The organism is Paraburkholderia sp. CNPSo 3076 (assembly GCF_026343935.1).
GTDB classification, from domain to species: domain Bacteria; phylum Pseudomonadota; class Gammaproteobacteria; order Burkholderiales; family Burkholderiaceae; genus Paraburkholderia; species Paraburkholderia nodosa.
In genome coordinates this window covers 1-57,671 of record NZ_JAPMAL010000037.1, presented here as the reverse complement: position 1 = coordinate 57,671, position 57,671 = coordinate 1, and the positions used below count along the sequence as shown (strand labels likewise).

At 66.1% G+C, this 57,671-nt stretch carries 47 protein-coding genes and 3 pseudogenes (1 of these 50 running past the window's edge); 32 read left to right on the top strand and 18 right to left on the bottom strand.

The genetic code is table 11. From position 1 onward, the window contains the following. From M3A49_RS33990 to M3A49_RS33975, 4 genes are all read right to left on the bottom strand, one after another. Positions 1 to 432, bottom strand: partial view of a 2-hydroxychromene-2-carboxylate isomerase gene (locus M3A49_RS33990; protein WP_266232849.1) — the 5' portion only. 189 nt of this gene lie to the left of the window's left edge; only the first 432 of its 621 coding nucleotides appear in the window; its start codon is at positions 430 to 432; the stop codon falls past the left edge of the window. Between the two features lie 84 nt (positions 433 to 516). Further along, positions 517 to 2,106 (bottom strand): efflux transporter outer membrane subunit, encoded by a 1,590-nt coding sequence (locus tag M3A49_RS33985; protein WP_266232848.1) that lies wholly within the window; start codon positions 2,104 to 2,106, stop codon positions 517 to 519. Beyond that, entirely contained in the window at positions 2,103 to 5,258 is a 3,156-nt protein-coding gene (locus M3A49_RS33980) for an efflux RND transporter permease subunit (RefSeq protein ID WP_302056660.1), read from the bottom strand. Before M3A49_RS33980 ends, M3A49_RS33985 begins: the two co-directional genes overlap by 4 nt. Then, on the bottom strand, positions 5,255 to 6,391 hold the full coding sequence (locus tag M3A49_RS33975; protein ID WP_266232847.1) for an efflux RND transporter periplasmic adaptor subunit: 1,137 nt from the start codon (positions 6,389 to 6,391) through the stop codon (positions 5,255 to 5,257). The genes M3A49_RS33980 and M3A49_RS33975 overlap by 4 nt, the downstream gene beginning before the upstream one ends. A 253-nt stretch (positions 6,392 to 6,644) precedes the next feature. On the opposite strand from M3A49_RS33975, the gene M3A49_RS33970 reads away from it, so the two are divergent. Then, positions 6,645 to 7,262, top strand: coding sequence for a TetR/AcrR family transcriptional regulator (locus M3A49_RS33970; RefSeq protein ID WP_266232846.1), 618 nt, complete (start codon positions 6,645 to 6,647; stop codon positions 7,260 to 7,262). Between the two features lie 34 nt (positions 7,263 to 7,296). On the opposite strand, the gene M3A49_RS33965 is transcribed toward M3A49_RS33970, so the two are convergent. The 6 genes from M3A49_RS33965 to M3A49_RS33940 form a co-directional block, all read right to left on the bottom strand. Then, positions 7,297 to 7,527, bottom strand: a complete 231-nt coding sequence (locus M3A49_RS33965; RefSeq protein WP_254337638.1) for a DUF2795 domain-containing protein — start codon at positions 7,525 to 7,527, stop codon at positions 7,297 to 7,299. 243 nt (positions 7,528 to 7,770) lie between these two features. Then, positions 7,771 to 8,043 carry a hypothetical protein gene (locus M3A49_RS33960; protein WP_254352703.1) on the bottom strand — a complete coding sequence of 91 codons (273 nt, stop codon included), beginning with the start codon at positions 8,041 to 8,043 and terminating at the stop codon, positions 7,771 to 7,773. A gap of 245 nt (positions 8,044 to 8,288) precedes the next feature. Then, positions 8,289 to 9,647 carry a C45 family autoproteolytic acyltransferase/hydolase gene (locus tag M3A49_RS33955; RefSeq protein ID WP_254352702.1) on the bottom strand — a complete coding sequence of 453 codons (1,359 nt, stop codon included), beginning with the start codon at positions 9,645 to 9,647 and terminating at the stop codon, positions 8,289 to 8,291. Between the two features lie 151 nt (positions 9,648 to 9,798). Next, entirely contained in the window at positions 9,799 to 11,544 is a 1,746-nt protein-coding gene (locus M3A49_RS33950) for a ClcB-like voltage-gated chloride channel protein (protein WP_266232845.1), read from the bottom strand. A 159-nt stretch (positions 11,545 to 11,703) separates the two neighbouring features. Next, positions 11,704 to 12,438: a glutathione S-transferase family protein gene (locus M3A49_RS33945; protein WP_266232844.1), complete on the bottom strand. Its 735-nt coding sequence runs from the start codon at positions 12,436 to 12,438 to the stop codon at positions 11,704 to 11,706. A 246-nt stretch (positions 12,439 to 12,684) separates the two neighbouring features. After that, positions 12,685 to 13,758: a YeiH family protein gene (locus M3A49_RS33940; protein ID WP_266232843.1), complete on the bottom strand. Its 1,074-nt coding sequence runs from the start codon at positions 13,756 to 13,758 to the stop codon at positions 12,685 to 12,687. Between the two features lie 145 nt (positions 13,759 to 13,903). On the opposite strand from M3A49_RS33940, the gene M3A49_RS33935 reads away from it, so the two are divergent. The 8 genes from M3A49_RS33935 to M3A49_RS33900 all read left to right on the top strand — a co-directional run bounded on the left by M3A49_RS33935 (position 13,904) and on the right by M3A49_RS33900 (position 21,625). Then, entirely contained in the window at positions 13,904 to 14,824 is a 921-nt protein-coding gene (locus M3A49_RS33935; RefSeq protein WP_266232842.1) for a LysR family transcriptional regulator, read from the top strand. A 157-nt stretch (positions 14,825 to 14,981) separates the two neighbouring features. Continuing rightward, positions 14,982 to 15,779 (top strand): TIM barrel protein, encoded by a 798-nt coding sequence (locus M3A49_RS33930; RefSeq protein ID WP_254352697.1) that lies wholly within the window; start codon positions 14,982 to 14,984, stop codon positions 15,777 to 15,779. A gap of 53 nt (positions 15,780 to 15,832) precedes the next feature. Continuing rightward, complete coding sequence (locus M3A49_RS33925) at positions 15,833 to 16,810, top strand: sugar kinase (RefSeq protein WP_266232841.1); 978 nt, start codon at positions 15,833 to 15,835, stop codon at positions 16,808 to 16,810. A gap of 108 nt (positions 16,811 to 16,918) precedes the next feature. After that, on the top strand, positions 16,919 to 18,202 hold the full coding sequence (locus M3A49_RS33920; RefSeq protein WP_266232840.1) for an MFS transporter: 1,284 nt from the start codon (positions 16,919 to 16,921) through the stop codon (positions 18,200 to 18,202). 20 nt (positions 18,203 to 18,222) lie between these two features. Further along, positions 18,223 to 19,188: a 2-hydroxyacid dehydrogenase gene (locus M3A49_RS33915; RefSeq protein ID WP_254337657.1), complete on the top strand. Its 966-nt coding sequence runs from the start codon at positions 18,223 to 18,225 to the stop codon at positions 19,186 to 19,188. Next, the gene (locus tag M3A49_RS33910; RefSeq protein WP_266232839.1) at positions 19,185 to 20,264 is read left to right on the top strand and encodes a substrate-binding domain-containing protein; all 1,080 of its coding nucleotides are present in this window, start codon (positions 19,185 to 19,187) and stop codon (positions 20,262 to 20,264) included. The genes M3A49_RS33915 and M3A49_RS33910 overlap by 4 nt, the downstream gene beginning before the upstream one ends. A gap of 153 nt (positions 20,265 to 20,417) precedes the next feature. Beyond that, positions 20,418 to 21,227: a YhfC family intramembrane metalloprotease gene (locus M3A49_RS33905; protein ID WP_266232838.1), complete on the top strand. Its 810-nt coding sequence runs from the start codon at positions 20,418 to 20,420 to the stop codon at positions 21,225 to 21,227. A 32-nt stretch (positions 21,228 to 21,259) separates the two neighbouring features. Then, positions 21,260 to 21,625, top strand: coding sequence for a DUF3022 domain-containing protein (locus M3A49_RS33900; protein ID WP_266232837.1), 366 nt, complete (start codon positions 21,260 to 21,262; stop codon positions 21,623 to 21,625). A 54-nt stretch (positions 21,626 to 21,679) separates the two neighbouring features. On the opposite strand, the gene M3A49_RS33895 is transcribed toward M3A49_RS33900, so the two are convergent. Together M3A49_RS33895 and M3A49_RS33890 are read right to left on the bottom strand one after the other, a co-directional pair. Beyond that, a complete protein-coding gene (locus M3A49_RS33895) occupies positions 21,680 to 22,114 on the bottom strand; it encodes a PGDYG domain-containing protein (RefSeq protein WP_266232836.1) in 435 nt (144 codons plus the stop codon). 153 nt (positions 22,115 to 22,267) lie between these two features. Continuing rightward, entirely contained in the window at positions 22,268 to 22,819 is a 552-nt protein-coding gene (locus M3A49_RS33890) for a Spy/CpxP family protein refolding chaperone (RefSeq protein WP_266232835.1), read from the bottom strand. Between the two features lie 226 nt (positions 22,820 to 23,045). Between M3A49_RS33890 and M3A49_RS33885 the strand changes: the two genes are divergently transcribed. Both M3A49_RS33885 and M3A49_RS33880 read left to right on the top strand, forming a co-directional pair. After that, on the top strand, positions 23,046 to 23,510 hold the full coding sequence (locus tag M3A49_RS33885) for an Lrp/AsnC family transcriptional regulator (RefSeq protein WP_028207862.1): 465 nt from the start codon (positions 23,046 to 23,048) through the stop codon (positions 23,508 to 23,510). Positions 23,511 to 23,720: 210 nt separating this feature from the next. Further along, the gene (locus M3A49_RS33880) at positions 23,721 to 24,824 is read left to right on the top strand and encodes a saccharopine dehydrogenase family protein (RefSeq protein ID WP_266232834.1); all 1,104 of its coding nucleotides are present in this window, start codon (positions 23,721 to 23,723) and stop codon (positions 24,822 to 24,824) included. A gap of 4 nt (positions 24,825 to 24,828) precedes the next feature. On the opposite strand, the pseudogene M3A49_RS33875 reads toward M3A49_RS33880, so the two are convergent. Continuing rightward, positions 24,829 to 25,358, bottom strand: a pseudogene (locus M3A49_RS33875) (AAA family ATPase). Positions 25,359 to 25,389: 31 nt separating this feature from the next. Further along, positions 25,390 to 25,455, bottom strand: a pseudogene (gene cydX / locus M3A49_RS33870) (cytochrome bd-I oxidase subunit CydX); the annotation flags it as partial. A gap of 141 nt (positions 25,456 to 25,596) precedes the next feature. Here cydX and M3A49_RS33865 point away from each other — a divergent pair. The 20 genes from M3A49_RS33865 (at position 25,597) to M3A49_RS33770 (ending at position 52,519) form a co-directional block, all read left to right on the top strand. Next, the gene (locus tag M3A49_RS33865) at positions 25,597 to 26,043 is read left to right on the top strand and encodes a hypothetical protein (RefSeq protein ID WP_266232833.1); all 447 of its coding nucleotides are present in this window, start codon (positions 25,597 to 25,599) and stop codon (positions 26,041 to 26,043) included. A gap of 226 nt (positions 26,044 to 26,269) precedes the next feature. Then, complete coding sequence (gene corA, locus M3A49_RS33860) at positions 26,270 to 27,247, top strand: magnesium/cobalt transporter CorA (protein ID WP_266232832.1); 978 nt, start codon at positions 26,270 to 26,272, stop codon at positions 27,245 to 27,247. A gap of 176 nt (positions 27,248 to 27,423) precedes the next feature. Beyond that, a complete protein-coding gene (locus M3A49_RS33855) occupies positions 27,424 to 28,386 on the top strand; it encodes a sugar ABC transporter substrate-binding protein (protein WP_266232831.1) in 963 nt (320 codons plus the stop codon). A 266-nt stretch (positions 28,387 to 28,652) separates the two neighbouring features. Then, entirely contained in the window at positions 28,653 to 30,356 is a 1,704-nt protein-coding gene (locus tag M3A49_RS33850) for a sugar ABC transporter ATP-binding protein (RefSeq protein ID WP_266232830.1), read from the top strand. After that, the gene (locus M3A49_RS33845) at positions 30,353 to 31,441 is read left to right on the top strand and encodes an ABC transporter permease (RefSeq protein WP_266232829.1); all 1,089 of its coding nucleotides are present in this window, start codon (positions 30,353 to 30,355) and stop codon (positions 31,439 to 31,441) included. Before M3A49_RS33850 ends, M3A49_RS33845 begins: the two co-directional genes overlap by 4 nt. Before the next feature lie 138 nt (positions 31,442 to 31,579). Continuing rightward, positions 31,580 to 32,638, top strand: coding sequence for a LacI family DNA-binding transcriptional regulator (locus tag M3A49_RS33840; RefSeq protein ID WP_254352681.1), 1,059 nt, complete (start codon positions 31,580 to 31,582; stop codon positions 32,636 to 32,638). Between the two features lie 44 nt (positions 32,639 to 32,682). Further along, positions 32,683 to 33,618, top strand: a complete 936-nt coding sequence (gene rbsK / locus M3A49_RS33835; RefSeq protein WP_266232828.1) for a ribokinase — start codon at positions 32,683 to 32,685, stop codon at positions 33,616 to 33,618. Between the two features lie 199 nt (positions 33,619 to 33,817). After that, on the top strand, positions 33,818 to 35,608 hold the full coding sequence (locus M3A49_RS33830) for a methyl-accepting chemotaxis protein (protein ID WP_266232827.1): 1,791 nt from the start codon (positions 33,818 to 33,820) through the stop codon (positions 35,606 to 35,608). Positions 35,609 to 35,987: 379 nt separating this feature from the next. Beyond that, a complete protein-coding gene (locus tag M3A49_RS33825; protein ID WP_266232826.1) occupies positions 35,988 to 36,749 on the top strand; it encodes a 2-keto-4-pentenoate hydratase in 762 nt (253 codons plus the stop codon). Between the two features lie 794 nt (positions 36,750 to 37,543). Then, complete coding sequence (locus M3A49_RS33820; RefSeq protein WP_254352678.1) at positions 37,544 to 39,466, top strand: PrkA family serine protein kinase; 1,923 nt, start codon at positions 37,544 to 37,546, stop codon at positions 39,464 to 39,466. A 175-nt stretch (positions 39,467 to 39,641) separates the two neighbouring features. After that, the gene (locus M3A49_RS33815) at positions 39,642 to 40,910 is read left to right on the top strand and encodes a YeaH/YhbH family protein (protein WP_028207874.1); all 1,269 of its coding nucleotides are present in this window, start codon (positions 39,642 to 39,644) and stop codon (positions 40,908 to 40,910) included. Beyond that, entirely contained in the window at positions 40,907 to 42,631 is a 1,725-nt protein-coding gene (locus M3A49_RS33810) for a SpoVR family protein (RefSeq protein WP_254352677.1), read from the top strand. The genes M3A49_RS33815 and M3A49_RS33810 overlap by 4 nt, the downstream gene beginning before the upstream one ends. A gap of 195 nt (positions 42,632 to 42,826) precedes the next feature. After that, complete coding sequence (locus M3A49_RS33805) at positions 42,827 to 44,503, top strand: SulP family inorganic anion transporter (protein WP_254352676.1); 1,677 nt, start codon at positions 42,827 to 42,829, stop codon at positions 44,501 to 44,503. Between the two features lie 208 nt (positions 44,504 to 44,711). Further along, the gene (locus tag M3A49_RS33800) at positions 44,712 to 46,115 is read left to right on the top strand and encodes a GH1 family beta-glucosidase (RefSeq protein WP_266232825.1); all 1,404 of its coding nucleotides are present in this window, start codon (positions 44,712 to 44,714) and stop codon (positions 46,113 to 46,115) included. 243 nt (positions 46,116 to 46,358) lie between these two features. Next, on the top strand, positions 46,359 to 47,597 hold the full coding sequence (locus tag M3A49_RS33795) for an ABC transporter substrate-binding protein (RefSeq protein ID WP_266232824.1): 1,239 nt from the start codon (positions 46,359 to 46,361) through the stop codon (positions 47,595 to 47,597). An 8-nt stretch (positions 47,598 to 47,605) separates the two neighbouring features. After that, on the top strand, positions 47,606 to 48,550 hold the full coding sequence (locus M3A49_RS33790; RefSeq protein WP_266232823.1) for a carbohydrate ABC transporter permease: 945 nt from the start codon (positions 47,606 to 47,608) through the stop codon (positions 48,548 to 48,550). Continuing rightward, a complete protein-coding gene (locus M3A49_RS33785; protein WP_266232822.1) occupies positions 48,547 to 49,476 on the top strand; it encodes a carbohydrate ABC transporter permease in 930 nt (309 codons plus the stop codon). Before M3A49_RS33790 ends, M3A49_RS33785 begins: the two co-directional genes overlap by 4 nt. Positions 49,477 to 49,485: 9 nt before the next feature. Beyond that, a complete protein-coding gene (locus M3A49_RS33780) occupies positions 49,486 to 50,583 on the top strand; it encodes an ABC transporter ATP-binding protein (RefSeq protein WP_266232821.1) in 1,098 nt (365 codons plus the stop codon). A 35-nt stretch (positions 50,584 to 50,618) separates the two neighbouring features. Next, positions 50,619 to 51,626, top strand: coding sequence for a substrate-binding domain-containing protein (locus tag M3A49_RS33775; RefSeq protein ID WP_028207882.1), 1,008 nt, complete (start codon positions 50,619 to 50,621; stop codon positions 51,624 to 51,626). 122 nt (positions 51,627 to 51,748) lie between these two features. After that, positions 51,749 to 52,519: an IclR family transcriptional regulator gene (locus M3A49_RS33770; protein ID WP_266232820.1), complete on the top strand. Its 771-nt coding sequence runs from the start codon at positions 51,749 to 51,751 to the stop codon at positions 52,517 to 52,519. A gap of 74 nt (positions 52,520 to 52,593) precedes the next feature. Here the strand turns inward: M3A49_RS33770 and M3A49_RS33765 are convergent, their stop codons facing one another. From M3A49_RS33765 to M3A49_RS33755, 3 genes are read right to left on the bottom strand one after another with little or no spacing between them, the layout of a single operon-like run. Further along, positions 52,594 to 53,436, bottom strand: coding sequence for a citryl-CoA lyase (locus tag M3A49_RS33765; RefSeq protein WP_266232819.1), 843 nt, complete (start codon positions 53,434 to 53,436; stop codon positions 52,594 to 52,596). Positions 53,437 to 53,438: 2 nt separating this feature from the next. After that, positions 53,439 to 54,635, bottom strand: coding sequence for a CaiB/BaiF CoA transferase family protein (locus M3A49_RS33760; RefSeq protein WP_266232818.1), 1,197 nt, complete (start codon positions 54,633 to 54,635; stop codon positions 53,439 to 53,441). A 24-nt stretch (positions 54,636 to 54,659) separates the two neighbouring features. Further along, positions 54,660 to 56,099 (bottom strand): MFS transporter, encoded by a 1,440-nt coding sequence (locus M3A49_RS33755; RefSeq protein ID WP_266232817.1) that lies wholly within the window; start codon positions 56,097 to 56,099, stop codon positions 54,660 to 54,662. Between the two features lie 290 nt (positions 56,100 to 56,389). On the opposite strand from M3A49_RS33755, the gene M3A49_RS33750 reads away from it, so the two are divergent. Next, positions 56,390 to 57,265, top strand: a complete 876-nt coding sequence (locus M3A49_RS33750) for a DUF2092 domain-containing protein (protein WP_266232816.1) — start codon at positions 56,390 to 56,392, stop codon at positions 57,263 to 57,265. A 105-nt stretch (positions 57,266 to 57,370) separates the two neighbouring features. On the opposite strand, the pseudogene M3A49_RS33745 reads toward M3A49_RS33750, so the two are convergent. After that, positions 57,371 to 57,671, bottom strand: a pseudogene (locus M3A49_RS33745) (hypothetical protein); the annotation flags it as partial.

Sequence of the window (57,671 nt, the reverse complement as noted above, 5' to 3'; positions counted from 1 at the left end):
CCGCTGTGCCGGCAATCCCAGCGCGGCGAGCAGGTGGGTGACCGCTTCGGGCGAATCGACTTCACGGTCGTCGCCATAGTTGCGCGTCATGACGGCGCGGCACCAGTCGGGCAGCCACGGCTCGTCGGCGGCGAGCACGGCGATGCGCGTCGCGAGCACGGTGCGGCGCGGAAACTCGGTGGGCTGTTGCCACGGCAGCGCGTATTTGCGGCACTGCCGCCGCATGTCCTGCCACACATAGGCGCCTTTTTCCTTCTGCACGACGAAGGGCGGACCTTCCCAGCCGAGTGCGTCGAGAATGGGGCCGAGGAGGAAGGGCCGCCAGTGAACCTCCACGCCACCTCGCGACGCGAGCGCGGCGATGCGCATCACGCTCAGATAGCTGTAGTTGCTGGCGAGGTCGAACCAGAAGTCGAGCGATGGGCGGGGCATGGTGTCGTCTCCGTGAAGCGGTTGCGCCGGCGTGAGCGGCGCTTGCGATCATGGTACGCCGAGGCGCCCGGAAAACCGCGTGTGTCACTTGCCTTGCGCGGCGGCTCCAGCGTCCGATGCGGGCGCGGCGGCGGCAGCGGCCGTGTCCGCCCCGCGCCCGCTGCCGAGCGTCGCCGGATTGACCGGCGGATTGCCCATCGCCTGTAAGAGCGCGGCCGTATCGGAAAGCCGCGTGCCGCGATAGCGGATTTCATCGAGCCGCGCGTTACGCCATTGCTGCTCGCTTTGGCGCACCGCGTACCACGGCACCGCGCCGAGCTTGTAGCGCGCGTCGGTGTCCTCGTAGACGCCCTGGGCAGTGCGCGCCGAGGTACTGGCCGCGTCGAGAGCCTGGGCGTCGTGATCGAGCGCGGCGAGACGGTCGGCGACATCCTGGAACGCCGTGAGCACCGTTTGCTTATAGGTGTCGTTGGCCGCCTCGTAGGACTGCAACGCCGCGCGCCGCTGCGCGACGAGTGCGCCGCCGTGGAAAATCGGCTGCGAAAGCGAAGCGCCGATCGCCCACAGCGCGCCAGCGCCGGAAGTCACGACCGGCCAGCTGAAGCCGCCCTGGCCGAGCGCCGCCGAAAGCGTGATGCTCGGGTACATCTGCGCAGTCGCGGCGCCGACGCCGGCTGCGGCCGCCTTGAGCGTGGCTTCGGCGGCTTGGATGTCGGGACGGGTTCTCAGGAGTTCTGAGGGGATGACCACGGGCACCTGCGCGGGCAAGGTCAGGCTGGCGAGATCGAGGTCGGGCGGCGCCTGGTCGGGTGTGCGGCCGATCAGCACGGCGAGCGCATGGCGCTGCGCGACCCATTGCTGGCGTAGCCCCGGCAGACTCGCCGCGAGCGACGCCGCGCTCTGCTGCGCACTGAGCAGATCGGTGCGCGAGGCCGAGCCGAGCGCGTAGCGCTTTTGCACGTCGTCGGCCTGCGCATTGGCGAGCGCGATCAGCTCCCCGGTCGTGTCGATCTGCGCATGCAGTGTTGCCGCGCCGAGCGCGCTCGCCACGATGTTCGCCGCGAGCGCGCGCTGCGCAGCCTCGAACTGGAACGCCTGCACGTTCACGCGCGAGGCGAGCGCCGCGTTGTTCAGGCGGGTCGCGCCGAACACGTCGAAGGTGTAGCGAACGTCGATCAAGCCCGCAAAAATCCCGTATTGCAGCCGGTCGATGCCGAACTGCGGGATCGCGGGTTGCTGCTGGCGTTGCGCGATGCCGATGGCGTCGACGGTCGGCAGGAGCGAGCTGCCGATCTGGCCGCGCAACTGCTCGCGCGCGGCTTGCAGGTTGTGGTCGGCGGCGGCGAGGTTCGGGCTGTTGGCGAGGCCCTCGCTCACGAGCGCGTCGAGCGCGTCGGAGCCGTAGAGCGTCCACCATTGCGGCACCGGTTCCGCGCCCGTCACGAACTGCTGCGCGACGCCCTGGGCGGCGATCGTCTGTGCCGGTTGCGCCTGCGCACCGTAGTGCTCGGGCAGCGGCATGGCGGGCGGCTCACCGGTCGGGCCCAGCGCGCAGCCGGCCAGCGCAAGCGCGACGCCTGCGGCGAGCAAGCCCGGCGCGAGCGCAAAACGGGTTGCGTGCAAGCGCGTCGTTTCGCGCGCGCCCGACGCCAATGTCGAAGAATCCATCTTCATGATGCCTGTTCCGGCGTCTTGCCGGTCTCGTCAGTCTCGCTGCTGCGCACGCGGAACGCGGCCGCGTAAGCCGCGGGCAGGAAGAACAGCGTGAGCACGGTCGCAATCGTGATGCCGCCCATCAGCGCCGTAGCCATCGGTCCGAAGAAGTTCGAGCGCAAGAGCGGAATGAGCGCGAGCACGGCGGCCGCGGCCGTCAGCATGATCGGCCGGAAGCGACGCACCGTTGCGCCCACCACGGCGTCGAAGCGCTTGTGGCCGGCGCGGATGTCCGTTTCGATCTGGTCCACGAGAATCACCGAGTTGCGCATGATGATCCCGAACATGGCGATCACGCCGAGCATGGCCACGAAGCCGAACGGCTGCCGGAACACGAGCAGGGCGATCACCACGCCGATCAGACCGAGCGGCGCGGTCAACACGACCATCAGCACGCGCGTGAGGCTTTGCAGCTGGATCATGAGCAGCGTGAGCACGGCAATGGCGAGCACCGGCAACTGCGCGAAGATCGACGCCTGGCCCTTCGCGCTTTCCTCCACGGAGCCGCCCACCTCGATGTGGTAGCCGGGCGGCAGCGCGCGCTTGATCGAGTCCAGTTTGCCGTCGAGCGCATGCGTGACGTCGATGCCTTGCGCGCCCGCTCGCACGTCGGACTGCACGGTGATCGTGGGCTGCCGGTCGCGCGACCAGATCACGCCGTACTCCAGATCGTTGGCGAGATGCCCGAGCGCACCGAGCGGCACTGGGCCGTTGGGTGTGGGCATGGCGAGCGTGAGCAGACGCGCGGGATCGACGCGCTCGGCCGCGGGCGAGCGCAGATCGACGCTGATGAGCTTGTCGCGCTCGCGAAACTGCGTGACGGTATAGCCCGAGTACGTCATCTGCAGGAAGTTGGCGATGTCCTGCGACGAGACATTGAGCGCGCGCGCCTTTTGCTGGTCGATCTGGAAGTGCAGCGAGCGTCCCGCCGGTTCGTCCCAGTCGAAACTGACGTTGTCGGTGCGCGGATCGGCACGCATCGTCGCCGCCACCTTGTTCGCGATGTCGCGCACGGTCGGGATGTCGTCGCCGCTCACGCGGAACTGCACGGGGTAGCCGACCGGCGGCCCGTTCTCGAGCCGCGAGAGACGCGTGCGGATGGCCGGGAACTTGTCGCGCAGCATCGGTTCGAGCCAGCTTGCGAGCTTCTCGCGGTCTTCGACCGACTTCGTCGTGATCACGAACTGCGCAAAATTGGGCTGCTGCAACTGCTGATCGAGCGGCAGATAGAAACGCGGCGCGCCGGTGCCGACGAAATCGATGAAATGGTCGATCTCGGGGCGACCCTTGATCGCCGCTTCGAGGCGCTTCGTCTGGCGCAGCGTCGCATCGATCGAGGCGCTTTCGGGCAGGCGCACGTCCACAAGCAGTTCGGGCCGATCGGAACTCGGGAAGAACTGTTGCGGTACGAGCTTGAAGCACGCGAGCGCGGCCACGAAAAGCGCGATGGTCAGCACGAGCACAACGGCATGGCGCTCGATGCACCAGCCGATCCAGCCGCGCAGGCGCCGGTAGAACCGCGTGTCGTAGATCTCGTGCTCGTGATCCTCACCGTGCGCGGCGGGCGCCACATCCGGATCGGGCTTGCGCTCCGGCAACAGCCGGTAGCCCAGCAGCGGAATCAGCACCACAGCCGCGAACCACGAGGCGATCAGCGCGATGGCGGACACCTGGAAGATCGAGCGCGTGTACTCGCCGGTGCTCGACCTCGCGAGCACGATGGGCAAGAAGCCCGCAACGGTGACGAGCGTGCCGGTGAGCATCGGGAACGCGGTGCTGGTGTAGGCGAATGCGGCGGCGCGCGTGCGGTTCCAGCCCTGCGCGAGCTTCACCGCCATCATCTCGACGGAAATGATGGCGTCGTCCACGAGCAGGCCGAGCGCGAGCACGAGCGTCCCGAGCGAAACCTTGTGCAGACCGATGCCGAAGAGGTACATCGCGAGCGAGGTGACGGCGAGCACGATCGGAATGGTGATGACGACCACCATGCCCGTGCGCACGCCCAGCGAAACGAGGCTCACGAGCAGCACGATGCCCACGGCCTCGGCCACGGCTTCGACGAAGTCGTCCACCGAGCGCGAGACCGCATCGGGCATGCTCGACACCTCCACGAGCTTCAGGCCCGCAGGAAGTTGCGCGCGCAACTGCTCGACGCGCGCATCGAGCGCCTTGCCGAGGCGGATCACGTCGCCGCCCGGCTGCATCGTGAGGCCGATGCCGAGCACCGCCTGGTTCTGGAAGCGCATTTGCGTGGCGAGCGGCTCGTCGTAGCCGCGCCGGATCGTGGCGATGTCGCCCAGACGAAACGTGCGGTCGTTCACGCGGATCAGCGTATCGGCGATTGAGTTGAGGTCCTCGTACTGACCACTCGGGCGCACGAACACGCGGTCGTCGGCGGTCGTGAGCGTGCCCGCGGCGGAGACGCTGTTCTGCGCGCCGATCACCTGGCCCAGCTGCGTGGGCGAGATGCCGAGGCGTGTGAGCTGCGTGTTCGGAATCTCGATGTAGATGCGCTGCTGCGGATCGCCGAAATAGTCGACCTTGCCGACGTCGGGCACGCGCAGCAGCTGCTCGCGCAGCTTGTCCGCGTAGTCGTGCAGTTGCGCGGGCGAAAAGCCGTCGCCCTCCAGCGCGTAGATGTTGGTGTAGACGTCGCCGAATTCGTCGTTGAAGAACGGCCCTTGCACGCCCTGGGGCAGCGTGTACGCAATGTCGCCGACCTTCTTGCGCACCTGGTACCAGGTCTCGCGCACTTCGCTCACGGGCGCGGAGTCCTTCATCGTGAAGAACACGAGCGATTCTCCGGGCCGCGAATAGCTGCGCAGAAAGTCGATGTAAGGCGTTTCCTGAAGCTTGCGGCCGATGCGGGTCGTCACCTGGTCCTCGACCTGGCGCGCGCTCGCGCCGGGCCAGAAGGTCTGGATGACCATCACGCGGAACGTGAAGGGCGGGTCTTCCGATTGCGCAAGACGCGTATAGGCGAGCGCGCCGAAGATCGTTGCCAGCGCAACGAGAAAGGTGACGAGCGCCCGATGCCGAAGCGCCCACGCCGACAGATTGAAGCGGCCCTCTTCGTGATCGGAGCCGGGACCCGAGCCCGTCATCTGGCTCATGACGCGAAGTCCTCGGGATGCAGCGGCGCCACCGGGCGCACCTGCTCGCCCGCGTGGACCGTGTGGACGCCTTGCAGCACGATGCGTTCGCCATCCTGCAATCCGCCCGCCACGGTGATCGTGCGCGCGTCATAGCGCGCAATGCTCACGCGCCGCAACTGCAGCACGTTGTCGGGCGCGTGTATGACCCAGATGGCGGCCGCTTCGCCGTCGTGGAAGAGCGCAGTAGCGGGCACGGTAAACGCGGCCGGCGCATTGGCCTCGCCAGGGGCCGCGAACGCCACGTTGGCAGTCATGCCGAGACGCACGTCGGCATCGGGATGTTCGAGCGTGAGCCTCGCGCGCCACGTGCGGCTTTGCGGGTCCGCCGCGGCGGCGAGTTCGCGCAGGCGCGCCGTGTAGTGTTGGCCGGGCAGGGCGCCGAGCGTGACCTGCGCGGTGTCGCCGCTGTGCAGCGCGGCCACGGCGCGCTCGGGCAGGTCGCATACGACGTCGACGTCGCCGCTCCACGCGAGCTGATAGACAGCCTGGCCGGCCTGCACGTTCTGGCCGGTATCGGCGTTTTCGGCGGTGATGACGCCCGCATGGTCGGCGACGATCTGCGTGTAGCGCAACTGGTTCTTTGCCAGTGCGAGCTGCTGCTGGGCCTGATCGCGCTGGGCCGCGGCCGATGCGTACGCATCTTGCGTCTGTTCGAGCTGCGCGCGGGCGATGAGATTGGCCGCCGACTGGGCCGTGTCGCGATCGAGCTGCTGCTTCGCGAAGACGAGGCGATGTTGCGCGGCGTCGAATTGGGCCTGCGCGCTGGCCGCGTTCTTTTCGAAGTCCGCCGGATCGAGCCGCGCGAGCGTCTGGCCGGGCTTGACGCTGTCGCCGAGGCGCACGCTGCGCTCGACGATCTTGCCGTTCACGCGAAACGAAAGCGGCGTGGCGTTGCGCGCCTCGATATCGCCGGGATAGACGGGGCTCACGCCGCCGCCGTCCGGGTGCACGGTCATCGAGACGACCGGGCGCGGCTGCGGCGGCGCTTCCTTTTGCTTGCCGCAGGCAGCCAGCGCGGCAACGCCGAGCACGAGAAGCACATTCGCGGCATGCCGCCACGGCGCACTGAACTTACCGGTACCACTGCGCATCCTGCTCGATGCGCCACGACCGCAACGATTCACCTGGACCTCGATAGGGTGGGTGCGCACGCAGACCACAAAACCGCCAGGCCGGTTGCGCCACCGTTGAGTCACGGGCGCGGCGCGGCTCGCGCGCACACCCGGACTTGGGATGATGAGTCGGATTCTAATACAACCTTGTATCTGAGTGCGAAACTGAATCCGAGGAATGTTTCAGTGCTAGACTCGCGTCAATCCGCGACACATAACGACGCCCCACGCCATGAAGCGCATCCGACTCACCCGCGAACAAAGCCGCGACCAGACGCGCGAGCGCCTGCTCGACGCCGCGCAGGCCATGTTCATGAAAAAAGGGTTCGCGGGTACGAGCGTCGAGGACATCGCGCATGCGGCGGGGTACACACGCGGCGCGTTCTATTCGAACTTTTCGGGCAAGTCGGACCTGCTCGTGGAATTGCTGCGGCGCGATCACGAAGCCATGCAGACCGATCTGCGCGCCATGTTCGAGACCGAGGTCTCGCGCGAGCAGATGGAGGCGCGCGTGCTCGCCTATTACAGTCGCATGCCGCAGGACAACAAGGTCTTCCTGCTGTGGGTGGAAGCCAAGCTGCTGGCCACGCGCGACGCGCGCTTTCGCACGCGCTTTAACGCGTTCATGAAGGAAAAGCGCGAGAGTCTTGCCGTGTACATCGAAGAATTTGCGGCGCGCGTGGGCATGCCGGTGCCGCTCGATCCTGAGTTGCTCGCGCTCGGGCTGATGGGGCTGTGCGATGGGGTGCAGTTTCTCGCCACGGCCGATCCGCAGCACGTCACAACGCCGGTCGTCGAAACCGTGCTGGGGACGTTCTTCGCGCGAGTCGTGTTCGGCCGCGACGCGTGAGCCCAGGAAGCACGCAGCCTGCGACGCGCGCGCTTCAGGCGCCGAGGCCAGGGCCGTAGTTGCTGCCGATCAGCCGCGTAACGGACGCGACGTCCTGATAATCCTGCTCGGGCATGCCGTCGAGGATCGCCAGCACCTCGTTGCTGGCGCCGGCCTCGCGCGCGGCGTCCACCAGTTCGTCCTTGTTGGCGGGCCAGCGCACTTCGCGCAGCACGTCGGCGAATTGCAGGTCGATGGGTTCGTCGGGAATGCGAGAGGCTGACATGCGTGGCGTCCTTTGCGCGGGCGGCCGGCGTTGGCGGTCCGCGTCGTCGTCTCGTTTGTTGTGCGGTTTTTGTTCAGATTGTGTTCGCGCCTGGTTTGCATTGCGGCGCGCAGCGCTAGCGCCGCGCCTCAAGCATACACAATCCGCCTCACACGCCCTCGCGGCGTGCGCACGCGCTGTTCATTTGCCGCCCATGCGCCACTTTTCTTTGCCGCTTGTTCGCAACCGGGGTACCGCTCGGGCTCAGGTCTGTTCGTGCAGGTCCGGGCTTAGCGTCTTGTCCAGCCGATGCGACCTGGGCAGCGTGAGGTACTCCCAGTGTTGCCGACCGTTCGCGGTCACGGGCACGTTGGGGGCGGGGGGCGCCACGGGGGCGTCGTAGGCGTGGGACTGTCCACTTGCGAGCGGGATGTGCGCGCTGGCCTGGACGACCGGTGAGTCCTGCGCGGTGCGTACCGGAGCGGCGAAGCAAGACGCCGACAACAGCACGGTGGTCATCAGTGTCGAGGTTTTCATCGCTCGACCTCCTTTCCATGCGGCCCACAGGCCGCAGCAAGCGCCGTACCGCGTCCGCCAGCCTTGGTGGCGGCGCAGGCGGCCGCGCCAGCCGGGGCGGCCCGGCGCGCCGCTACGCAACGGCGCCACAAACCGCCTGGACGGCTCATGTGCGCGAGGCGCATACGGAAATACCATAATGGCAGGAAATGCGCCGACACGTCTCGAACGCGTGTGCTTTTTTCTCGCGCCGCCGTTACGCGGGATTAAGGCGAGGGCCTGCGCAGCGCCTCGAAGCGCGTCCAGGGCCACGACGGGCGGTCGCGCATATAGCCGTTGAGCCAGTTCCATTGCGGGTGGCGCTGCATGAACGCCTGGGCGTCGAACGGGCGGCCGCAAGGATGGCCCCAGCGCGCCCAGAACGACAGATCGCGCGCCATTTCGCTGTCGACCACCTTGCCGTCGTTCGCGCCCCATGGGTTGAACGGCCCATGGTCCGCGCCGCCGAAGCGCGCGTCGTCGAGTTCGAGATGGCCGCAGATCGTGCGCGAGCACGGGTTGTCGCTGCGCTCGAGGTAGACGTCGTGATGGTCCGCGATCATCGCCTTGGCGAGTTCGGCGTCGATTGCGCCGCGGTGCTCCTGCGCGAGTTGCATGAAGCGCAGGCGGCGCGCGCCGTTGCGGCGGACGTCGGTGTAGTCGTCGGCTTCGCCGGTGCATTCCTGGTTGCGGATCTTGAGGTCCGTGGCCGTGTTAAAACCGCTGTAGAAGCCGTCTTTCGTGCTCTCGAAGCCCGCGTGCTGCAGGCCCAGTTCATAGCGCGCGATCTCGCCCGTTTTGGTGTCGCCGAGAAGCCAGCTGTTCACATAGCCCGCGTTGTTCGCCTGGGCGAACATCTCGCACCATTGCGCAATGCTCGACGCATACTGCGTCGCCCGGCGCGAGCGATAGAACTCGGGGGCGCCGTTCGCGCGGTAACCGATGAAGTTCGAGATGGTCGTCTCCGTCACCATCAGGCCCGCGCCGTTGATCCAGAAGTCGGTGAGGCTCGAAATGCAGCCGGGCAGGCCCTGCATGAGGATGCGGTGCCCCGAGTCGGGCACGATATCGAACACGACGTTGAAGGCGTCGCCGGCCGCGTAGCGGTCCCACGAGTTGTGCGCCATGACGATGCGGCCGTCGCGCGTCGCGCTGCCCGTGGCGATGAAGGCGCTGCAGTGGTGGCCGCGCCGCCCGCGCCATGGGCGCACCGCGCCTTGCCCCTGGGACGCCTGCTGCGCTGCGACATGAACCGGCCACCAGCTTTGCAGCAGGTCCATGTAGCCGTTCCAGGCGAGGACTTCGGCGAACTTGAGGCCGGCGCCGTCGGCGATGCCCTGGACCTCGTCGGCGAATTCGGTGTCGAGGCGCGGCGCGAACTGCACAATCGCCGCGTTGATGAAGGTGTCGAAGTCCTCACCCGTGTCCCATTTCGCCAGGTAGCGCGCGGTGCGAATCGCGTTGCGGATTTCGGTGGCTAGCAACTTGCCGTGCTGCTCGCCCCGGTCGTAGGGTTCGCCCTGCAAGTGCACGAATATCCAGCCCGCATGGTCGTGGCGTACGGCTTCGAGTGAGGGTTCGCTCATCTTCGCTCCGGTCATCCCCGCGCCGATTCTCGCTGACTCCTGCGCGCGCGTCCGTACGCAGACGCACCGCGCGGGCCGCGTAGCGGCGTTTCCTTCTAGATTCTAGAAAATCCGCTGCGCTTTGCCACGCGCCTCGCGCGCCGGCCGGGCCCTACCGCTCCGCGTTCATCCGCTGATAGGCGTCGAGGAGCGAAGTCTTGTACACCACGCCGGCGAGCGTCGGCTCGCGCGTGCTTTCGACCACCGGCAGGCGTTCGCCCTGGAACGACATGAAGTGCTGCAGGCCGACGGCGAGCGGCATGTCGGGCGTGAGCACGTCGAACGTCGGCTTCAGGTAGTCGCGGGCGTGCCTGTTTGCGGTGTCGCGCTTTTGCAGCAGGTCCGAGGTGATGTCGGCCAGCGCGACCGCGCCGAGAAAGCGCCCCGTCTCGTCGGTCACGTAGAGATACTTGACCGGATATTCGAGGAACACGCGCGTCATCTCCTGCACCGTGGCGCTCTCCAGTACGACAGTCTGCGCGGGGCGCACCAGCTCGCGCATCTGCGTCATGCGCAGGCGCATGCGCTCGGCCTCCTCGCGGTTGCGATGCAACGTGATTTCGTACATCGACGCCTTGCCGATCGCGCGCGCGACGAAATACGCAACCACGCACGAGAGCATGAGCGGCAGCACCACCTGGTAGCTCAGCGTCATCTCGAAGATCATCAGGATCGCCATCAGCGGCGCCTGGGTCGCGCCTGCGAGAAACGCGCCCATGCCCACCATCGCGTAGGCGTACGACGCGGAGGTGCCGTCGGGCCAGAGCGCGTGCATGCCCTGGCCGAACAGGCAGCCGAGCACGGCGCCCATGAAGAGCGTCGGCGTGAACACGCCGCCCACGGCGCCCGAGCCGACCGTCGCGGCCGTCGCGATGAGCTTGAAAACGAGCACCGTGGCAAGCGCGGTCCAGGTCCATGGCGAATGCAGGATGGAGTTCACGACGCTATAGCCGTTGCCCCACACCTCGGGCGTCCACACGGAAAGGATACCGACCACGAGGCCGCCGAGCGCGAGCCGCACGGGCAGCGGCGCATTGATGCGGCCAAAGCCTTTTTTCGCGGTGGCCATCATCATGAGGAACTGCGGCGCGAGCACGCCGCACAGGAGGCCGAGCGCCACAAAGAGCAGCACCTCGACACCCGTCACGGGCGGGAACACGGGCATCTCATACGGCGGCTTGTAGCCCGCGAACTCGCGCATGGTGATATTGGCGACCACGGAGGAGACGACGATCGGCCCGAAGCTTTCCATCACGATGGAGCCGAGCACGATTTCGGTCACGAAGAAGGCGCCGGCGATGGGCGCGTTGTACGCCGAGGTGATACCGGCCGCCGCGCCGCACGCGACGAGCAGGCGCAGCCGCGGCGGATCGAAGTGGACCCAGCGGCCGATCAGCGAGGCGGCGAGGGCGGCGAGCTGCACCATCGGGCCTTCGCGGCCGATCGAGCCGCCGCTCGCGATCGTGAAGAGCGACGAGAGGCTGCGCCAGATGCTCGTGCCCACCGGCATGACGCCGTCGCCGATCGCCACCGCCTCGATGTAGTCGGCATGGATCGCCTTGCCGCTATTACTGGGCGCCTTGCGCCGCGCGAGCAGCAGCAGGCATCCCGCGATGAAGCCGCCCGCGGCCGGCATCCAGATGCGCCGGTGCCACGGCAGATGGCGCGCCATCTCGACGAGGCTGCCTTCGCTGCCTGTAAAGAGCATTTGCACATGAGCGATGCCCTCGCGAAAGATCACGGTCGCAAACGCGCCCGCCACGCCGACGATGACCGACCAGATCAGCATCGTGTGGGCGTCGGACAGGCGAAAGAGATCGCGGGCGCGGGTGCGCAGTTTCAGCAGGAATGACAGCACGGCGGGCGGGTCAGGTTACGGGTGAAAGGAAGCCGCGCGTGCGCGCGGCGCGACGTGCGGCGGCAAGCATAACGGGTGCAGTGCGGTAACTGCGCGGCAACTGCGCGCCGCGTGCGTGAAACCGGGCGGCGGCGGACGCCTTCCACGGCCCGCGCGCATTCAGCGCACGGCCCGGTCGAGTTCGGGGTAGTGCCGGAAGATGCCCGTTTCGTTGAACGGCAGCCGCCGCTCCGAGGCGAGATAGGCGGCGATATTCGGGCGTTTCGCCACGGCGTCGCGCAGCGCAACGACATGCGGATAGTGATCCGCGAAGTGCTTCGTCGCCTTTGGAAACGCATAGTGCAGACCCTCGACGATCTGAAACATCGACAGATCGACATAGCTGGGCGCGTTGCCCACCATGTGGCGCGGGCCGTCCGGATTCTGTGCGAGCACGCGCTCGAAATAACTCATGAATTTCGGAATGCGATGCGCGATGAAATCCGCCGAGCGCGCCTTGGCTGCGTCTTTCTGGTCCTCGTAGTAGAGGCCGCTTGCGATCGGATGATGCGTGTCGTGCGCCTCGGTCACGAGGTCCGCGATCGTGAGCTGCAGGCCGTTCGCGACGATGCGCAAGCCCTCGTCGCGCGGCGCGAGCTTGAGCTTCGGGCCGAGATAGAAAAGGATATTGGCGGTTTGCGGCACGATCAGGTCGCCGTCCTTGAGAAAGGGCGGGGCGTAAGGCGGATACGGCTCGTCGCTCTCCAGTTCGCCCATCATCGCGCCGATGCCGAAGCCGTCCTTCTTCTCGCCACGCGCCACGTCCACGTAGGGCGCCTGCGCCTCCTCCAGCGCGAGCCGCACGAATTCGCCCCGGCCCTGCAGACCGTCCCAGTAATAGAGCTCGTATGCCATCGGTCGTCCCCTTGCGTTCATGGCCGTGCTCGCCACGGCCTGCGCGGCCGCTGCCCACGCAACGGACAGCAACGCACAGTATCGCTCGCAACGGTCGCGCCTGGTACGCGCGTGGCGTGCGCGCGCGAGATGGCGCAAGGGCGCCGCGCGCAGAAACGCAAAAAGCCCCGCCGCAGGCGGGGCCGGTGGCCGGGAGCGCCGGCGCACAGGGGATCGGGTCGGGGCGCGCGGCCCCTGGGCGCCGGGTCATCCGAACAGGCGCTGCACGCCCCAGGTGATCGCGAGACCGCCGCCGACCAGCCAGAGGTAGATGATGAAACCGGCGGTCAGCGCGCGCGGACCGGCCTGGCGGATTTGCGAGACGCGTGTTTCGATGCCGAGCGCCGTCATCGCCATGGTGAGCGCGAAGGTGTCGAGCGTGTTGACCGCGTGGGTGGCCGTTTCGGGCAGCACGTGGAGCGAATTCACGATCACGAGCGCGAGGAAGCCGAGCGCGAACCAGGGCACCGCGAGCTTGCGCGCGCCGCCGTGGCTGGCGTGGCCGTCGGCCGTTGCCTTGCTGCGCGCCGCGCCGTTGAGCCACACGCCGAGCACGAGCAGCACCGGCACGAGCAGCATGACGCGCGTCATCTTGACGATGGTGGCGATGTGCGTGGCCTCGGGGCTCACATTGCTCGCCGCGCCCACCACCTGCGCGACCTCGTGAATCGTGCCGCCGAAGAAGAGCCCGGCGCCCAGCGTATCGAGGTGCAGCCAGCCTGCGCGGAACAGCACCGGGTAGAGGAACATCGAAAGCGTGCCGAACAGCACGACGCTACCCACGGCCATGGCGCTCTTGTGCGGCTTCGATTGCAGCGTGGATTCGAAGGCGAGCACGGCCGCTGCGCCGCAGATCGCGCTCCCGGCCGCGGTGAGAATGGCGGTGTCGCGGTCGAGCTTGAGGAGCTTCATGCCGACCCAGGTGCCGATCACGAGCGTGCTCACGACGATCACGACCGATTCGACGAGCCCCGGCACGCCGACCTGGGCGATTTCCTGCAGGCTCACGCGCAGCCCGAAGAACGCCACGGCGATGCGCAGCAGCTTGCGCGCGGAGAAGTTCACGCCGGCGGCCCAGCTTTCGGGCATGCCGTCGCGCAGCGCATTGCCATAGATCGCGCCCGCGACGATGCCGACGATCAGCGGGCTCATGCCGAGCCCGGCGATGGCGGGCAGCGAAGCGACGCTGGTGACGGCGGCCGCAAAAAGCGCGACGAACAGTACGCCGTTGAGCTGCCCGCGGGTGGACGGCGATGCGTGCGCAAGACTGGGTGTAGACATGACGGCCTCTCTACCGGGCGAGCCGGTCGAAAAATGGGGTAGCGAACAGGTCGCTATCGAATGGCCTAATCCTAATTTAGATATATCGATATGAAAAATCGTGATTTGTGAAGTAATATATAGGACAACACGATGGTTTTCCACGATGACCCCGGAACAACTGATAACTTTCGCTGCAGTCGCCGAGCATCTCAATATCAGTCGAGCTGCACTGGCATTGCATTTGTCGCAACCGGCCGTCTCGGGCCAGTTGCGGCTGCTGCAGGAGGAGATCGGCGAGCCGCTGTATCAGCGCGACGGCCGTGGGGTGCGCCTCACGCCCACGGGCGAGCAGCTCGCGGGCTACGCGGCGCGCCTGCGCGACACCTGGCGCGACGCGCTCACCTACCGCGACGCCTTGCGCGGCCTCGAGCGCGGCACGCTGCGCATCGGCGCGACCACCACGCCCGCGAGCTACCGGCTGCCGTATCTGATGGCGCAATTCCACGGCTGCTATCCGCAGGTCAAGCTCGAAACGTCGAGCGGAAATACGACGGACGTCGCGGGCATGCTCGGCGCGGTCGATATCGCGCTGATCGAGGGGCCGGTGGGCGAGCAGTTGCCGCCAGATACCGCCGTGCATCCCTGGCACCAGGACGAAATCGTCGCGATCGTGCCGCGCTCTCACGCGCTGGCGTCGCAGCTCGACGCGCAAGGGGAGGCGGCCGCAGCGATGCCGGCCATTACGGTGGAAGCGCTCGCGCAGTGGCCGCTGGTCCTGCGCGAGGATGGTTCGGGCGTGCGCCAGGTGGTCGAGCGCGCGTTCGCGCGCGCGGGCGTGCCCATGCGCGTGGCGCTGGAGATCGCAGGCGTGGAGGGCGTGAAGGAGGCGGTGCGGGCGGGCATGGGCATCGGTTTCGTTTCGGCCATGTCGATGCGTCATGAGAACGGCGCCTTGCGGCAGATCCGCCTTGGCCCGGAACCGCTCGCGCGGCGCTTCTCGATCCTGGTGCCGCACGCGGGCGCGGCTTCGCGCGTCGCGCAGCGCTTCCTGGAACTGTGTCTCGCCGATGTTCCGGGCGCCTGATCCACCAGACCCAGGGCAATCCAGAATGGCGGCCCGAGCGGCTAGCGCGCACTATCCGCCCTAATCACCCGGCGCGCAGGCGCTTTTTTTCGGGCTGGATTTGGAACCGGTTCCAAGAAGAGCAAAGTGTGCGGCGGCAGGCAACGGGAAGACGGCAATGGCGGAAGTAGCAATCGTGGCAAGCGCGTTCGGCGCGCAGGCAATCAGGCGTGACGGTCACGCGGCATGGAGCCGGCCGGCACGGCGCGCGGGCGCGCAGGCGTTCGAGGTGCGGCGCGAGCTGATGCACGACGCCGACACGCAGCCCGAAGCGCTGCGCGCGCTCGGAACGGCGCTTGCGGACGAGGGTTTGTGGCGCGTGTGGTCCACCCCGGACGCGCTGTATGGCGAGGATGGGGCGCTCGACGAGGCGGCACTTGGCGCCGCTGTCGCCGCGGGACGGGCACTCGGTGCGCGTTTCGTGAAGCTGCAGCTGGGCGGTTTCGCGGGCGACGCCAGCGCGGCGCGCCTCGCGAGCCTGCTCGAAGCACTGGGTGCGCGCACGGGCGACGCCGTTGCAGCGGGCAACGGCCCGCGCGTCGTCGTCGAGAACGGCCAGCTCGAGCAGGGCGGCAAGCTCGACCAGTTCATCGGCCTCTTCAACGCGCTGCGCGATGGCGGTGCGCCGGGCGTGATCGGCATGACATTCGACATCGGCAACTGGCAATGGCCGGGCGAGCCGCCGCTGCTCGCCGCCGCCGCGCTCGCGCCGTACGTCGAATACATCCATTGCAAGGCCGTGGTGGGCGAGGGCGCGCGCCGCTTCGCCGCCGCGCCGGGCGACGACGACACGCTGTGCCGCGCCGCACTTGCGCTGCTGCCGACACACGTGCCGCGCGGCATCGAGTTTCCGTTCGATCCGGCGCGCGTGGACGCCGCCGCCGCGCATTACGTCGAGTGGCTCGCGGCCGCTTGAAGCCTCGAAGCCGAGCCCCAGTCTCCCCATCCGATTCATCAGGAACGCATCTCATGACCGAAGCACTCGATGTCATCACCTACGGCGAAGCAATGGCGATGTTCGTCGCCACGGAGCCGGGGTCGCTTGCCCAGGTCGCGCATTTCACGAAACGCGCGGCGGGTGCGGAGCTCAATGTCGCGACCGGCCTCGCGCGCCTCGGTTTCAAGGTGGGCTGGATGAGCCGCGTGGGCGCCGATTCGTTCGGCCAGTTCGTGCGCGACGTGCTCGCACACGAAGGCATCGACGCGCGCTGCGTGAGCACCGACACGCGCTTTCCGACCGGCTTCCAGCTCAAGTCGAAGAACGACGACGGCAGCGATCCGGCTGTCGAATATTTCCGCCGCGGCTCGGCGGCGAGCAAGCTCTCGGCTTGCGACTATCAGGCCGACTATGTGCTCGGCGCGCGCCATCTGCACCTGAGCGGCGTGGCGCCCGCGATCTCTTCCTCTTCGCGCGAACTGGCGTTCAAGCTTGCACACGAGATGCGCGCCGCGGGCCGCACAATCTCGTTCGACCCGAATCTGCGCCCCACGCTCTGGGGCTCGCAAGCCGAAATGATCGGCACGCTCAACGAACTCGCGAGTTTCGCCGACTGGGTGCTGCCCGGCGTCGGCGAAGGCCGCGTGCTGACGGGCTCGGACGACCCGGAAGCCATCGCGCAGTTCTATCTTGCGCGCGGCGCGCGCGGCGTGATGGTGAAGCTCGGCGCAGAGGGCGCGTACTACGCCACGGCCGAAGGCGAGCAGGGCCGCGTCGCAGCGCAGCGCGTGGAGCGCGTGGTCGATACCGTGGGCGCCGGCGATGGCTTCGCCGTGGGCGTGGTGAGCGCGCTGCTCGAAGGACGCCCGCTTGCTGCGGCCGTCGCTCGCGGCAACCGCATCGGCGCGCTGGCCGTCCAGGTGATCGGCGACTCGGAAGGTTTGCCGACGCGCGCGCAGCTCGATGCGCTCGAAGGCGCGCAAACGCAGGTTGCCGCGGCAGCCGCATAGCGGAACAAGGGGCGCCACGCAAAGCGTATTCGCATGCGGCGCGCCAGATGACATGAGACCAGAGGGCGGCACTGTCAGGTACCGAGCCCCAATCAACTGGAGACACCGATGACCTCAACCTCGCTCGCACCGCGCCGCTGGTGGGCAATCATGCCCGTCGTGTTCATCACGTACAGCCTCGCCTATCTCGACCGCGCCAACTACGGCTTCGCCTCGGCGGCCGGCATCAACCGCGATCTCGGTATCAGCCCGGCGCTCTCGTCGCTGATCGGCGCGCTGTTCTTCCTCGGCTACTTCTTCTTCCAACTGCCGGGCGCCATGTATGCGGAGCGCCGCAGCGTGCGCACGCTCGTGTTCGCGAGCCTCGTGCTGTGGGGCGGCTGCGCGGCGCTCACGGGCGTCGTCACGAACATCCCGTCGCTCATGGCGATCCGTTTCGTGCTCGGCGTGGTCGAAGCGGCCGTGATGCCCGCCATGCTCATCTTCATCAGCAACTGGTTCACAAAGAAGGAGCGCTCGCGCGCCAACACGTTCCTGATCCTCGGCAATCCGGTCACGGTGCTGTGGATGTCGGTCGTCTCGGGCTATCTCGTGCATGCCTTCGGCTGGCGCCACATGTTCATCGCCGAAGGCGTGCCGGCTGTCGTGTGGGCCGTGTGCTGGTGGTTCCTCGTGCGCGACAAGCCCTCACAGGTCACCTGGCTCTCCGACGATGAAAAGCGCGCGCTCGACGCCGCGATGCGCGCCGAGCAGGCCGCCATCAAGCCGGTGCGCAACTACGCCGAGGCGTTCCGCACGCCTGCCGTGATGCTGCTCTCGGCGCAGTACTTCTGCTGGAGCATTGGCGTGTACGGCTTCGTGCTGTGGCTGCCCTCGATCGTGAAGAATGGCTCGGCGCTCGGCATGGTCGAAACGGGCTGGCTCTCCGCCGTGCCGTATCTCGCGGCGACCATTGCGATGCTCGCCGCCTCGTGGGCATCGGACAAGCTCGACAATCGCCGTGCCTTCGTGTGGCCGTTCCTGCTGGTCGGCGCGCTGGCCTTCGCGCTCTCCTACGCGCTCGGCTCGACGCACTTCTGGGTATCCTACGCGCTGCTCGTAGTGGCGGGCGCGGCGATGTACGCGCCGTATGGCCCGTTCTTCGCGATCGTGCCGGAACTGCTGCCGAAGAACGTCGCCGGCGGCGCGATGGCGCTGATCAACAGCATGGGCGCGCTCGGCTCGTTCGTCGGCTCCTATGTGGTCGGGTATCTGAATGGCGCGACGGGCTCGCCTGCGGCATCCTATGCGTTCATGAGCGCGGCTCTGCTCGTTTCGGTGGGCCTCACGCTCGCCGTCAAGCCGCAGCGCGACGCCGCCCGTGGTTATGCATCGCCGGCACACGGAAAATAACTCTCTTTTCTAGCGCACTTATGAAGCCGAAAATCGTTGTCTACAAAGCCTTGCCCGCCGATGTCGCCGACTATCTGCGCGAGCATGCCGAACTGATTGACGTCGACGCAGACCAGCCCGGCGCACTCGCCGCCGCGCTAAAAGACGCCGACGGCGCGATCGGCGCGAGCGTGAAGATCACGCCGGCGATGCTGGACGGTTCGCGCGTGAAGGCGCTCTCCACGATCTCCGTGGGCTACGACCAGTTCGATGTGCCCGATCTCACGAAGCGCGGCATCGTGCTCGCCCACACGCCCGACGTGCTGACCGAATCGACGGCCGACACCGTGTTCTCGCTCATCCTCGCGAGCGCACGCCGCGTGGTCGAACTGGCCGACTGGGTCAAGGCGGGCCACTGGAAGGGCAGCATCGGCGCGGCGCAATTCGGCGTGGACGTGCAGGGCAAAACGCTCGGCATCGTGGGGCTCGGGCGCATCGGCGGCGCCGTCGCGCGCCGCGCGGCACTCGGCTTCAACATGAAGGTGCTCTACACGAACCGCAGCCCGAACGAAGCGGCCGAACGCAACTATGGCGCGCGCCGTGTCGAACTCGACGAACTGCTCGCAAGCTCGGACTTCGTGTGCCTCCAGGTGCCGCTCACCGACGCCACGCGCCACCTGATCGGCGCAGAGCAGCTGAAGAAGATGAAGAAGAGCGCGATTCTCATCAACGCCTCGCGCGGCGCGACCGTCGACGAACAAGCGCTGATTGCGGCGCTCGAAGCGGGCACGATCCACGGCGCGGGCCTCGACGTTTTCGAGCGCGAGCCGATCGATCCCGCGTCGCCGCTCCTGAGCATGCCGAACGTGGTGGCGCTGCCGCACATCGGCTCGGCGACGCACGAGACGCGTCACGCGATGGCGCGCTGCGCAGCGGAGAACCTCGTCGCGGCGCTCGCTGGCACGCTCGACGTGAACGTCGTCAACCGCGACGTGCTCGCGCGATGAGCGCGGGTCCGGGCAGCACGGATCACGCTGAACAGGGCGCCGCGGCCACGGCGCCGCGCCGCGCGACCATCAGCGACGTCGCGCGTGAAGCCGGCACCGGCAAGACCAGCATCTCGCGCTATCTGAACGGCGAGCTGGGCGTGCTTTCGCCCGACCTGCGCGCGCGCATCGAAGCGGCGATCGAGCGGCTCGACTATCGCCCCAACCAGATGGCGCGCGGCCTCAAGCGCGGCCGCAACCGTCTGCTCGGCCTGTTGCTCGCCGATCTCGCCAATCCTTATTCGGTGGAGATTCTGCAGGGCGTGGAGGAGGCGTGTCACGCGCTCGGCTACATGCCGCTTATCTGCCACGCGGCGAACGAAATCGACATGGAGCGGCGCTATCTTCAGCTGCTCACCACGTATCGCGTCGAAGGCGTGATCGTCAATGCACTCGGCGTGCGTGAATCGATGTTGAAACCCGTGGCCAGCGGCGGCATTCCGGCCGTGCTGATCGACCGTACCGTCGACGGCCTGGATGCGGACATGGTCGGCCTCGACAACGCGGCGGCCGTACGCCTCGGCACGGAGCATCTGCTTGCGCGTGGCTACGACGACATCGTGTTCGTCGTGCAGCCGTTCGAGCAGGTAAGTTCGCGGCGCGAGCGCGAAGCGGCGTTTCGCGAGTCGATGCAGGCGACGAAGGGCGCGGCGCGTGGCCTCACGCACGTGCTCGATCTCCACGATGAAGCCGCCGTGCAAGCCGCGCTCGCCACGCTCGACACCCACGTGGCCCAGGCGCTCGCGCGCGGTGCGCGTTGCGCATTGTTCGCGGCCAACGCGCCGGTGGCGCTGCGCCTCGCCTTGCATCTGAAAGCGGCGCTCGGCGCGCAGTGGCAACAGCGCGCGGCGCTCGTCGCCATTGACGATCCGGAGTGGGCCGAGCTTGCCGGCATTACGACGATCCGCCAGCCTACGCGCGAGATTGGTTATCGCGCGGTGGAGTTTCTGCACGAGCGCATCGAGGGCGCGGCGCCCAAGGCGCGCGCGGCGGCGTTCGAGGGCGAACTGGTCGTGAGGGCTTCGACGCTGGGGTGACTATGGCGCGGGCACTCGTTTCGTGCTGACGGAGAGGTCCGACGGTGCGATTCCTGGTCTCGTGCGCAACCAGGGCTGCGCGCAGGCGCCGATATCTGCGATCATTCGGGCTGCGGCGCGCGTGCGTGCGTGCCGAACGTCATAAGGAAGCCCATGTCCGTAGCTCCGGTCACGCTCGTCTGCCTCTCGCTCGCGACGCTGTTCGTCGCCGCCTTGCCCGTATCGCTCTATCGCCGGCTGCGCGTGCCATTCGCGCTCGACTGGCGCGATACGATCGCAGGCGTCGCCATCTTCGCGTTTTTCGCGACTGTGATCGAGCGCGCCATCAACGACTACCTGCTGCACGAGAACGCCGCCGTCGCGCAGGTGCTTTCGAATCCCGTTTTCTTCGTGCTGTACGGGGCGCTCGCCGCGGGCGTGTGCGAGGAGGTCGGGCGCTATATCGCCATGCGGCTCATCGCGCGCCGCGGCGCACGCAAGCCCAACGCCCCCACTGACGGCGCGGCGTTCGGCTACGGCATCGGCCATGCGGGTGCGGAGGCGTGGTTCGTCGGCGTGCTCGTGCAACTGCAGTGGATCGTGTTCGCGGTGCTCGCGAATCGCGGCGATCTCGACGAGCATCTGTCCAATCTCACGATGGACTCGGTCTTGCGCGTGCATCTGATTCTCGCTAGCCTTTCGCCGCTTTTCGCGGGCGTGTTCGCGCTAGAGCGCACGGCCGCGTTCGTGTTTCAGATTGCCTTGTCGGTGCTGATGTGGCGCGGCGTGCGCGCGGGATGGAAGGGGATTTTGCCGCTCGCAATCCTCGTGCACGCGCTCATCGACGTGCCTGCCGCGATGTACCAGGCGCAACTCGTGCCGCTCGTGGCCGTGGATGGTTTGTACGTGGTGGCGGCTGTGGTGGTCGCCGTCGTGCTTTTCAGGACGTGCCGCCAGCAGCGGCGCGTCGCACGCGCGGCGTGAGTGCGCGCGTCTCACTCTTTTTTCTGGCGTCAATGGAAGCCTATCTGTTTGAATGCGCGAGCCCCGATTTCGACGAGCTCGCCCGCGTGATCGCCGACATCTTTCCAGAGCAGACGCGCTTTGCCGAAGAGCCGAACGAGAACGGCGTGCCGCAACTGGTCGTGCACTGGGTGGCGATGCGCTTCGGCTCGAAGGCGCGCCGCATGGCGCTCACGGTCGCCATCGCGCCCGCCGCGCTCGCACGCTATCGCGCACTGCCGCCGCGGCTGCGCGGTCGCAGCTTCGCGGTGTTGCGCGCCTACGTGGAGGCGACGATCGAATCGCTCGAGGAACAGCACGCGAAGGGCGAAGACGTGCCGCGCGAGGTGACGATCGCGCTGGACGAAGAATTTGCGTAAAGCGTGTGCTCGAAGCGATGGGCGCAGCGCGCCCGCTCAGCGTTGCGCTGGGACTTAGTCGGCGAGCTTGTAGACTTTGGCGAAGCGTGCGGCCTGCACGACGCCATAGTCGCCGGGCGCGTACTGCATGACCCAGTCGCCGGCCACGCCGCTGAGCCGGTCGCCGCCGGCCGAACGCACGAGCGTGAACGGCTCGTCCATGCGCCTTGCGAGCACCACGACCTGGCGGTTGCGATACGCGCCTGAGTCGCCGTGGGCGAGGGTATCGCTCGCCGGCAGGTACTTCGCATCGAATCGATCGCGCGAGACGACCCAGCGATCGCCGGTCGAACCGGTGATGATCGCGTCGCCCGGCGCATAGCGGTTCGGGCCTTCGAGGCTCATCAGCTCGCCGGCAAGGGCTGCGAACTCGACGCTCACGGTTTCGTCCTTGACGACGCGCTGTGCGGCGGGGTCGACACGCAGGTCGAGTTGGGTCAGTTCAATCATGGCGGCAGCAGCGGACCTGCTTCACAAAAAACGGCTTTCAAAGTAGCAACGGCCGGGCGGAACTGCCCGGCCGTTGCGCGGTCCGCAAGGGTACCCTGGATCGGGCCGTCGCGCACGCATGGGAGCGCGGCCCGACTGGCGGGTTACTCCGTCTTACTGCGCGGCCGGCGTGCTGGCCGCTTCGGTGTCGCTGGCTGCGGCGCCTGCGGACGGCTTCGCCTTGCCCTTGTGCTTCGGATGGCCCGGGTTGCCCGACGGGCCGTGCTCATTGCCGTGGCGGAAGGACTGATCGGCGAGCTTCTTCTGTTCCGGCGAGAGGCTGGTATAGAGCGGCTCGAACGCCGAGACGAGCTTCTGCATGTCGTCCGCGTGCGCCTGGGCGATCTGCGCGTACTGCTTCATGTCGTCGAGCGCGTTGCGCGAGCTTTCGCTTTCCGCACGCTGCTTGAAGAGACTTGCCATGGTCTCGCCGTTGCTGCGCATGACGTCGGCGAACGCCTTCCATTGCGGCTCTTGCTCGGGCGTGATCTTGAGCTGCGTATGCAGCCACGTGATGCGCTCCTCGACGCGCTGCTGATGCTGCGCGGCGCGCACGTCGGCGCTCGACGCGGCCGCGGCGGTTGCCGAAGCGGCCGGCGCGGCGCTCTGCGCGAACGCGCCGCTCATCGTGAGCGAGGCGGCAAGGATGACGAAAGCTTTCTTCATTGTGACTCCTTGAATCATTTCGTAGCGGGTAGCATGGCCAGAAGGGCTGCAGCCGTTATTAGTACCACGTTCTCGCTACGCCACGCCCCGGCTGCGACACTTGCTTACAAACGAAACGCGTGGAAATACCCGTCGCGCATGGCTTGCACGCCGCGAGCGCCGCCCGGCGCGCGCAGCCACGCGCGATAATGACGCCGTTCAGACTTCCCATACAGACCGCCGCCCGATGAGACCTCCGCGCCTCGATCAACTCGACGACCTCGACCGCAGCCTCGTCGCGCTGCTGCAGGAAAACGCGCGCGAAAGCGTCGCGAATCTCGCACGGCGCCTGGGCGTCGCGCGCACCACGGTGCTTGCGCGCATCGAGCGTCTCGAACGCACACAGGTGATCGCCGGCTACGGCGTGCGCCTGGGTCAGGACGTGCTCGACGCGAGCCTGCAGGCGTGGGTCGGGCTCATCATCGCGCCGCGCCATGGACCCGATGTGCAAAAGCGCCTCGGCAAGATGCCCGAAGTGCAGTTGCTGTGCGCGGTGAGCGGCGAGTACGACTACGTGGCGTGGCTGCGCGCCGATTCGCCCGACCGCCTCAACGATCTGCTCGACCAGATTGGCGGCATGCCCGGCGTGGAGCGCACGACGACGTCGATCGTGCTCGCGCGCAAGGTCGATCGCGGCTCGGTGACAGGCTGAATCGAGGGCTGAACCGCGGGCCGAACGACGAGGCACTCGCCATCGAAATGGAATGATTTCGTCATTTCGACGAAACTGATCGTCATAATGACGAAAATCGCGGTCGAAACGCATCGTTTTGCGTCTATGAACCGTATTTGTCTCTCCCTAGACTGTGTTTGAGCGGGCGCTGCCCATCCCCCAAGCATAGAAAACCAAAGGAGATGACACATGAAAGTTGCGATTGCAGGCGCCGGCCTGATCGGCCACACCATTGCCCATATGCTGCGCGAGAGCGGCGACTACGAAGTCGCGGCGTTCGACCGCGACGCGAAGGCGCTCGAGCCGCTCGCGGCGCAGGGCATCCCCACCGCACGTGTCGATTCTGGCGACGCCGCCGCGCTGCGCGGCGCGCTGGAAGGCTACGACGTGCTGATCAACGCGCTGCCGTATTACCTGGCGGTGAACGTCGCCTCGGCGGCGAAGGGCGCGGGCGTCCATTACTTCGACCTGACCGAGGACGTGCGCGCGACCCACGCGATCCGCGCGCTGGCCGAGGGTGCCGAGCATGTCTTCATGCCGCAGTGTGGTCTCGCGCCCGGCTTCATCGGCATTGCGGCGCATGCGCTCGCGAGCCGCTTCACCGAGATCCGCGACGTCAAGATGCGCGTTGGCGCGCTGCCCCAGTTCCCCACCAACGCGCTCAAGTACAACCTCACGTGGAGCGTGGACGGTCTCATCAACGAGTACTGCCAGCCGTGCGAAGCGATCCGTGAAGGTCGCACGCAGTGGGTGCAGCCGCTCGAAGGTCTCGAGCATTTCTCGCTCGACGGTGTGGAGTACGAGGCCTTCAATACCTCGGGCGGTCTGGGCACGCTCTGCGAGACGCTTTCGGGCAAGGTCGAGTCGCTCGACTACAAGTCGGTGCGTTATCCGGGTCATCGCGCGTTCATGCAGTTCCTGCTCGAAGACCTGCGCCTATCCAGCGACCGCGACACGCTCAAATCCATCATGCGCCGCTCGGTGCCCGCTACGGAGCAGGACGTCGTGCTCATCTTCATGACCGTGACCGGCATGCGCGACGGCAAGCTCGTGCAGGAAGTGTTCACGCGCAAGATCTTCGCGAAGACGGTGTGCGGCGTGCCCATGAGCGCGATCCAGATCACCACCGCCGGCGCCATGTGCGCGGTGCTCGATCTGTTCCGCGAAAAGCGTCTGCCGCAAGCTGGGTTCGTGCGCCAGGAGCAGGTGTCGCTCCAGCAGTTCCTCGCGAATCGCTTCGGTCAGGTGTACGAAGGCGCGACGCTCAACAGCCGCGCGAAAGTGGCGGCCTGAAATCTCAGGTCGATGCCGTTGCCGACACGATGCGCTGTAGCAAGGCGTCGTAGTCGGCCGCGGCGGGCGCGCTGTTGTCGAAGAGCAAAAGGCCGTCGAGTTGCGCGCCCGACGGCATGAAGCGCCGCTGCCGGTATTCGTCCCAGTGAGCGAGCTTGTAGGCATCGATCGGATGGGCGCGCGCGACGATGCGCGCGTGCGCCGTTTCCTCGCTCGTATGCACCCACACCACGGTGAGCCCCACCTCCTGACCGACGCCGAGCCACGCGCGGTCGAACAGCTTGCGCTCGCGCACTTCGCGCGATACGGGCCGACCACTAGCGCGCTCACGCCAAGCTCCAGGTTTTCGCGCGCGGTGTCGATGAGCCCCCGGTACTCGGGTTCGCGAAAATGCTGCAGGAAGAGCGGGCTGTCGCGATCGTTCGGGTCGTGCGTGAGCGCGCCCATCGCGGCGGCGCTATAGGTGCCGTAGAGCGTGTCCTTGTCGAGCAGGCGGAACGGCTCGCCGGTCTCGCGGGCGAGCGGGGAGAACAGGCGTTTGGCGAGCGACGTTTTGCCGGCGCTACATCACGTTGATGATGCCAAAGCCGAGCGCAACGCCGATGCCGAGGATCCACGAGAAGTACCACATGGCCGTCGCTTCCTCTTTATGCCGGTTGCGAGCGCTGCCGCGCATTCCCCAAAGCATATAACAACGATGATCGATCCGGCGTCCGTACGGATATGATGGGCGCGAACCAGCAGCCAGAGGTCAGAAAAGGGGAAAGCGCCCATGCCGCCTTTGCCGTCGCGCGGGTCGATTGCGAGCCTCGCCGCTGCCTTCACGGTGGTTGCCGCGTTCGCACTCGGCGGCTGCGCCGAGGAGCAGCCGCAGCCCATGCCGTTCAAGCCCGTACCGGCCGAACGTATCCTGAAGCCGGGCTACACCGAGCCGGGCGAGGGCCTCGTGGCCGTGGACGTGCGCCGCGAGCGCACCCGCAACGTCATCGTCAAATTTCGCGACGCGCCCGTCTACCTCGACGGCGAGCGCGTGACCGACCTCATGGACGGCGAGCACGTCACGTTCTACCTCAAGCCGGGCGTGCACCGCATCGGCGTGACGACGCAGTTCGATCCCGTGATCGAGCTGCGCTTTCTCGTGGATCCGCGCTACACCAATCGCGCGGGTGTCACATTCGACAAGGATGACCGTATCGGCATCCGCCGCGTCGCGCAGTAGGCCCGCGGCAGTCCGGAAGACGGCCGGAAGACGGCCGCCGGTTCGCCGCCGCCGTTGCACGGCGGGCACGGGCAGTGCTCTCGAACGCCGGCCAGGCCCCGTCAGGCGGGCGCACGCCGCTGGGGCACCCGTCCAGACGCCGCCGGTCGACGGAACCCCTTAAACTTGGCAACCGGTGCAACTCGAAGCGGCGCGGGCGCGACCCGCCGCGCGGAAGAAAAGGAACATGCTAATCAACTGCGTCGCGTATCAAGGCGGCAAGAAACTGGCCGACGTCACCGTCGAAGCCATCAGCGACTATCTGGCGAAGCCCGAGTGTTTCGTCTGGGTCGCGCTAAAGGATCCCGACGCCGGCGAAATGGCGGCGATGAAGGAGGAGTTCGGCCTGCATGCGCTCGCCATTGAAGACGTGATGAACGGCAACCAGCGTCCGAAGATCGAGGAATACGGCGACACGCTCTTTTGCGTGCTCCACACCCTCGAACTCGACGACGACGGCGAAGTCATCATAGGCCAGGTGAACGTATTCGCCGGCCCCAATTTCGTGCTCTCGGTGCGCCACCGCGCGCAGCAGGGTTTCACCGACGTTCGCGCGCGCTGCGAGCGCGAGCCCGCGTTGCTGCGCGAAGGCTCCGGGTTCGTGCTCTACGCGCTCATGGACAGCGTGGTCGACCGCTACGCGCCGGTGCTCGAAACGCTCTCTGCCGAAATCGAGGAACTGGAGGACCGCATCTTCGACAAGCACGACCTCGCGGGCTCGCGCGCGATCATCGAGGATCTCTATTCGCTCAAGCGCCGTCTCGTGATCCTCGCGCATCACGTCACGCCGCTCGTCGATGCCGTCGGCAAGCTCGTGGGCGGCCGCATTCCGCAGGTCTGCGTGGGCATGCAGGCGTACTACCGCGACGTGTCCGACCATCTCGTGCGCGTGTCCAACATGATCGACGCTCGCCGCGAAATGATCGTCACGGCCATCCAGGTGAACCTCGGCATGATCTCGCTCGCGGAGAACGAGGTGACCAAGCGGCTCGGTTCATTCGCCGCGCTATTCGCCGTGCCGACGATGATCGCAGGTATTTACGGCATGAACTTCGAGCACATTCCGGAGCTACATTTCAGGTTTGGCTACCAGATCTGCCTCGCGGCCATGCTCGTGCTCGATATCTTCCTGTTTTTCCTGTTTCGTCGTATCAACTGGCTCTGAGGCGGCTCTGAGGCGGGGCGGGCGTTGCTGCGGCGCCGCATTGCCGGCAGCGACGCCAGTGACAGAGCGAAGTTGACATCGTTCAGCGCCTGCGCCGAGAATGGGCCGGCAGAAAACGTTTGCGCATAACCAGAAAGCAGGGCCCAGCCGGGCCCGACAAACCGGAGACTTCCAAAATGAACTCCCGCATTCGCCGCCGCATCCTCCTCGCCGCCAGCGCGCTCGCCACGACCGCCGTGACCGGCGCCTTGCCGCTCGCGGCCCGCGCACAGGCGCCTCACAAGCCGAAGGTCGCGCTCGTCATGAAGTCGCTCGCCAACGAGTTCTTCCTCACCATGGAGACCGGCGCGAAGGACTATCAGAAGCACAATGCTGACCAGTTCGATCTCATCACCAACGGCATCAAGAACGAGACCGATACCGCCGCGCAAATCCAGATCGTCGAGCAAATGATCGTCTCGAAGGTCGACGCCATCGTGCTCGCGCCCGCCGACTCAAAGGCGCTCGTACCCGTCGTGAAGAAGGCGGTGGACGCGGGCATCATCGTCGTGAACATCGACAACAAGCTCGACGCCGACGTGCTCAAGTCCAAGGACCTGAACGTGCCGTTCGTCGGCCCGGACAACCGCAAGGGTGCCCGCCTCGTGGGCGACTATCTCGCCAAGCGCCTGAAGTCGGGCGACCAGGTGGGCATCGTCGAGGGCGTTTCCACGACGACCAACGCGCAGCAGCGCACCGCGGGCTTCAAGGACGCGATGGACGCCGTGGGCGCGAAGATCGTCTCGACGCAATCGGGCGAATGGGAGATCGACAAGGGCAACGCGGTCGCCTCCGCCATGCTCAATGAATACCCGGACATCAAGGCGCTCCTGTGCGGCAACGACAACATGGCGATCGGCGCCGTGTCGGCCGTGCGCGCGGCGGGCAAGCAGGGCAAGGTGTACGTGGTCGGCTACGACAACATCGGCGCCATCAAGCCCATGCTCAAGGACGGCCGCGTGCTCGCCACCGCCGACCAGTACGCGGCAAAGCAGGCCGTGTTCGGCATCGACACGGCCCTGAAGGCGCTCAAGGAGCACAAGAAGCAGTCGGAGCTGTCGGGCATCGTCGAAACGCCTGTGGTGCTCGTCACGAAGTAAAGCGCTGCTGGCAGGCGCCACGGCGTGCCGCGGCGGTATTTGCGTGCGCAACGCAATAAACGCTCAAGAATCTCGCCGCGCAGCCGTTATTTGTACCGGGATGGCCGCATGGGCGGCCGTCTTCCGCTGTGTGGCGATTCGCTGCCCAGCGCGCCGTTCGCTGCACGCTCTACCGGAGCGTGCAGCGGCGGTGCGGACCCGCAGTATCCGGGCGGCGCGACTCACCGGTTGAACCCGGCGGCGCGGCTCGCGACTACAGGATCGTGATGGATGCAAATGTCCCCGACGTAGCGTCACCTGCGCCCGCCGTGCTTACGGTTACGGGCGTCGGGAAGACCTACGAGCAGCCGGTGCTCGCCGACGTCAGCCTCGCGCTGCACGCCGGCGAAGTGCTTGCGCTCACGGGGGAAAACGGCGCGGGCAAGAGCACGCTCTCGAAGATCGTGAGTGGCCTCACGGCGCCGAGTGCAGGCAGCATGACGCTGATGGGCCTGCCCTACGCCCCGGCGAGCCGCCGCGAAGCCGAGGCGCTCGGCGTGCGCATGGTCATGCAGGAGCTGAACCTGCTGCCCACGCTCACTGTTGCGGAGAACCTGTTTCTGGACCGGCTGCCGCAGTCGGGGCCGCTGCGGTTCGGCTGGATCGATCGCAGGCGGCTGCGTGACGACGCGCGGGCCGCGATGGCGCAGGTCGGGCTCGAAGCGATCGACCCCGACACGCCGGTCGGGGAGCTGGGTATCGGGCATCAGCAGCTCGTGGAGATCGCGCGCAACCTGATCGGCAGTGCCGGTGGTGCCGATGGCGGCGACATGCGCGTGCTGATCCTCGACGAGCCGACGGCCATGCTCACGGCCCGCGAGGTCGAGCTGCTGTTCGAGCAGATCGCGCGGCTCAAGGCGCGCGGCGTGGCGATCGTCTACATCTCGCACCGGCTCGAAGAACTCGAGCGCATCGCGCAGCGCGTCGCGGTACTGCGCGACGGCAAGCTCGTGCGCGTGGACGCCATGGCCAACCTTACGCCCGAGCGCATCGTCGCGCTGATGGTCGGGCGCGAGCTTGGCGAGCGCATCGATCTTGGGCAGCGGCGCATCGGCGCGCCGCTCCTGAAGGTGGACGGGCTCACGCGCGCGAAGGCCGTGCGCGACGTGTCGTTCGAAGTGCGCGGCGGCGAGATTTTCGGCGTTTCCGGGCTGATCGGCGCGGGCAGGACGGAGCTGATGCGGCTCATCTACGGCGCCGACCGCATGGAGCGCGGCACGGTGGCGCTGGCGCCCACGCCGGGCGCGGCGCCGCAGCCGGTGCAGATCGCCTCGCCCGCCGACGCGGTACGGCTCGGCATCGCGCTCATCACCGAAGACCGCAAGGGCGAAGGGCTGCTGTTGCCGCAGCCGCTCGCCGCGAACGTGACGCTCGGCAACGTGGGCGCGGTATCGCGCTATGGCGTGGTGGACGCGGCGCGCGAGAACACGCTGGCGCGCACGCAGATCGACGCACTGCGAATCCGCACGTCCGGACCCGCGCAGCCGGTGGGCGAGCTGTCGGGCGGCAACCAGCAGAAGGTGGTGATCGGCCGCTGGCTCGCGCGGGACATCACGCAGTCGATGCGCGTCGTGCTGTTCGACGAGCCCACGCGCGGCATCGACGTCGGCGCGAAGTTCGACATCTACGCGCTGATGGGCGCGCTCGCTCGCGAAGGCCGGGCGCTCGTGGTGGTGTCGAGCGACCTGCGCGAGCTGATGCTGATCTGCGACCGCATCGGCGTGATGTCGGCGGGGAAGATGACGGCCATCTACGGTCGCGACGAGTGGAGTCAGGACAAGCTGCTGGCCGCCGCGTTCGCGGGGCTGCGCGCCGAGGATGCGCTGGTCGCGAACGCGTGCGATCTGCCGGAGATGGGCGATGTGCCGCCACACGTGGACACGCGAAAGCCGCAGGAACGAAACGACGACCCACGAGGGAGCGCTTCATGACGAACGATCCGTTGCGCGGGCAACCGTCGCCGCAGGGTGACGATAGCGGTGGGCGAACCAGTTCGACCAAAATCGTGCCGGCCGCGGCGCCCGAGCCTGCGCCGCATGCGGTGCAGGCGAGCGGCAAGCCCGTGGGGACGCGCTTCGGCTTTTCGAACTACCTGGGCCTCGCGCTCGCGCTGATCGCGATGATCGTGTTGTTCTCGCTGCTGAGTTCACATTTCCTCACGTACGATACGTTCAGCACGATCGCTAACCAGATTCCCGATCTCGTGGTGATGGCCGTGGGCATGACCTTCGTGCTGATCATCGCGGGCATCGATCTTTCGGTGGGCTCGGTGCTCGCGCTCGGCGCTTCGGTGGTGAGCGTGGCGTCGCTCAAGTGGGGCTGGGGCGCGTTGCCGGCGGCGCTGCTCGGCCTCGTCGCCGCGGCGGCCACGGGCACGCTCACGGGCGCGGTGACGGTGGGCTGGCGCATCCCGTCGTTTATCGTCTCGCTCGGCGTGCTCGAAGCGGCGCGCGGGCTCGCGTACCAGATGACGAATTCGCGCACGGCGTATATCGGCGACGCGTTCGACTTTCTCTCGAACCCGATCGCATTCGGCATTTCGCCGGCGTTCCTGATCGCGGTGGCGGTGATGGTGATCGCGCAGCTCACGCTGACGCGCACGGTCTTCGGACGATATCTGATTGGTATCGGTACCAACGAGGAAGCGGTGCGCCTGGCGGGCGTCGATCCGCGGCCGTACAAGGTGATCGTGTTTGCGCTGATGGGCGCGCTTTCCGGGCTCGCGGCGCTGTTTCAGATTTCGCGCCTCGAAGCCGCCGATCCGAACGCGGGCGTGGGGCTGGAGCTGCAGGTGATCGCGGCCGTGGTGATCGGCGGCACGAGCCTGATGGGCGGGCGCGGCTCGGTCATCAGCACGTTCTTCGGCGTGCTGATCATCTCGGTGCTGGCCGCGGGGCTCGCGCAGATCGGCGCGAACGAGCCCACCAAACGGATCATCACCGGCGCGGTGATCGTCGTGGCGGTCGTGCTCGACACGTACCGCAGCAGGCGAAGTCGTAGAGGCAGCAGGGCATAACAATTTTTCGAGGGCGCGGTCCGCAACGCAGCGCGGGCCGGCGGAAATGACCGGGAAAGCGACGCCAGACCAAACCAACAACGGGCGCGCAGAGAGCCGGCAGCAACAGGGCAGCAAAAAAGCAGGAGCAACATAAATATGGCGACGATCAAGGATGTGGCCGCCGTGGCGGGGGTATCTTTCACGACGGTGTCGCATGTGGTGAACAATTCGCGTCCGGTGTCGGCGGACGTGCGGGCCAAGGTCGAACGTGCGATCCGCGACCTGAACTACGTGCCGTCGGCGGTGGCGCGCTCGCTCAAGGCGCGTGCGACGGCGACCGTGGGTCTGCTCGTGCCGAACGGCACCAACCCGTATTTCGCGGAGCTTGCGCGCGGCGTCGAGGACGCCTGCGCGCGCAAGGGCTACTGCGTGTTCTTCTGCAACTCGGACGACGACCCGGCCAAGCAGCGCAGCTACCTGCGCGTGCTGCAGGAAAAACGCATCGACGGCCTCATCGTCGCCTCGGCCGGTGACGACGCCGTGCTGGCCTCGACGCTTGCCGATGCCCGCGAGCCGATCGTCGTGATCGACCGCAACATCGAGGGGCTCGACGCCGATCTCGTGCAGATCGACCACGAGCGCGGCGCCTGGCTCGCCACGCGGCATCTGCTCGAACTCGGGCACTCGCGCATTGGCTGTATCACCGGGCCGGTGACAACCGCGGTGAGCGCGATGCGCATGCACGGCTTCCTGCGCGCCATGTCCGAGCGGGGCGTGGAGATCGCGCCGGGTGCGATCGTCGAAAACGACTTTTCCGGAGCGGGCGGATACCGCGCGGCGGCGCAACTGTTCGACAGCGTGCGGCCGACCGCGATCTTCGCCGGCAACGACATGATGGGCATCGGCGCCTTGCGCGCGGCCGCCGAGCGCGGCTTGCGCGTGCCGGGCGACTGCTCGATCATCGGCTTCGACGATATCGAACTCGGCAACTTCACCTGGCCCGCGCTCTCGACGGTCGGCCAGCCGGCTCGCGCGCTCGGCGACATGGCGGCGCTCACGCTGATCGAGCGCATCGCGAACGCGCGCGAGGAAGGCGCGAACGTGCGCGAAGAAGGCGCGAGGGCGCGGCGCCGCGTTATGCCGCCTACGCTCTTTCCTCGTGAATCGACGGGGCCCTGGGTCGGCGCTGAGGAGTACGCGCCGCTTGCGGCCTGAGGCAGGGTGGCCGTACCGAAGGCGCAAGCCATCGAGGAGGCATCGTGACGACTGACGCAGCCAAGCCGATCGGCGCTCGCGTGGCCGTGGTCGGCAGTCTGAATATGGATCTCGTCGCGCGTGCGCCGCGCTTGCCGGCTCCGGGCGAGACGCTCGCCGGCAATGCGTTTGCGCAGGTGGCCGGCGGCAAGGGCGGCAACCAGGCGGTGGCCGCGGCGCGCCTGGGCGCCCGGGTGGCGATGGTCGGCCGGGTCGGCGCCGACAGCAACGGCGAAGTGTTGCGCGCGGGGCTGGTCGCAGAAGGTATCGACTGTGGCGCGCTCGAAACGTCGCCGGGCGCGCCGACCGGCGTGGCGCTGATTGTCGTCGACGACGCGAGCCAGAATGCCATCGTCATCGTGGCGGGTAGCAACGGCGAGGTTACGCCCGAAACGATCGCGCGCCATGAGGCCGTGCTCGCGCAGGCCGACGTCGTGGTCTGCCAGCTCGAAACGCCCACCGACGCCGTGGCGGCCGCGCTGGCCGCCGCGCGGCGGCTCGGCAAGATCACCATCCTCAATCCCGCGCCCGCTACGGGGCCGCTGCCCGCGCAGTGGCTTCCGCTCATCGACTATCTCGTGCCGAACGAACTGGAGGCCGCCGCGCTCACCGGCTTGCCCGCGAGCACGCCCGAAGAGGCGGCGCGCGCGGCATTGGCGCTGCGCGAGGCGGGCGCCTGCAACGTGCTGGTGACACTCGGTGCGCAGGGCGTATGCGTGCTGCTCGACGGCGCCGCGCCCGCCCATCTGCCCGCGCCGCGCGTCAATGCGGTGGACACGACGGCGGCCGGCGACACCTTCATCGGCGGCCTGGCCGCGCGTCTGGCCGCCGGTGCCCCTGCGCTCGAAGCGATCGCTTTCGCATTGCGTGCGGCGTCCGTTTCCGTCATGCGCGCGGGCGCTCAACCTTCCATTCCCACGCTCACCGAACTCGCGGGCTGACCGTATCCGCGCATCTTGCTGCCGTAAGCCATAGCTGGCCCGGCGCGGCTTATTCGCGCCGCGCATGAATGGATTCCGCTAATACTTCATACCATATACACATTTCAAGCCCGTGAAATCCTGTGCCGTAAACGCCTCTTAGAGGGACAACTCGATGTCGGGCGCTGGGCCCGACCACACCACAAGCGTTGGGGGAGTCATGGGCAAGGGCATCAGTATCAAGGCGCGCATCGGCATCACAATGGGCTTTCTGGCGACGTTGATCGTCGCGATCAGTGCGGTCGGGTTGCTGGGCCTCACGCGTTCGAACGACGCGTATCGCGAGACCTTCACTGACCAGATGCCGAGTTCGCATGCGGTCAACCTCGCAGAGATCTACGCCGCGCGCGAGCGCCTCGCACTCGACCGGGCCGCCTTCGAGCTGGGTACGTCCGACGCCGCCGCGACGATCGACCGCGCGCGTATGCTGCGCGGCGTGTCGGACGACTTCTGGAAGAAGTACATGGCCTTGCCGCACGACGGCGAGGAAGCGCGCCTCGCCCAGGAAGTCGCGGCCCGGCGCGATACCCTGCACCAGATCGCGGACCAGTTCATGACGACCGTCCAGTCGGGCGACCAGGCGAAGGTCGTGGCGGGCGCCAAGGCGCTCAAGGAAGCCTACGACGGGCTCTCGAAGGCCGACGCCGTGCTCGACAAGTTCCAGATGACGCAAGCGCAGCAGGGCTTCGACGACGCCCAGGCCGCGTTCTCGCAACTGCGCATCGCGTGCATCGCGGCGCTGCTCGTGGGCATCGGCGCGGCCGCCTATTCGTTCTTCTCGCTGCGCCGCGCCATCGCGGAGCCGCTCGGCGAAGCGCTCGGCGCTTTCCATGCGATCGCCGCCGGCGATCTGCGCCGGCCCGTGGTCGTACGCCGCAACGACGAGATGGGCGAACTGCTGGGCGGTGTCGCGCAGATGCAGCGCAGCCTCACCGAAACGGTGCGCTCGGTGCGCTCGGGCACCGAATCGATTGCCACGGCCACGCGCGAGATCGCCGCGGGCAACCTCGACCTCTCGTCGCGCACCGAAGAGCAGGCTTCTGCACTTCAGGAGACCGCTTCGAGCATGGAACAGCTCACGGGCACCGTGAAGCAGAACGCCGACAACGCCCGCCAGGCCAGTGCGCTCGCCGCCAACGCCTCGGAAATCGCCAACAAGGGCAGTTCGGTCGTCAATCAGGTGGTCGGCACGATGGGCGACATCAACGACAGCTCCGCGAAGATCGCCGACATCATCACGATCATCGAGGGCATCGCGTTCCAGACCAACATCCTCGCGCTCAATGCGGCCGTCGAAGCGGCGCGCGCGGGCGAGGAAGGGCGCGGCTTCGCCGTGGTGGCGGGCGAAGTGCGCAGCCTCGCGCAACGTTCATCGGCGGCAGCCAAGGAGATCAAGGGGCTCATCGACACCTCGGTCGAGCGCGTGCAGGCGGGTTCGGCGCTGGTCGACGAGGCGGGCCGCACGATGACCGAGATCATCGCCGCGGTGCAGCGCGTGACCGACATCATGGGCGAGATCGCGGCGGCTTCGCAGGAGCAGTCGGGCGGCATCGACCAGGTCGCGCGCGCGGTCACGCAGATGGACGAGGTGACCCAGCAGAACGCGGCGCTCGTCGAGGAGGCCGCCGCAGCGGCGCAGTCGCTCGAGGACCAGGCCGGACGCCTGCGCGAGGCCGTCGCGGTGTTCAATCTGGAAGACGCAGCGGGAGGGGCGGCGCAGGTGAAGCCCGCGCCGGTGAAGCTCGCGCCGGCAGCCAGGGCGGCTTCCGTCTCCCGTGCTGTCACGCGCCCGGCATCGGCAGGCGGGGCTGCTGCGCCTGCTGCAAAGCGCGCGCCGCGCCGCGCTCCGGCTCCCGCCCAGCCGGCCGCACGGCCCGCGTCAACCCCGAGCGTGCCCGTTAGCGCTGTGGCGTCGGGCGCCGGTTCGAACGGCGACTGGGAAACCTTCTGAGATTCATCTGATCAGCCGCGCGGGCCGTCCGCGCACGCGAGCCAGCCGCTGCGCCCCAGCGGCTTTTTTACGCCTTTGACCCCGTTGTGCGGCCCCGCCGTGCGCCATGCGGGCGCCGTTACTGTACATTGTCAGCCGTGTCATCTGCGCGGCCTGCTCGGCGCGCTACACTGCGGCGCCCAGCGGTGCCCGCGAGCGGCAAGGCGTCGTGCTGGACGGTTCAGCGCGCGCCGATGCCCGAGCGCGATCCGTACGGGGTGGCGCCGCAAGGGGAAGGACCCGCGCCGCAGGGCAAGGGAGGGCGCACCGCGCCAGGCAGGACGGATTGCGCCGGCATCGAGCGCCGGCGCCGCATGACAGCACAAACAAGGAACCCGACATGACGCATGACGATCTCGTGCAACGCCTCGTGAATGCGCGCCGGCATCATCATCTGATCGAAACGCTGGAACCCGAGCGCGTGCCGCCGGACGCGGCCACGGCCTATGCGATCCAGCAGGCGGTGCTCGCCGGGCTCGAGATGACCACGGGCGGCTGGAAGGTCGGCGCGCGCGCGCCGGGCGGCCCCGCCTCCGGCGCGCCGATCCCGGCGCCGCTCGTGCACGCATCGCCGGCGCGCTTCGAGCGCCGCCACTTCTTCCGCATGCTCGTGGAACTGGAGATCGCCTTTCGTTTTTCGGAACCGATCGTCCCGCGCGCCGAAGCCTATGCGCGCGACGAGGTGCTCGCGCGCGTCGGCCAGATCCTGCCGGCCATCGAGATCGTCGATAGCCGTTTCGCGCAGTGGCCCAATGTCGCGCCGCTCGCCCAACTCGCCGATGCGCAGAACAATGGCGCACTCGTGACCGGCCACGCGCTGCCCTACCCAGCGCTTGCCCGCGTGCTCGATTTCGTCGCGCCGGAGCTCGAACTGACGTTCGACGGCGCCTCGCTCGTGCCGGAGGCGCCGGGCAACCCCGCTGGCGATCCGCGCGAACTGCTGGTCTGGTTCGTCAATCATTGCGCCGCAATGGGCATCACGATCGAGCCCGAATGGACCATTACGACCGGCACCTATGTCGGTGCGCATCGCATCGATACACCGGGTCTCCTGCACGGCCACATCGACGGGTTGGGGGAAGTCGAAGTCGAGTTCGTCTAGGTCGCCCAGGGGCGCATCATGTAACTGTCGCACCTGTCATATTTGCTCTCACGAACGGCCGCCGCGCGCATTGCGCGGCGGCTTTATTTTTTTGTGCGCGCTCTGTGGCTCATGGGTGTAAACCTGGCAACCTGTCACGCGCGTCATCTTCATCGCGCGCGTGCGTCGTTCGTGCGTTGTCCGCTCATTGTCCGATTGGAGCGGGAAAACCACTACCGCCGACAGGGCCGGTCAGCGTCGATTGGCATCCGCGCATGAATGCGCGGCAGGTCACCGACGATGGCGAAATCGACGCGTAAAACGGGAAAAAAATCGCATTGACGCGTGCTCACAACATCTGCGTGGCAGTGCGCAACGAGAGCGCGCTCTGCGGGCTCGCGAACAAATCGTAACGAATGGGTGTGCACCGACGCTGCACTGGTGCGTTTGATGAAGAGGCGCTGCGTATGCCGTAGCACCGGACAGGCCGGACGACGAGGCGAAAAGCCGGTCGAACACCAGGTAAAAAGCGGGTTGCTGCGAGTGCCCGGCCCGACGGAATTGGTCAACACCCAGGCACAGCATTTGGGAAGGAGCGTGACCCCGGTCTGAAATTTGCACCAGTGCGGAAGATCATTGTAAGTCGTTGTCTGGCGCCCTCCAAGCGCTCAATAATGCTTAGCTTTCGAGGGCACATCCGGCGCGATTTAACGGTGCGAAAAATTTCAAAAGGGTTTAGGATGAATTTGAGCGATGTCGTTTCCGAATAGCGCGCCGCGCACGACATCGGTCGCAGATCTCGGCGAGGAGGTAGCATGGATATCTACAGCAGCTTCGCGACCCGCTTCGAAAAAACGCGAGAGGAAGAGTTCTCGCTCGAGGAGTATCTCGCGCTCTGCAAGGAAGATCCCAATGCGTACGCCACGGCTGGCGAACGTATGCTGACGGCAATCGGCGAACCCGAACAGATCGACACCCGCAACGATCCGCGTCTGTCGCGCATCTTTGCGAACAAGGTCATCAAGGTGTATCCCGCATTCCGCGAGTTCTATGGCATGGAAGACGTGATCGAGCAGGTCGTCGCGTACTTCCGCCATGCGGCGCAAGGACTCGAAGAGAAGAAGCAGATTCTCTATCTGCTCGGTCCGGTGGGCGGCGGCAAGTCCTCCATCGCCGAGCGTCTGAAGCAGCTCATGGAGCGCGTGCCGTTCTACGCGATCAAGGGCTCGCCCGTGAACGAATCTCCGCTCGGGCTGTTCGACTACGACGAAGACGGTCCGATACTCGAAGAGCAATACGGCATACCACGCCGATACCTGCGGAGCATCTTGAGCCCGTGGGCGGTGAAGCGCCTGCACGAGTACAACGGCGACATCCGCAAGTTCCGCGTGGTGCGCCGCTTCCCGTCCATCCTGCGCCAGATCGGCATCGCGAAGACCGAACCTGGCGACGAAAACAATCAGGACATCTCGTCGCTCGTCGGCAAGGTGGACATCCGCAAACTCGAGCAATACGCCCAGGACGATGCCGACGCGTACAGCTACTCGGGCGGCCTGTGTCTCGCGAATCAGGGCCTGCTCGAATTCGTCGAAATGTTCAAGGCGCCGATCAAGGTGCTGCACCCGCTGCTCACGGCCACCCAGGAAGGTAACTTCAAGGGCACCGAAGGATTCGGGGCGATTCCGTTCAACGGCATCATCCTCGCGCACTCGAACGAGTCGGAGTGGAAGGCGTTCCGCAACAACCGCAACAACGAGGCACTGCTCGATCGTATCTTCGTGGTAAAGGTGCCGTACTGCCTGCGCTACTCGGAAGAGATGAAGATCTACGAGAAGCTGTTGCGCAATTCGTCGCTGGCCGAGGCCGTGTGTGCGCCGGGCACGCTGAAGATGATGGCGCAGATGTCGGTGCTCACGCGCTTGCAGGAGCCGGAGAACTCGAGCCTCTTCTCGAAGATGCAGGTGTACGACGGCGAAAACCTCAAGGACACCGATCCAAAAGCGAAGTCGTACCAGGAGTATCGCGACTTCGCGGGCGTCGACGAAGGGATGAACGGGGTGTCCACGCGCTTCTCGTTCAAGATTCTCTCGCGCGTGTTCAACTTCGACTCGACCGAAGTGGCCGCGAATCCGGTGCACCTCATGTATGTGCTCGAACAGCAAATCGAGCGCGAGCAGTTCCCACCGGAAACCGAGCAGAAGTATCTGTCGTTCGTGAAAGACGTGCTGGCCTCGCGTTACGCGGAGTTCATCGGCAAGGAGATCCAGACCGCTTACCTCGAGTCGTATTCCGAATACGGGCAGAACATCTTCGACCGCTATGTGACGTACGCCGACTTCTGGATTCAGGACCAGGAGTTCCGCGATCACGATACGGGCGAAAGCTTCGATCGCGCGGCGTTGAATGCCGAGCTCGAGAAGATCGAGAAGCCCGCGGGCATCAGCAACCCGAAGGACTTCCGCAACGAGATCGTGAACTTCGTGCTGCGCGCGCGTGCGGCCAATGCCGGCAAGAACCCGGCCTGGATCAGCTACGAGAAGCTGCGCGTGGTGATCGAAAAGAAAATGTTTTCGAACACGGAAGAACTTTTGCCGGTCATCTCGTTCAATGCGAAAGGATCGGCGGAAGAGCAGCGCAAGCACGAAGACTTCGTCAACCGCATGGTGGCGAAGGGCTATACGCCGAAGCAGGTCCGGTTGCTCTGCGACTGGTATCTGCGGGTGCGCAAGTCGTCGTGAACGAAGAGGCTTTACTGTCCGAGCGCGCTGCCGCAGGTTTGCGGCGGCGCAAAAGGACCCCCGGCGGGGCGCAGGCGGCGTGGCCATGAGCGGGTGAACGCGGCACGCACGATGGCAGACGCGGCAATGAACACTGCGCACCTCGCCCATTCGCAACTGGAGCGGGAGACTGAATGTGCTTCATCAAATCATCGACCGCAGGCTAGCCGGAAAGAACAAGAGTATTGCTAATCGCGAGCGTTTTTTGCGCCGCGTGAAGAACTATATTCGTCACGCCGTTTCGGAAGCGGTGCGTGACCGCAGCATCAAGGACATACAGAGCAACCAGAGCATCACCATTCCGCGCAAGGACATCGCGGAGCCGTCGTTCCGGCACGGCCCTGGCGGCAAGCGCGAAATGGTTCACCCAGGCAACGAGGACTACATTCGCGGCGACCGCATTCCGCGGCCACAGGGCGGCGGCGGCGGTGGCGGCAGCCAGGCGAGCAACGAGGGCGAAGGTCAGGACGACTTCGTGTTCGAACTCTCCCGCGAAGAATTCATGCAGTACTTCTTCGACGACCTCGAACTGCCGCGCCTCGTCAAAACCCATCTCATGGCCGTGCCTACGTGGAAGAGCATCCGCGCGGGCTGGGCTGCCGAGGGCACGCCGAACAACATCGACGTCGTGAGATCGCTGCGCAGTGCGCTCGGCAGGCGCATCGCGCTCGGTGCGCCGCTCGTCAACGAACTGCACGAACTCGAGGAGCAACTCGAAGCGCTCAAGGCCGACCCGGCCGACCGGCGTCAAGAGATCGCGTTGCTCGAAGAGCAGATTCATCACCTGCGCGGGCGCATCTGGCGCATTCCATTCATCGACCCGTTCGATCTGCGTTACGTGAATCGCGTGAAGCAGCCGCAACCGTCGAGCCAGGCCGTGATGTTCTGCCTCATGGACGTATCGGGCTCGATGGACGAGCAGCGCAAGGACTTGTCCAAGCGCTTCTTCATCCTCCTGTATCTGTTCCTCAAGCGCAATTACGAAAAGATCGAGGTGGTCTTCATTCGCCATCACACGCGCGCCGAGGAAGTGGACGAGGACACCTTCTTTCATTCCACCGAAAGCGGCGGCACGGTCGTGTCGAGCGCGCTGGAGCTGATGAAAAAAGTGATCGAGGACCGTTATTCGCCAAGCGACTGGAACATCTACGGCGCACAGGCTTCGGACGGCGACAATTGGACTGACGATTCACCCAAATGCCGCAAGATTCTCGCGGATGACATACTGACTCAGGTGCGCTATTTTGCGTATATTCAGGTGACGCCGGAGGAGCAGAACCTCTGGCTCGAATACGCGCAGCTCGCACTCACCGAACCGCATCTGGCGATGAAGAAAGTCGACACCGCGGCGGACATCTACCCGGTGTTCCGGGAGCTTTTCGAAAAGCAGGTGGAACACTCATGACGACACGCCACCTGCACAATGAGGCGCGCGGCTACCAGCCGGAGCGCCGGAAGACGAGCGGCCACGAAAAAGGGCATCATGGCGAACACGGTGACGGGCGCAAGCGCGGCCACCACGAAGACGCCGAAGCGCCCGGACACGCCGCCGGGGCTGCTCGCCACAAGGAGCATGGGCTCGCCCAGCAAAGGGAAGTGCAAATGAACGTAGCCGACAAACGGCCGTTGCCGTGCCCCTCCGACTGGACCTTCGAACTCATCGAGGAGTACGACACTCATATCTCGCATGTTGCAGAGCAATACGAACTGGACGTTTATCCGATCCAGCTCGAATTGATCAGCGCCGAGCAGATGATGGACGCTTATGCGTCCGTTGGCATGCCGGTGAACTATCGCCACTGGTCGTTCGGCAAGCACTTTCTCTCTACCGAAAAGAGCTATCGCCGCGGCCAGATGGGTCTTGCCTACGAGATCGTCATCAACTCCAACCCCTGCATTGCGTATCTCATGGAAGAGAACACCATGACGATGCAGGCGCTCGTGATCGCGCATGCCGCATACGGGCACAACTCGTTCTTCAAGGGCAACTATCTGTTCCGTCTCTGGACGGACGCGCACGCCATCATCGACTACCTCGTCTATGCGAAGAATTACATCGCCGAATGCGAGGAGCGTTTTGGTCTCGACCGCGTGGAAGAGTTGCTCGACTCGTGCCACGCGCTCATGAATTACGGTGTGGACCGCTACAAACGGCCGCAAAAGCTGTCGCTCGAACGCGAGGCCGCATTGCGCCGGGAACGCGAGGCTTATCTGCAGTCCCAGGTCAATGAGCTGTGGCGCACGCTGCCCAAGCAGCAAATGCCCGTTGCCGAGGAGATCGACGAGCGTTTTCCGCCGGAGCCGCAGGAAAACCTGCTGTATTTCGCCGAAAAGAACTCGCCGCTGCTCGAACCGTGGGAGCGCGAAGTCATACGCATCGTGCGCAAGATCGGGCAGTACTTCTATCCGCAGCGGCAAACCCAGGTCATGAACGAAGGCTGGGCCACGTTCTGGCATTACACGCTGCTCAACACGCTTTATACGCAGGGCAAGCTCGAAGACGGCTTCATGATGGAGTTCCTGCATTCGCACAGCAACGTGATCTATCAGCCGCCAGTGACGAAGCCGTATTACAGCGGCATCAATCCGTATGCGCTCGGCTTTTCGATGATGAGCGACATTCGCCGCATCTGCGAGAACCCCACGGAGGAGGACCGCAAGTGGTTCCCCGAGCTGGCCGGCAGTCCATGGCTCAAGGCGCTGCACTACGCCATGCGCAATTTCAAGGATGAGAGCTTCGTGGCGCAATACCTTTCGCCGCATCTGATCCGCGAAATGCGGCTCTTCTCGGTGCTCGACGATGATATGCGCGACGCGCTCGAAGTCTCGGCCATCCACGACGAAAGCGGCTACCAGTACGTGCGCCAGGCGCTCTCGCGTCAGTACGACATGCATCACCGCGAGCCGAATATCCAGGTGTGGTCGGTGAACACGCGCGGCGATCGCAGCCTGACGCTGCGTCACTTCATGAGCGACAACCGTCACCTTACGGGCGATACCGACGAAGTGCTGCGCCACATGGCGCGCCTCTGGCAGTTCGACGTGTTCCTCGAAAGCGTGGACGAAAACGGCACGGTCCGAAAACGCTACGAATGCCGTTATATGCCGCCGCCGATTCGGGTATAGCCAACTCGCTGCGTGACGCGATTGAGCGCATAAGTCATGAGGCCAGCCTGCGGGCTGGCCTCTTTCATTGATGCGCGTGCAACGACGTTGCAATCGGGCACGTACCGGAACGCCCACGCGCGCTAACATACTGCGCCAGTGAACCCGCAGCTAAAAAACACCGCACCTGGAGGCGGATTTCGAAAGGATGGCGTAATGGCGTTTGAACTGTTTCGCGGTGTGCGGCCGCTGTCTCGCACGTCTGCATTGCGCGATGCGCTCGCCGGCGTGCAACTTGCCTCGATGAACGTGCCGCAACTGCTTGGCTACGCGCGCATCGCGGGCATGCCTGCCGTAACCGGTCTGTACACGGGCTTTCTGCCGCTCGTTGCGTTCGCGCTCTTTGGCGCGTCGCGTCATCTCGTGGTCGCCGCCGATTCCGCCACGGCCACCATTTTCGCGAGCCGTCTCACGACCATGGCGACGCCTTCGAGCGCCGAGTATGTCGCGCTCGCGGGCATGACCGCCTTGCTCACGGCCGTGATGTTGTTGATCGCACGCCTGTTTCGTCTCGGCTTTCTCGCAGACTTTCTCTCGCGCACCGTCCTCGCAGGTTTTCTCACGGGCGTGGGCGTGCAGGTGGGCGTGGCGATGCTCGGCGACATGCTTGGCATTACTGTGAATTCACGCCGCACGGTCCTGCAGATGAAGCAGATCGTCACGCAACTGGGCATGATTCACTGGCCGACGCTTGCCATCGCCGTGGTCGTCGTAGCGGCGATCCTGGTCTTCAAGACGTTCCGGCCGCGCTGGCCGGTGCCGCTCGTCGCCGTGGCGGGGAGCATCGCTGCGAGCGCCATCCTGAACTTCGCGGGCCACGGCATTTCCGTAATCGGGGCGGTGCAGGGCGGCTTGCCGCGCCTGAGCTTTCCCGCGGTGGGCTGGTTCCAGATGATCGATCTGCTGCAGGTGGCGGCGTCGTGCTTCGTCATCATCGTCGCGCAGAGCGCCGCCACGAGCCGCGCGTTTGCCGAGCGCTATGGCGAGCGCACCGACGAGGACACCAATCTTCTCGGCCTCGCGGCGGCCAATGCGGCGGCTTCGATGAGCGGCGCTTTTGTCGTGAACGGCAGCCTCACGCAGACCGCCATGGCCGACCAGGCCGGCGCGCGCAGCCAGTTCGCGCAGCTCGTGTTTGCAGGCGTCGTACTCGTGGTGCTGTTGTTCTTCAGCCGCTTGCTGCAATACCTGCCGCATTGCGTGCTGGCCGCGATCGTCTTCACGATTGCCGTGGGACTTGTCAACATTCGCCAGTTGATCGATATTCGCCGCGAAAGTCCCGGCGAATTCAGGCTTGCGGTGACGACGGCCCTCGCGGTTGTCGTGATCGGCGTGGAGAACGGCATCCTCATCGCAATTGGCCTGTCGTTGCTGCGCCACGTGCGCCATAGCTACCGGCCGCACACCATGGTGCTCGTGCCGAACGAGGAGGGGCACTGGCTGCCCGAACCCGCGCAAGCGGGCCAGCTCACGGCGCCGGGGCTGATCGTCTATCGGTTCGGTGCGGACCTGTTCTATGCGAACGACCACTTGTTCATCGACGAACTGCGCGCGCTGATCGATGGGGCGCCGTCGCCCGTGCATTGCGTGGTCGTCGATGCGGGGGCGATTACCGATCTCGATTATTCCGCGGGGCGCGCCGTGATCGACCTTTGCTCGGAACTCGCGGAGCGCGGCGTAAAGGTGATTTTCGGGCGTGTGAATCGCTATCTGCTTTCAGACATGGATCGGCATGGCATCACGGCCGTGGTGGGCCGTGCGAACATCTTCCCGACCCTGCACGAAGCGCTCGCGGCGGTGCGCCCCGAGCTGGAGTCGCGCTCGGATGCGTGACGCTCGTGTAGCCATGCTACAAGCCAGAAAGCCGTGTAGTGCAAAAAACATGTGAAGCAGCTACATAAAAACGTCCAGAGAAACCCCGATTGCCGGCCGGAATTCGCCGCTGTTATTGTGCGCCTCAAGCGCTGTGGAAGCGCTTCCACTCCAACCCGATCCGGCTGCCCAGAACGCATGCGCCGGTGATTCCCGCGCAGGAGGCTTCGTGACTCAGGACACCGCATTGCCGCATTCCGCCGCCACCGTTGCCGACGATCCGTTCACTCCGCCCGCCAGCTCCGCACTGTGGCGCAGCGACTTCCTCCTGGGCGCGGCCACGGCTTCGTATCAGATCGAAGGCGCGATCCACGAGGACGGCCGCCTGCCGTCGATCTGGGACACCTTCAGCGCCACGCCGGGCAAGGTGCTCGCGGGCGACACGGGCGCTGTGGCCTGCGACCACTATCACCGCTGGGAGGCCGATCTCGATCTGCTCGAGAGCCTGAACTTCGAGGCCTATCGCTTTTCGATCGCGTGGCCGCGTGTGATGGACGAGGCGGGACGGCCCAATGCCAAAGGCATCGCCTTCTACAAGCGTTTGCTGGAGCGCCTGCGGGAGAAGGGCGTGCGCACCTTCGCCACGCTCTACCACTGGGACCTGCCGCAGCACCTTGAAGATCGCGGCGGCTGGCTCAATCGCGACACCGCATACCGCTTCGCCGACTACGCGGACCTCATGAGCCGCGAACTGGCCGGCCTCGTCGACGCATGGATGACGCTCAACGAACCGTGGTGCTCGGCGTACCTCGGCTACGGCAACGGCCATCATGCGCCGGGCCTCGCGAACGGCCGCTACGCCACCCAGGCCATGCATCATCTGCTGCTCGGCCACGGCCTCGCCACCGGCGTGCTGCACGCGAACGATCCGGGCTCGACCAAGGGCATCGTGGCCAACGTGGGGCGCGGCACGCCCGACTCCTCGTCGCCTGAGGATGTGCGCGCCGCGCGCCGCTTCGAGGTGCAGCACAACGCGTGGATTCTCGATCCGCTGCTCAAGGGCGCGTATCCCGACGAACTCTTCGAGCTGTGGCCGGGCACCGAGCCGCTCGTGCTCGAAGGCGACATGAAGACGATCTCGGCGCCGCTCGATTTTCTCGGCATCAACTACTATTTCCGCACCAACGTGAAGAGCGACGGTGCGCACGGCTTCGTCGAAGTGCCGCTGAAGGACGTCGAGCGCACGCAGATGGGTTGGGAGGTTCACCCCGACGGTCTGCGCGACCTGCTGATCGGTTTCGGCCGCAACTACGAGAACCTGCCGCCGATCTACATCACCGAGAACGGCATGGCTTCGGACGACCGCGTGAGCGACGGCGCGGTGAACGACACGCAGCGCATCTCGTTCCTCAAACGCCATCTCGCCGCCGTGGACGCCGCGATCAAGGCCGGTGTGGACGTGCGCGGCTATTTCGTCTGGTCGCTGCTCGACAACTTCGAATGGGCGTTCGGCTATGAGCGGCGCTTTGGCGTCGTGCATGTCGATTACGACACGCAGGTTCGCACGCCCAAGCGCAGCGCGGAACTCATCGCGCATTTCATCGCGCAGCGGCGTGCGCTTGACGGCGCTTGACGGCACTTCGCGGGCGCTTGACAGGGTTACCGAGCAAGGGCAACAACTAGCGTGACAACCACGGCAGGGCATGCGACGCTCGGGCATGCCGTACGATGCGCCGTGGCCGCAAAACTTCCAACCCAAAAGCTTTTGCAGACCAACCCGGAGCAACCGGAGCCCTGCATGGGCCCGACGCCGGTGCCCAAGGCACTGACGCCAGGCGACAGCTGAAGCGCCAACTCCGGATCGACAGGAGACGCAATGAAGCACAACGTACCCGTTCTGCGCGGCATCGTCGCCGCTCTCGCGCTGGCCGGCGCGCTCGCGGCCCACGCCGCGGAGCCGCTCAAAGCCAACGTGATTCACTGGTGGACGTCGGGCGGCGAGTCGGCCGCGATCAAGCAGTTTGCGCTTGCCTACGATCAGGCGGGTGGGAAGTGGGTCGACAACGCGATCGCCGGCGGGGATCAGGCGCGTGCAACGGCGATCAACCGCATCGTGGGCGGGGATCCGCCCACCGCAGCGCAGTTCAATACGTCCAAGCAGTTTCACGATCTCATCGACCAGGGACTCCTGAATAATGTCGATGCGGTCGCAACGAAGGAGAACTGGAGCGGCATCTTCCCTGAGTCGATTCTCACGGCCATCAAGGTCAAAGGGCACTACTATGCCGCGCCCGTGAACATCCACATGCAGGACTGGTTCTTCTATTCGAAGCCCGCGTTCGCCAAGGCCGGGATCAAGAGCGAACCGCAGAATTTCGACGAACTCTTCGCCGATCTCGACAAGCTCAAGGTGGCCGGCCTGATTCCGCTCGCGCTGGGCGGTCAGGCATGGCAGGAGAAGATCACCTTCGACGCCATCTTCGCCGACATGGACCGCGATCTCTACATGAAGGTCTACCGCGACCGCGATGCGAACGCCGTGAATTCGCCTGCGTTCCGCAACGTGCTCACGACCTTCAAGCGGTTGCATAATTACGTGGATCCGGGCTCGCCGGGCCGCAACTGGAACGACGCCACGGCGCTCGTGATTTCCGGCAAGGCGGGCATGCAGATCATGGGCGACTGGGCCAAGGGCGAGTTTTCGGCCGCGAACCAGGTGGCGGGCAAGGATTTCGGATGCTTCCCCGGTTTCCCGAAGTCGCCGTACATGATCGCAGGCGACGTGTTCGTGTTCCCGAAGACCGACAATCCCGAGCAGGTCAAGGCGCAGCAACTGCTCGCCACGGTGATGACGTCGCCTGCCGCGCAGGTCGTGTTCAACCAGAAGAAGGGTTCGATTCCGATTCGCCCGGACGTGGACACCTCGGGCTTCGACATCTGCGCGAAGGAGGGCATGGCGATCATGAAGGACAAGTCGCGGCAACTGCCGAATCCGGAAATGCTGATTCCGCCTGATGTCCAGGGCGCGCTCCAGGACGTCATCACGAACTTCTGGAACAAGAGCCAGTCGGCCGAAGACGCGCAGAAGGCCTTCGCCACGGCAATCCAGAGCTGAGCGCAGCCATGTACGCCGCCAAGCTGCACCCGGCCAAACGCCAGGCGGGGCAAGCGCGCAGCGCGCGCCCCGCGCGGCGGCGGCTCTCGCTCGCCGCCTGGATCGCGCTCGCGCCGATGGCGGCGACGGTCCTGTTCGCGTATCTCGGCACCATGCTGTGGACAGCGCGCGTCTCGCTCAGCTTCTCGCGCTCGCTGCCCACCAATACCTTCGCGGGCGTGACGCAGTACGTGCGGCTCTTCCAGAACGACCGCTGGATCCTGTCGCTGCAGAATCTCGTGATCTACGGCGCGTGCTTCATCGCGGCGTGCCTCGTGATCGGGCTGCTGCTCGCGATCTTCATCGATCAGCGCGTCGTGGCGGAAGGCGCGCTGCGCACGGTGTTTCTCTATCCCTATGCGATGTCGTTCGTCGCAACGGGCCTCGTCTGGCAGTGGATCCTCAACCCCGAACTCGGCGTGCAGGCGGTGCTGCGGCACATGGGATTCGAGCACGCGCGCTTTGACTGGATCGTCACGCAGCGCTTTGCGATCTACACGCTCGTGATCGCCACCGTGTGGCAGGCCTCGGGCCTCGTGATGGCGCTCATGCTCGCGGGCCTGCGCGGCATCGACGACGAAATATGGAAGGCCGCGCGCCTCGACGGCATCCCGCGCTGGCGCGTGTACGCGAGCATCGTCGTACCGATGCTCAAGACCTCGCTTTCCACGGCATTCGTGCTGCTCTTTGTGATGGTCGTGAAGCTCTACGACGCCGTGGTCGCAATGACTCAGGGCGGCCCCGGCACGGCGAGCGAGGTGCCCGCGAAATTCATCATGGATTACCTGTTCAATCGCGCGAACATCGGGCTCGCTTCGGCAGCGTCGATCGTGCTGCTCGCCACCGTGCTCGCGATTCTTGCACCATTCTTCTACGCGCGCAGCCGCGCGGCGCTCAAGGGAGACCGGGCATGAGCACGCCTTTGGCCGATTCGCTGCGCCCTGCGCCTGCTCGAGCGCGTGCGGCGCAAAAGCGGCGCAAGCCGCGCAGCCGCGTCACGCCCGCGCGGCTCGGCGTCTATGCGTTTCTGTTCACGGCGGCGCTGTTCTTCCTGCTGCCGCTCTATGTGATGCTGGTGACATCGGTCAAGCCGATGACCGAGATCCGCCTCGGCCATCTGCTCGCGCTGCCGGTGCATCTCACGCTCGCGCCGTGGCGCGACGCGTGGGCTTCCGCGTGCACGGGCCTCGACTGCGGCGGCATTCGCGTGGGCTTCTGGAACTCGGTGCGCATCGTCGTGCCGAGCACGGTCTTCTCGATCGCCGTGGGCGCCGTGAATGGCTACGCGCTGTCGTTCTGGCGGCCGCGCGGGGCGGGCGTGCTGTTCGGCATTCTGCTCGCGGGCGCCTTCATTCCCGTGCAGGTGATGGTGTACCCGCTCGTGCGCGTGCTGGCCTTCGCGCACCTGTTCAGTTCGCTGCCGGGCATCGTCGTGATTCACACGATCTTCGGCATGCCGGTCATGACGCTCCTGTTCCGCAACTACTATGCGTCCTTGCCGGAGGAGCTGTTCAAGGCCGCGCGCATCGACGGCGGCGGGTTCTGGCGCATCTTCGTGCAGCTCATGCTGCCGATGTCGGTGCCGATCATTGTCGTGGCGATCATCATGCAGGTCACCGGCATCTGGAACGACTACATTCTCGGCCTCGTGTTTGCGGGCACGAAAAACCTGCCGATGACGGTGCAACTGAACAACATCATCAACACGACGACCGGCGAGCGTATCTATAACGTCAACATGGCCGCGACGATCCTCACGTCGGCCGTGCCGCTCGCGATCTACTTCATTTCGGGGCGCTGGTTCGTGCGCGGCATCGCCTCGGGCGCGGTGAAAGGCTAGGAGCAGGGCATGGGCAATCTCACGAACGTTTCCGTACGCAATCTGCGCATCGACCTCGGCGCGAACACGGTGATCGACGAACTCGATCTCGATGTGCGCGCAGGCGAGTTCGTCGTGCTGCTCGGCCCTTCGGGCTGCGGCAAATCCACCTTGCTGCACAGCATCGCGGGCCTCGTCGACGTGACCGACGGCAGCATCGAGATCGGCGGCGAGGACATGACATGGGCCGACCCGAAGGATCGGGGCGTGGCGCTCGTGTTCCAGTCGTACGCGCTCTATCCGACCATGAACGTGGAGCGCAATCTCTCATTCGCACTCCGTATCAATGGCACGCCGAAGGCGGAGATCGACCGCCGCGTGAAGCGCGCCGCCGACATGCTGCAGCTCGGGCCGCTGCTATCGCGCAAACCCGCGCAGCTCTCAGGCGGCCAGCGCCAGCGCGTGGCGATCGGGCGCGCACTCGTGCGCGAGGCGGACGTGTTCCTGTTCGACGAGCCGCTCTCGAATCTCGACGCCAAGCTGCGCACCGAATTGCGCCGCGAGCTCAAGCAGTTGCACCAGCAACTCGGCGCGACGATGATCTACGTGACGCACGACCAGGTCGAGGCGATGACGCTCGCCACGCGCATGGCGGTGATGAAGGGCGGGGCGATCCAGCAGTTCGGCACGCCGGCCGAAGTCTACGCGCGCCCCGAGAACCTGTTCGTCGCGACCTTCCTCGGCGCGCCGCCGATGAACCTGCTGCGCGGCAGGCTCGAAGCCGACGAAGGCCGGCTGCGCTTTCGCGGGCCCGGCCTCGACGTGGATGTTTCGGCATACGCGTTCAAGGGCACGCCGGATCCGACGCGCCCCTGCGTGATCGGCGTGCGTCCGGAAGACGTGCGCGCAGGCGGTGCAGTGCGCCCGCGCGAGGCGGCGTGGGAAGGGCGCTTGACGCTCGTGGAGCCCATGGGCAATCATCGTGTCCTGTGGATCGAGCATGAGGGCGGGCAGATCGCGTCGATCGATCAGGACAAGACGCCGCTGGCGAGCGGGGCGGCGATGCCGTTCTCCATCGACAGTGCGCATGTTTCGCTGTTCGACGAAGAAAGCGGCGCACGAATTTGATGCACACAACCGACAAAGACAGAGAGACCAGGAACGTGGCGACCCTGAAAGACGTGGCGGCGCTGGCCGGCGTGGGCCTTTCGACGGCTTCGCGGGCGATATCGGGCAACGGTCCGGTGTCGGCGGAGGCGGCCGCGCGCGTGCAGGCTGCGATCGAGCAGCTCAATTTCCGGCCTTCATCCATCGGCCGGGCGATGGCCACGAAGTCGCTCGGCATCATCGGTATCTTCGTACCGACGTTTTTCGGCTCGTACTACGGCACTATCCTGAAGGAGACCGACACGCAACTGCGCGCCGTGCGGCGCCACGTGGTGGTGGCCACCGGTTGCGGCGAAGCCTCGCCGCGCGAGCAGGCCATCGAGGCCGTGCGCTTCCTGATTGGCCGCGATTGCGACGGCGTGGTCGTCATCAGCCACGATCTGTACGACGACGACCTGCAGATGCTGCACGCCATGCACCCGCGCATGGCCTTCCTGAACCGCTCATTCGATCAGTTACCCGAAGCATCGTTTTGCGCCGATCACTTCCACGGCGGCGAGATGGCTGCCCGCACGCTCATCGAGCACGGCCATCGCGAGCTTGCGGTGATCGGCGGGCCGTCCACGTCATCGGATAATGCGGCGCGTCTGCATGGATTTTTCGCCGAGCTGGCGCGTCACGGCATCGAGCGCCGGACCGTGCCGCATATCGTCTCGGACTTCTCGCCCGAAGGCGGCTATGTGGCGGCCGGGGCGCTTCTCGAACGCAAACACCGCTTCACCGGGCTGTTCTGCGCGAACGACACGATGGCCATGAGTGCGCTCGCGCGCCTGCAGCAGGCAGGATTGCGCGTGCCCCACGACGTTTCGGTCATCGGCTACGACGACGATTATTCGGCGGCCTACATGGCGCCGGCGTTGACCTCGGTACACATTCCCACCGCGGAGCTCACGCGCAATGCGGTGCGCTGGCTCATCAACCAGTGCTACGGCACGCAGTGGCCGATCGAGCGCACGTTCCCCGTGAGCGTGACGATGCGCGATTCGGTGGTGCGGGCGAAGTAACGCGCGCGTGGCGTGCATCGAGCAACAGTGGTGGAGGCGATGGAGAGGGGTGGGGAGCGGCACCCGGGAGGCGGCAAGTCGCGTAAAATCGAACGCATTCCCAATCCCCACGTTTTCCATTCATGCCCGCGCAAGACCCGGCTGGTACGGTCAAGAAAGAAGAAGGCGTCGCGGTCATCGACCGCGCGTGTGCCATCCTGTTCGCGTTTCGACCCGGAGACAGCGCGCTCACGCTCGCCGAACTCGCGGCGCGCACGGGGCTTTATAAAAGCACGTTGCTGCGGCTGGCCGGCGCGCTGATTCAGCATCGCCTGCTGCTGCGCCTCGACGACGGCCGCTACCAGCTCGGCCCTGCCACGTTCGCGCTGGGCGCGCTCTATCAGCGCAGCCTCAACATGGGCGACATTCTGCTGCCGCTCATGCGCGATCTGGCCGCCGCGAGCGGGGAGAGCGTTTCGTTCTACGTGCGGGACAACGCGGTGCGCGTGTGCCTGCATCGCGTCGATTCCCATCACGTGGTGCGCCACCATGTGCGCGAGGGCGACGTGCTGCCGCTCGAAAGCGGATCAGGCGGGCGCGCGCTGCTGGCATTCGGCGGCGAGCCGGGCGAGCCGTTCGAGAGCATTCGCCAGGACTTCTACTGCATCTCGATCGGTGAGCGCGACCGCGAGACCGCCGGCGTTTCCATGCCCGTGTTCGGCGTTCACGATACCTTGCGCGGCGTGCTCACGCTCGCGGGGCCGAGTTCGCGCATCGACGGGGCGTTCGTCGAGCGCCATCTCGACGCGCTGTTCGATTGCGCGATACGTGCTACCGACACGCTCGGCGGCGACTCGCGCGCGCTGCGCGCCGCCCAACGTGCGCACGCTGAGCGCGCACGCCAGGACGCCTGAAGCCACGCGCGGCTAGCGCAAACCCTGCAGGCGCAAGGCGCCGTTTGCACGCGGTCGCTTTCACGGCGCGTTGATCAGGACTGCTCCAGATGTCGCTCCGGCGCGCCGGTATACGCATACGGAATCTGGCGCGGCATGGGCCCCTTGTTACGCTCGCCGCGCCCGCGCTGCTCCCACGCATGCGCGAGGATGCCCACCGCGCGCGCGAGGCAGAACACGCCGCGCGCCAGTTCGGGCGCAAAGCCCAGTTCGGCGTAGATAACGGCTGTTACGCCGTCGATGTTCATCGGCACGGGCCGGTCCTTGCGCTTTTTCAGCAAGGCTTCGATGCCGCGCGCGATCGCGGCATAGCGGCCCTTGATCGTGCCGGACGCCACACGTGCATCGACGAGTGCGAGCAGCCGTCCGGCGCGCGGATCGACCGGATGAAAGCGATGGCCGAAGCCCGGCAGATACTTGCCGTGCACGGCGATGAATTCGTCCACGCCGGCTTCGACCGCGGCTTCGAATGAGGCGCCCGCCACGACGCGCGCGGCGATGTCGGCATAGAGTTCGACCGCCTGCTGGCCAGCGCCGCCGTGCACGTCGTCGAGTGCGTTGAGCGCCGAGGCCATTGCGCCGTTGATCGGCAAGCCGCAGCTCGTGGCCATGCGCGAGATCGCGATCGAAGGCGCGTGTGGCCCGTGATCGACCGAGGCCACGAGCGCCGCTTCGAGCAGCGTGGCCTCTTCGTCGCCGGGCAGCTCGCCGCGCAGCATCAGCCAGATCATCTGCGGGAAACTCACGTTGCCGATCAGCTCCTGGATCGGATAGCCGCGCACCTTGATGGAGCCCGGATGGATGTCGATGATCGAGGTGCTCCAGTAGTCGGCGCAAAGGGCGGCGAGATCGGGCGTGGTCGTGTTCGTCGTCGGCATGGTCAGATCACTCCGTCATGGTGGAGGGCGTCGATTCGGGCGGCTTCGTAGCCGAGTTGTGCGAGCGTTTCGCGCGTGTGGGCGCCGAGCGTCGGGGCGGGCGTGGCGGGTGCGGCGTCGGCATCGGCGAGCCGCAGGCCCGCGCGCGTCACGCGTTGCGCGGCTTCGCCCTGTGCCGGTTCGAACTGGCGAATGAAGCGCCGTTCGGCGAGATGCGGATGCGCGAGGATTTCGGGCACCGAGAGCACGCGGCCCACGGGCACGCCGCGCTCGAGCAGGCGTGTTTCCCAGTTGGCTGCGCTGTCTGCGGCGAGCGCCGTTTCGATCTCGGCCTTGAGCGCTTCGCGATACTGCTTGCGCGAATGGCGCGCGGCAAAACGCTCGTCGCGCGGCAGGTCGGGGCGGCCGATCACCTCGCACAGGCTTTCGAACTGGCGCGTTTCGTTTGCGGCGATATTGAGCAGGCCCGCACCGGTGCGGAACGTGCCCGAGGGTGCGGCCGTAAAATTCTCGTTGCCCATCGGTGCGGGCTCGACCCCGGCGTTCAGATAATTCGACACGACCCAGCCCATGGTCGCGAGCGTGGCTTCGAGCATCGAAACGTCGAGGCGCCGCCCGCGGCCGCTCGCGCGCGCGTCGACGAGCGCCGCGCAAATCCCGAACGCAGCGGTGAGGCCGCCCACCGTATCGGAGACGGGATAGCCCACGCGCAGCGGCGCGCTGTGCGCGTCGCCCGTCACGCTCATCACGCCGGACATGCCCTGAATGATCTGGTCGTACGCAGGGCGGCGCGACAGCTCGCCTTCGTCGCCGAAACCAGAGATGGCACAGTAGACCAGCGCCGGATTCACTTTGGATAACTGATCGTAGCCGAGTTCGAGGCGGTCCATCACGCCGGGCCGGAAGTTCTCGACGAGCACGTCGGCATGGCCCACCAGATCGAGCAAGATGGCTTTGCCGCGCGGGTCTTTCAGGTTCAGCGTGATCGAGCGCTTGCCCGCATTCACGGCCACGAACGACGCGCCCATATTGCGCGCCGCGGCGTCCTTGTCGGCCCCGAGGCGCCGCGCAAGGTCGCCGCCTTCAGGATGCTCGACCTTGGTGACTTCGGCGCCGAAGAGCGCGAGTTGATAGGCGCAGAACGGACCCGCGAGCACATTCGACAGATCCAGGACGCGCACGCCGGCTAACGGGAGCATGGTTACCGCCTCGTATTGAAAAAATTAGCGGGAGATGTCGTCGAGCGCGCGATTTTTCGTGCGCGGCCCAAAGATGCCGATGGCCGCCATCACCACGATCATCGCGCTGGTGATCAGCGCGAAAACGCCTGGCACACCGAAGTGGCGCAGCGCGAACGCGATCATGAAGCCCGAGAACGTCGCGGAGAGGCGCGACATCGAATAAACGAAACCCACTGCCGTGGCGCGCATGCGAGTGGGGAACAGCTCGACCTGGTACGCGTGATAGCCGACCGAGAGCAGTGTGCCGCCAAGCGTGATGAGCACACCGAGGAACATGAGCATCGCGGCCGACGTCTGCATGGCGAACAGGGTGCCGCAGACGGCGATGGCGAGCGCGGAGAGCACGACGAGCGTCTTGCGCTCGATGCGGTCGGCAATCGCCATGCCGAGCAGCGGACCGAACGGATTCGACGCGGCGATCACGAACGAGTAGAGCAGGCTGTGCGTGACCGTGACGCCCTTGGAAACGAGCAGCGTCGGCACCCACGAGGCGAAGCCATAGAAGCCAATGGCCTGAAACAGATTGAACACGAGCAGCGTGATCGTGCGGCGGCGGTAAGGCGGCTGCCAGATCTCGGCGAAGCGCGCCTTGGGAAGCGTTTGTGGGCTGGCCGATTCCTCGACAGGCGCGGGCAGCAAACGCCCGTGCTGCGCCTCGATCTTCGCTTCGAGCCTCGCGAGAATGCTCGCGGCTTCCTCGGTGCGGCCGCGCTGGGCGAGCCAGCGCGCGCTCTCGGGCACGCGGCGGCGGATCGCCCAGGCAATGAGCGCGCCGAACGCGCCGAACATCACGACCCAGCGCCAGCCGTCGAAGCCGAGCGGTGCGCGCGGCACGAACCACCACGCGAGCAACGCGACAGCCGGCACGGCCGTGTACTGTACCAGGTGCACGAACGCGAACGCGCGGCCGCGCATGTGCTTGGGCACGAGTTCGCTCACGTAGGTGTCGATGGTAACGAGTTCGACTCCCACGCCAATGCCCGCGATGAGGCGCCACAGGTTGATGCCGGGCGCGCTCGTTTGCAGCGCCATGATGCAGGTCGCCACCGAATACCAAAGCAGTGACGCGGTGAACAGGGTGCGGCGGCCATAGCGGTCGGCGAGGCCGGTCAGGCAGAACGTGCCGATGAAGAGTCCCGCGAACGATGCCGCCACGAATGCGCCGAGACCCGAGAAGCCGAAGAACGAAACCGTGGTGGTCGAGTAGAGGCCGCTTTTCACGAGGCCCGGCCCGACATAGGCCGTGAAGAACAGATCGTAGAACTCGAACCAGCCGCCCAGCGAAAGCAGAAGTACGAGCGTCCAGATGGCGCGCGTGGCCGGCAGGCGGTCAATGCGTGCGTTGATCTCGGCCGCACTGATGGGCGCGGCGGCATGGTCCCGGAGCGACGCGCGCGTCGCTCCGATTGGCAAGCTGGACATCGGACTCTCCTGAACGCTTCGTTTGCGTGTGTGTTCTATCTAACAGAACACCGTTCTAAAAATATGGCTCGATGATACTGCGAGGCGCTGAGCCAACCGACCAGGGCTTTTACTGAGTGGGAGCCGCACGCAGGGGGCGGCGTACGCGTTACATAGGGCCTCATCCTCGTCAGCCTGACCGGCGGTCTGCGGTCGCTGTGCCGCGTGGTTCGCCGTCCGTGAGCGGCCTGTTGGGCATGCCGTGTGCTACAAGCCCGTCGTTTTATACGGATGCTCAGTCAGGAGACGTCTTGAAGAAGAAAGTCTTTTCCGGAGCCGTTCCTGCCAAGCTCGCCTTGTCGCTCTGCGCCGCTATCGCGCTCTCCGGCTGTGCGCATCCGGAAAGCGGGGAGTACACGCAGGCGCAATCGAATGTGCCATCGCCGCTCACCGACCTCGACAACGACGAGCGAGCCGCCGCCCCAAACACGGCGCAGCCAGCCGTTGATCAGCAGGCGCTCGACGCGCTCAATGCCATGGGCGCTTATCTGCGCACGTTGCGCAAGTTCGAGGTCGATGCGGACACGTCGACCGACGTCGTGCTCGACAACGGCCAGAACGCCGCGCTGCTGCGCCATACGATGCTCAAGGTCAAGCGGCCCGACCGTTTGCGCGCCGACATCACGGGCAACGGCAACGTGCGCGGACTGATCTATGACGGCCGCGAGTTCATGACCTTCAACGAAAAGAAAGGCTATTACACGCGCAATGACGCGGCGCCGACGCTAGATGGCCTCGTGCGCGAACTCGCGAATACTTGGCGTATCGAAGCGCCGCTCGCGGAGCTTTTCTATTGGGGCAACGGCAAGGACGACAACACGGCGATCACGGCGGCGCAGGCGCTCGGCGTCGAGAAACTCGATACGCGCTGGTGCACGCATTACGCGTTTCAGCAGCGTGGCGCCGACTGGGAAATGTGGATCGAGCAGGGACGGCGGCCGCTGCCGTGCCATTTGGTCGTTACCGACACGACCCAGGCCTCGAGGCCGCGCCATGAAGTGACATACCACTGGAATCTGGCGCCGTCGTTCGTCGCATCGACATTCGCGTTGCATCCGACACCCGGTGCGAAGCGAATCGAACTGGAGCCGGCTGCCGCGCGGCCTTCGTTCGAGGAGGCTCAGTGAAAGAGCGGCGCAAGCAACCGGTCTCGTTGATTTCGGGCTATGGGGACCAGGGTGGCAACGGGCGGGAAGACTTGCCAGATGGCGCTCCCCGCGGATTTATCCTATTTAACATAAGATAAAAGAACCGCGATCATCACGCGGTCCGGCCTTACCACCCTTGGAGGAGGGGGCCACCGACGAGCCAGCCTTTGACGCTGGCAAGCTCAGCGCGATAGCCCCCACCACTTTTCCCCAAATGCCCTCCCAAAGCGCCCGCGCCTCGTCGTTCTTGGCGCGCTGGTAGTTGATGGCGGCAATGATTTCCATGGGATCGCACCCAATCGCATCAGCGATGCGCGCGCACGCCAGATCGTCCGGCAAGGTGCGGCCAACGCGGTAGCTGCTCACTGAAGCACGCGTCAATCCC

Bases quoted from the DNA above. Each gene is read 5' to 3' on its own strand.
- M3A49_RS33810 (WP_254352677.1), top strand. From the start codon at position 40,907: ATGACGACACGCCACCTGCACAATGAGGCGCGCGGCTACCAGCCGGAG.
- M3A49_RS33765 (WP_266232819.1), bottom strand. From the start codon at position 53,436: ATGCCGACGACGAACACGACCACGCCCGATCTCGCCGCCCTTTGCGCC.
- M3A49_RS33920 (WP_266232840.1), top strand. From the start codon at position 16,919: ATGACCTCAACCTCGCTCGCACCGCGCCGCTGGTGGGCAATCATGCCC.
- M3A49_RS33885 (WP_028207862.1), top strand. From the start codon at position 23,046: ATGAGACCTCCGCGCCTCGATCAACTCGACGACCTCGACCGCAGCCTC.
- M3A49_RS33980 (WP_302056660.1), bottom strand. From the start codon at position 5,258: ATGAGCCAGATGACGGGCTCGGGTCCCGGCTCCGATCACGAAGAGGGC.
- M3A49_RS33960 (WP_254352703.1), bottom strand. From the start codon at position 8,043: ATGAAAACCTCGACACTGATGACCACCGTGCTGTTGTCGGCGTCTTGC.
- M3A49_RS33965 (WP_254337638.1), bottom strand. From the start codon at position 7,527: ATGTCAGCCTCTCGCATTCCCGACGAACCCATCGACCTGCAATTCGCC.
- M3A49_RS33780 (WP_266232821.1), top strand. From the start codon at position 49,486: ATGGGCAATCTCACGAACGTTTCCGTACGCAATCTGCGCATCGACCTC.
- M3A49_RS33930 (WP_254352697.1), top strand. From the start codon at position 14,982: ATGGCGGAAGTAGCAATCGTGGCAAGCGCGTTCGGCGCGCAGGCAATC.
- M3A49_RS33760 (WP_266232818.1), bottom strand. From the start codon at position 54,635: ATGCTCCCGTTAGCCGGCGTGCGCGTCCTGGATCTGTCGAATGTGCTC.
- M3A49_RS33880 (WP_266232834.1), top strand. From the start codon at position 23,721: ATGAAAGTTGCGATTGCAGGCGCCGGCCTGATCGGCCACACCATTGCC.
- M3A49_RS33940 (WP_266232843.1), bottom strand. From the start codon at position 13,758: ATGTCTACACCCAGTCTTGCGCACGCATCGCCGTCCACCCGCGGGCAG.
- M3A49_RS33910 (WP_266232839.1), top strand. From the start codon at position 19,185: ATGAGCGCGGGTCCGGGCAGCACGGATCACGCTGAACAGGGCGCCGCG.
- M3A49_RS33830 (WP_266232827.1), top strand. From the start codon at position 33,818: ATGGGCAAGGGCATCAGTATCAAGGCGCGCATCGGCATCACAATGGGC.
- M3A49_RS33915 (WP_254337657.1), top strand. From the start codon at position 18,223: ATGAAGCCGAAAATCGTTGTCTACAAAGCCTTGCCCGCCGATGTCGCC.
- M3A49_RS33855 (WP_266232831.1), top strand. From the start codon at position 27,424: ATGAACTCCCGCATTCGCCGCCGCATCCTCCTCGCCGCCAGCGCGCTC.
- M3A49_RS33955 (WP_254352702.1), bottom strand. From the start codon at position 9,647: ATGAGCGAACCCTCACTCGAAGCCGTACGCCACGACCATGCGGGCTGG.
- M3A49_RS33770 (WP_266232820.1), top strand. From the start codon at position 51,749: ATGCCCGCGCAAGACCCGGCTGGTACGGTCAAGAAAGAAGAAGGCGTC.
- M3A49_RS33785 (WP_266232822.1), top strand. From the start codon at position 48,547: ATGAGCACGCCTTTGGCCGATTCGCTGCGCCCTGCGCCTGCTCGAGCG.
- corA (WP_266232832.1), top strand. From the start codon at position 26,270: ATGCTAATCAACTGCGTCGCGTATCAAGGCGGCAAGAAACTGGCCGAC.
- M3A49_RS33970 (WP_266232846.1), top strand. From the start codon at position 6,645: ATGAAGCGCATCCGACTCACCCGCGAACAAAGCCGCGACCAGACGCGC.
- M3A49_RS33935 (WP_266232842.1), top strand. From the start codon at position 13,904: ATGACCCCGGAACAACTGATAACTTTCGCTGCAGTCGCCGAGCATCTC.
- M3A49_RS33975 (WP_266232847.1), bottom strand. From the start codon at position 6,391: ATGCGCAGTGGTACCGGTAAGTTCAGTGCGCCGTGGCGGCATGCCGCG.
- M3A49_RS33805 (WP_254352676.1), top strand. From the start codon at position 42,827: ATGGCGTTTGAACTGTTTCGCGGTGTGCGGCCGCTGTCTCGCACGTCT.
- M3A49_RS33845 (WP_266232829.1), top strand. From the start codon at position 30,353: ATGACGAACGATCCGTTGCGCGGGCAACCGTCGCCGCAGGGTGACGAT.
- M3A49_RS33850 (WP_266232830.1), top strand. From the start codon at position 28,653: ATGGATGCAAATGTCCCCGACGTAGCGTCACCTGCGCCCGCCGTGCTT.
- M3A49_RS33840 (WP_254352681.1), top strand. From the start codon at position 31,580: ATGGCGACGATCAAGGATGTGGCCGCCGTGGCGGGGGTATCTTTCACG.
- M3A49_RS33945 (WP_266232844.1), bottom strand. From the start codon at position 12,438: ATGGCATACGAGCTCTATTACTGGGACGGTCTGCAGGGCCGGGGCGAA.
- M3A49_RS33820 (WP_254352678.1), top strand. From the start codon at position 37,544: ATGGATATCTACAGCAGCTTCGCGACCCGCTTCGAAAAAACGCGAGAG.
- M3A49_RS33900 (WP_266232837.1), top strand. From the start codon at position 21,260: ATGGAAGCCTATCTGTTTGAATGCGCGAGCCCCGATTTCGACGAGCTC.
- M3A49_RS33865 (WP_266232833.1), top strand. From the start codon at position 25,597: ATGCCGCCTTTGCCGTCGCGCGGGTCGATTGCGAGCCTCGCCGCTGCC.
- M3A49_RS33985 (WP_266232848.1), bottom strand. From the start codon at position 2,106: ATGAAGATGGATTCTTCGACATTGGCGTCGGGCGCGCGCGAAACGACG.
- M3A49_RS33895 (WP_266232836.1), bottom strand. From the start codon at position 22,114: ATGATTGAACTGACCCAACTCGACCTGCGTGTCGACCCCGCCGCACAG.
- M3A49_RS33755 (WP_266232817.1), bottom strand. From the start codon at position 56,099: ATGTCCAGCTTGCCAATCGGAGCGACGCGCGCGTCGCTCCGGGACCAT.
- M3A49_RS33825 (WP_266232826.1), top strand. From the start codon at position 35,988: ATGACGCATGACGATCTCGTGCAACGCCTCGTGAATGCGCGCCGGCAT.
- M3A49_RS33925 (WP_266232841.1), top strand. From the start codon at position 15,833: ATGACCGAAGCACTCGATGTCATCACCTACGGCGAAGCAATGGCGATG.
- M3A49_RS33790 (WP_266232823.1), top strand. From the start codon at position 47,606: ATGTACGCCGCCAAGCTGCACCCGGCCAAACGCCAGGCGGGGCAAGCG.
- M3A49_RS33795 (WP_266232824.1), top strand. From the start codon at position 46,359: ATGAAGCACAACGTACCCGTTCTGCGCGGCATCGTCGCCGCTCTCGCG.
- M3A49_RS33905 (WP_266232838.1), top strand. From the start codon at position 20,418: ATGTCCGTAGCTCCGGTCACGCTCGTCTGCCTCTCGCTCGCGACGCTG.
- M3A49_RS33890 (WP_266232835.1), bottom strand. From the start codon at position 22,819: ATGAAGAAAGCTTTCGTCATCCTTGCCGCCTCGCTCACGATGAGCGGC.